This is a genomic window from Cupriavidus sp. GW821-FHT02F09, from assembly GCF_059421605.1.
Window position 1 is genome coordinate 1 of sequence record NZ_JBWKVH010000001.1, and the last position, 55533, is coordinate 55533.

53 protein-coding genes and 1 tRNA gene (1 of these 54 only partly in view) are annotated in these 55533 nt (G+C 64.8%); 9 read left to right on the top strand and 45 right to left on the bottom strand.

Annotation, left to right across the window (positions count from 1 at the left end):
• Nucleotides 1–571: 571 nt before the first annotated feature.
• The gene (locus tag AC07XB_RS00005; protein WP_150990620.1) at nucleotides 572–1921 is read right to left on the bottom strand and encodes a sensor histidine kinase family protein; all 1350 of its coding nucleotides are present in this window, start codon (nucleotides 1919–1921) and stop codon (nucleotides 572–574) included.
• Between the two features lie 13 nt (nucleotides 1922–1934).
• Nucleotides 1935–2657, bottom strand: a complete 723-nt coding sequence (gene ompR / locus AC07XB_RS00010) for an osmolarity response regulator transcription factor OmpR (RefSeq protein WP_006576352.1) — start codon at nucleotides 2655–2657, stop codon at nucleotides 1935–1937.
• Nucleotides 2658–2912: 255 nt separating this feature from the next.
• On the opposite strand from ompR, the gene AC07XB_RS00015 reads away from it, so the two are divergent.
• Nucleotides 2913–3254: a KH domain-containing protein gene (locus AC07XB_RS00015; RefSeq protein ID WP_492807594.1), complete on the top strand. Its 342-nt coding sequence runs from the start codon at nucleotides 2913–2915 to the stop codon at nucleotides 3252–3254.
• A gap of 101 nt (nucleotides 3255–3355) precedes the next feature.
• Here the strand turns inward: AC07XB_RS00015 and AC07XB_RS00020 are convergent, their stop codons facing one another.
• The 3 genes from AC07XB_RS00020 to hpnD form a co-directional block, all read right to left on the bottom strand.
• Nucleotides 3356–4252, bottom strand: coding sequence for an SMP-30/gluconolactonase/LRE family protein (locus AC07XB_RS00020; RefSeq protein ID WP_492807593.1), 897 nt, complete (start codon nucleotides 4250–4252; stop codon nucleotides 3356–3358).
• 93 nt (nucleotides 4253–4345) lie between these two features.
• A complete protein-coding gene (locus AC07XB_RS00025; protein ID WP_492370798.1) occupies nucleotides 4346–5620 on the bottom strand; it encodes a Zn-dependent hydrolase in 1275 nt (424 codons plus the stop codon).
• Between the two features lie 70 nt (nucleotides 5621–5690).
• The gene (gene hpnD / locus AC07XB_RS00030; protein WP_492370797.1) at nucleotides 5691–6527 is read right to left on the bottom strand and encodes a presqualene diphosphate synthase HpnD; all 837 of its coding nucleotides are present in this window, start codon (nucleotides 6525–6527) and stop codon (nucleotides 5691–5693) included.
• A 502-nt stretch (nucleotides 6528–7029) separates the two neighbouring features.
• On the opposite strand from hpnD, the gene AC07XB_RS00035 reads away from it, so the two are divergent.
• Nucleotides 7030–8226: an efflux RND transporter periplasmic adaptor subunit gene (locus tag AC07XB_RS00035; protein WP_492832815.1), complete on the top strand. Its 1197-nt coding sequence runs from the start codon at nucleotides 7030–7032 to the stop codon at nucleotides 8224–8226.
• 9 nt (nucleotides 8227–8235) lie between these two features.
• Nucleotides 8236–11349 (top strand): efflux RND transporter permease subunit, encoded by a 3114-nt coding sequence (locus tag AC07XB_RS00040; protein WP_492370795.1) that lies wholly within the window; start codon nucleotides 8236–8238, stop codon nucleotides 11347–11349.
• Nucleotides 11350–11401: 52 nt separating this feature from the next.
• Here AC07XB_RS00040 and AC07XB_RS00045 read toward each other — a convergent pair whose 3' ends face one another.
• The 7 genes from AC07XB_RS00045 to AC07XB_RS00075 all read right to left on the bottom strand — a co-directional run bounded on the left by AC07XB_RS00045 (nucleotide 11402) and on the right by AC07XB_RS00075 (nucleotide 18938).
• The gene (locus AC07XB_RS00045; protein ID WP_416048258.1) at nucleotides 11402–11812 is read right to left on the bottom strand and encodes a DUF3830 family protein; all 411 of its coding nucleotides are present in this window, start codon (nucleotides 11810–11812) and stop codon (nucleotides 11402–11404) included.
• Between the two features lie 32 nt (nucleotides 11813–11844).
• On the bottom strand, nucleotides 11845–13035 hold the full coding sequence (locus AC07XB_RS00050) for an amidase (protein WP_492832817.1): 1191 nt from the start codon (nucleotides 13033–13035) through the stop codon (nucleotides 11845–11847).
• A 123-nt stretch (nucleotides 13036–13158) separates the two neighbouring features.
• On the bottom strand, nucleotides 13159–14187 hold the full coding sequence (locus AC07XB_RS00055; RefSeq protein ID WP_492832819.1) for an ABC transporter ATP-binding protein: 1029 nt from the start codon (nucleotides 14185–14187) through the stop codon (nucleotides 13159–13161).
• A gap of 46 nt (nucleotides 14188–14233) precedes the next feature.
• On the bottom strand, nucleotides 14234–15316 hold the full coding sequence (locus AC07XB_RS00060) for an ABC transporter ATP-binding protein (RefSeq protein WP_492370810.1): 1083 nt from the start codon (nucleotides 15314–15316) through the stop codon (nucleotides 14234–14236).
• Between the two features lie 7 nt (nucleotides 15317–15323).
• A complete protein-coding gene (locus AC07XB_RS00065) occupies nucleotides 15324–16211 on the bottom strand; it encodes an ABC transporter permease (protein ID WP_150990600.1) in 888 nt (295 codons plus the stop codon).
• A 27-nt stretch (nucleotides 16212–16238) separates the two neighbouring features.
• Entirely contained in the window at nucleotides 16239–17189 is a 951-nt protein-coding gene (locus tag AC07XB_RS00070; RefSeq protein WP_492370791.1) for an ABC transporter permease, read from the bottom strand.
• 171 nt (nucleotides 17190–17360) lie between these two features.
• Nucleotides 17361–18938, bottom strand: coding sequence for an ABC transporter substrate-binding protein (locus AC07XB_RS00075; RefSeq protein WP_492832824.1), 1578 nt, complete (start codon nucleotides 18936–18938; stop codon nucleotides 17361–17363).
• A 277-nt stretch (nucleotides 18939–19215) separates the two neighbouring features.
• Here AC07XB_RS00075 and AC07XB_RS00080 point away from each other — a divergent pair, with 277 nt between their 5' ends.
• Entirely contained in the window at nucleotides 19216–20463 is a 1248-nt protein-coding gene (locus AC07XB_RS00080; RefSeq protein WP_492370790.1) for a Zn-dependent hydrolase, read from the top strand.
• A gap of 22 nt (nucleotides 20464–20485) precedes the next feature.
• Here the strand turns inward: AC07XB_RS00080 and AC07XB_RS00085 are convergent, their stop codons facing one another.
• Complete coding sequence (locus tag AC07XB_RS00085) at nucleotides 20486–21325, bottom strand: IclR family transcriptional regulator (protein ID WP_492370789.1); 840 nt, start codon at nucleotides 21323–21325, stop codon at nucleotides 20486–20488.
• Between the two features lie 398 nt (nucleotides 21326–21723).
• Here AC07XB_RS00085 and AC07XB_RS00090 point away from each other — a divergent pair, with 398 nt between their 5' ends.
• The 5 genes from AC07XB_RS00090 to AC07XB_RS00110 all read left to right on the top strand — a co-directional run bounded on the left by AC07XB_RS00090 (nucleotide 21724) and on the right by AC07XB_RS00110 (nucleotide 26209).
• Nucleotides 21724–22422 carry a GntR family transcriptional regulator gene (locus AC07XB_RS00090; RefSeq protein WP_150990592.1) on the top strand — a complete coding sequence of 233 codons (699 nt, stop codon included), beginning with the start codon at nucleotides 21724–21726 and terminating at the stop codon, nucleotides 22420–22422.
• 38 nt (nucleotides 22423–22460) lie between these two features.
• Nucleotides 22461–23138: a DUF2848 domain-containing protein gene (locus tag AC07XB_RS00095; protein WP_492807581.1), complete on the top strand. Its 678-nt coding sequence runs from the start codon at nucleotides 22461–22463 to the stop codon at nucleotides 23136–23138.
• On the top strand, nucleotides 23135–24469 hold the full coding sequence (locus tag AC07XB_RS00100) for an amidase (RefSeq protein WP_492370787.1): 1335 nt from the start codon (nucleotides 23135–23137) through the stop codon (nucleotides 24467–24469). Before AC07XB_RS00095 ends, AC07XB_RS00100 begins: the two co-directional genes overlap by 4 nt.
• A gap of 81 nt (nucleotides 24470–24550) precedes the next feature.
• Nucleotides 24551–25882 (top strand): MFS transporter, encoded by a 1332-nt coding sequence (locus AC07XB_RS00105; RefSeq protein WP_492828324.1) that lies wholly within the window; start codon nucleotides 24551–24553, stop codon nucleotides 25880–25882.
• 240 nt (nucleotides 25883–26122) lie between these two features.
• Nucleotides 26123–26209, top strand: a tRNA-Leu gene (locus AC07XB_RS00110).
• A 140-nt stretch (nucleotides 26210–26349) separates the two neighbouring features.
• Here AC07XB_RS00110 and AC07XB_RS00115 read toward each other — a convergent pair.
• The 32 genes from AC07XB_RS00115 to AC07XB_RS00270 all read right to left on the bottom strand — a co-directional run.
• Complete coding sequence (locus AC07XB_RS00115) at nucleotides 26350–26730, bottom strand: hypothetical protein (protein ID WP_492828326.1); 381 nt, start codon at nucleotides 26728–26730, stop codon at nucleotides 26350–26352.
• Nucleotides 26731–26777: 47 nt separating this feature from the next.
• A complete protein-coding gene (locus tag AC07XB_RS00120) occupies nucleotides 26778–27221 on the bottom strand; it encodes a hypothetical protein (protein WP_492828328.1) in 444 nt (147 codons plus the stop codon).
• Nucleotides 27190–27669 carry a hypothetical protein gene (locus AC07XB_RS00125; RefSeq protein ID WP_492828330.1) on the bottom strand — a complete coding sequence of 160 codons (480 nt, stop codon included), beginning with the start codon at nucleotides 27667–27669 and terminating at the stop codon, nucleotides 27190–27192. The genes AC07XB_RS00120 and AC07XB_RS00125 overlap by 32 nt, the downstream gene beginning before the upstream one ends.
• Nucleotides 27666–28124 carry a D-Ala-D-Ala carboxypeptidase family metallohydrolase gene (locus AC07XB_RS00130; protein WP_492828332.1) on the bottom strand — a complete coding sequence of 153 codons (459 nt, stop codon included), beginning with the start codon at nucleotides 28122–28124 and terminating at the stop codon, nucleotides 27666–27668. The genes AC07XB_RS00125 and AC07XB_RS00130 overlap by 4 nt, the downstream gene beginning before the upstream one ends.
• Nucleotides 28121–28549, bottom strand: coding sequence for a hypothetical protein (locus AC07XB_RS00135; RefSeq protein WP_492828334.1), 429 nt, complete (start codon nucleotides 28547–28549; stop codon nucleotides 28121–28123). The genes AC07XB_RS00130 and AC07XB_RS00135 overlap by 4 nt, the downstream gene beginning before the upstream one ends.
• Complete coding sequence (locus AC07XB_RS00140) at nucleotides 28549–28710, bottom strand: hypothetical protein (RefSeq protein WP_253931757.1); 162 nt, start codon at nucleotides 28708–28710, stop codon at nucleotides 28549–28551. The genes AC07XB_RS00135 and AC07XB_RS00140 overlap by 1 nt, the downstream gene beginning before the upstream one ends.
• Nucleotides 28711–28736: 26 nt before the next feature.
• On the bottom strand, nucleotides 28737–29087 hold the full coding sequence (locus tag AC07XB_RS00145; RefSeq protein ID WP_492828336.1) for a hypothetical protein: 351 nt from the start codon (nucleotides 29085–29087) through the stop codon (nucleotides 28737–28739).
• Nucleotides 29084–29413: a hypothetical protein gene (locus AC07XB_RS00150; protein WP_492828338.1), complete on the bottom strand. Its 330-nt coding sequence runs from the start codon at nucleotides 29411–29413 to the stop codon at nucleotides 29084–29086. Before AC07XB_RS00150 ends, AC07XB_RS00145 begins: the two co-directional genes overlap by 4 nt.
• 9 nt (nucleotides 29414–29422) lie before the next feature.
• Nucleotides 29423–30589: a phage head spike fiber domain-containing protein gene (locus AC07XB_RS00155; protein ID WP_492828340.1), complete on the bottom strand. Its 1167-nt coding sequence runs from the start codon at nucleotides 30587–30589 to the stop codon at nucleotides 29423–29425.
• Nucleotides 30589–31872: a phage head spike fiber domain-containing protein gene (locus AC07XB_RS00160; RefSeq protein WP_492828342.1), complete on the bottom strand. Its 1284-nt coding sequence runs from the start codon at nucleotides 31870–31872 to the stop codon at nucleotides 30589–30591. Before AC07XB_RS00160 ends, AC07XB_RS00155 begins: the two co-directional genes overlap by 1 nt.
• Nucleotides 31872–33143: a phage head spike fiber domain-containing protein gene (locus AC07XB_RS00165; protein ID WP_492828344.1), complete on the bottom strand. Its 1272-nt coding sequence runs from the start codon at nucleotides 33141–33143 to the stop codon at nucleotides 31872–31874. The genes AC07XB_RS00160 and AC07XB_RS00165 overlap by 1 nt, the downstream gene beginning before the upstream one ends.
• Nucleotides 33143–33346 carry a hypothetical protein gene (locus AC07XB_RS00170; protein WP_492828346.1) on the bottom strand — a complete coding sequence of 68 codons (204 nt, stop codon included), beginning with the start codon at nucleotides 33344–33346 and terminating at the stop codon, nucleotides 33143–33145. The genes AC07XB_RS00165 and AC07XB_RS00170 overlap by 1 nt, the downstream gene beginning before the upstream one ends.
• Before the next feature lie 35 nt (nucleotides 33347–33381).
• On the bottom strand, nucleotides 33382–33627 hold the full coding sequence (locus tag AC07XB_RS00175) for a hypothetical protein (protein WP_492828348.1): 246 nt from the start codon (nucleotides 33625–33627) through the stop codon (nucleotides 33382–33384).
• A gap of 152 nt (nucleotides 33628–33779) precedes the next feature.
• Nucleotides 33780–34307 (bottom strand): hypothetical protein, encoded by a 528-nt coding sequence (locus AC07XB_RS00180; RefSeq protein WP_492828350.1) that lies wholly within the window; start codon nucleotides 34305–34307, stop codon nucleotides 33780–33782.
• Entirely contained in the window at nucleotides 34304–35248 is a 945-nt protein-coding gene (locus tag AC07XB_RS00185; protein WP_492828352.1) for a tail fiber domain-containing protein, read from the bottom strand. Before AC07XB_RS00185 ends, AC07XB_RS00180 begins: the two co-directional genes overlap by 4 nt.
• Nucleotides 35245–36180 (bottom strand): hypothetical protein, encoded by a 936-nt coding sequence (locus AC07XB_RS00190; protein WP_492828354.1) that lies wholly within the window; start codon nucleotides 36178–36180, stop codon nucleotides 35245–35247. Before AC07XB_RS00190 ends, AC07XB_RS00185 begins: the two co-directional genes overlap by 4 nt.
• A gap of 1 nt (nucleotide 36181) precedes the next feature.
• Nucleotides 36182–37657, bottom strand: coding sequence for a hypothetical protein (locus AC07XB_RS00195; protein WP_492828355.1), 1476 nt, complete (start codon nucleotides 37655–37657; stop codon nucleotides 36182–36184).
• Complete coding sequence (locus AC07XB_RS00200; protein ID WP_492828357.1) at nucleotides 37654–44463, bottom strand: phage tail tape measure protein; 6810 nt, start codon at nucleotides 44461–44463, stop codon at nucleotides 37654–37656. Before AC07XB_RS00200 ends, AC07XB_RS00195 begins: the two co-directional genes overlap by 4 nt.
• An 82-nt stretch (nucleotides 44464–44545) precedes the next feature.
• Complete coding sequence (locus AC07XB_RS00205) at nucleotides 44546–44833, bottom strand: phage tail assembly chaperone (protein WP_492828619.1); 288 nt, start codon at nucleotides 44831–44833, stop codon at nucleotides 44546–44548.
• 47 nt (nucleotides 44834–44880) lie between these two features.
• Nucleotides 44881–45282 carry a phage-derived protein YdaY family protein gene (locus tag AC07XB_RS00210; protein ID WP_492828359.1) on the bottom strand — a complete coding sequence of 134 codons (402 nt, stop codon included), beginning with the start codon at nucleotides 45280–45282 and terminating at the stop codon, nucleotides 44881–44883.
• 105 nt (nucleotides 45283–45387) lie between these two features.
• Complete coding sequence (locus AC07XB_RS00215; RefSeq protein WP_492828361.1) at nucleotides 45388–46605, bottom strand: phage tail tube protein; 1218 nt, start codon at nucleotides 46603–46605, stop codon at nucleotides 45388–45390.
• A 50-nt stretch (nucleotides 46606–46655) separates the two neighbouring features.
• Entirely contained in the window at nucleotides 46656–47072 is a 417-nt protein-coding gene (locus AC07XB_RS00220; protein ID WP_492828363.1) for a hypothetical protein, read from the bottom strand.
• Nucleotides 47069–47617 (bottom strand): hypothetical protein, encoded by a 549-nt coding sequence (locus AC07XB_RS00225; RefSeq protein WP_492828365.1) that lies wholly within the window; start codon nucleotides 47615–47617, stop codon nucleotides 47069–47071. The genes AC07XB_RS00220 and AC07XB_RS00225 overlap by 4 nt, the downstream gene beginning before the upstream one ends.
• Entirely contained in the window at nucleotides 47601–48503 is a 903-nt protein-coding gene (locus AC07XB_RS00230) for a hypothetical protein (protein ID WP_492828367.1), read from the bottom strand. Before AC07XB_RS00230 ends, AC07XB_RS00225 begins: the two co-directional genes overlap by 17 nt.
• Nucleotides 48500–48988: a hypothetical protein gene (locus AC07XB_RS00235; protein WP_492828369.1), complete on the bottom strand. Its 489-nt coding sequence runs from the start codon at nucleotides 48986–48988 to the stop codon at nucleotides 48500–48502. Before AC07XB_RS00235 ends, AC07XB_RS00230 begins: the two co-directional genes overlap by 4 nt.
• 36 nt (nucleotides 48989–49024) lie before the next feature.
• Nucleotides 49025–49210, bottom strand: coding sequence for a hypothetical protein (locus tag AC07XB_RS00240; protein WP_492828371.1), 186 nt, complete (start codon nucleotides 49208–49210; stop codon nucleotides 49025–49027).
• Between the two features lie 49 nt (nucleotides 49211–49259).
• Nucleotides 49260–50456: a hypothetical protein gene (locus tag AC07XB_RS00245; protein ID WP_492828373.1), complete on the bottom strand. Its 1197-nt coding sequence runs from the start codon at nucleotides 50454–50456 to the stop codon at nucleotides 49260–49262.
• A gap of 30 nt (nucleotides 50457–50486) precedes the next feature.
• Nucleotides 50487–50963, bottom strand: coding sequence for a hypothetical protein (locus AC07XB_RS00250; protein WP_253933253.1), 477 nt, complete (start codon nucleotides 50961–50963; stop codon nucleotides 50487–50489).
• A 36-nt stretch (nucleotides 50964–50999) separates the two neighbouring features.
• Nucleotides 51000–52457 carry a S49 family peptidase gene (locus AC07XB_RS00255; RefSeq protein WP_492828375.1) on the bottom strand — a complete coding sequence of 486 codons (1458 nt, stop codon included), beginning with the start codon at nucleotides 52455–52457 and terminating at the stop codon, nucleotides 51000–51002.
• Nucleotides 52458–52470: 13 nt separating this feature from the next.
• The gene (locus tag AC07XB_RS00260; protein ID WP_493688011.1) at nucleotides 52471–54048 is read right to left on the bottom strand and encodes a hypothetical protein; all 1578 of its coding nucleotides are present in this window, start codon (nucleotides 54046–54048) and stop codon (nucleotides 52471–52473) included.
• 69 nt (nucleotides 54049–54117) lie between these two features.
• Nucleotides 54118–54564 carry a hypothetical protein gene (locus AC07XB_RS00265; protein ID WP_492828379.1) on the bottom strand — a complete coding sequence of 149 codons (447 nt, stop codon included), beginning with the start codon at nucleotides 54562–54564 and terminating at the stop codon, nucleotides 54118–54120.
• 152 nt (nucleotides 54565–54716) lie between these two features.
• Nucleotides 54717–55533, bottom strand: partial view of a phage terminase large subunit family protein gene (locus AC07XB_RS00270; protein ID WP_492828381.1) — the final stretch only. It continues 878 nt past the right edge of the window; the window shows 817 of its 1695 coding nt (coding positions 879–1695); the start codon falls outside the window, past its right edge; its stop codon occupies nucleotides 54717–54719.

Genomic DNA, 55533 nt, shown 5'->3' on the forward strand with positions numbered 1-55533 from the left:
AAAAGAGCGGCCGGGACCCAAACTCGCATCGCCTTAAGGCGATACTCAGACATGGGTCCCTCTTCTCCGCTCTTTTCGTGAAATCCCGAGGCGCCCCATACGGCCTTGGCACACCTTCACGGCTCGCTGCGCGTCGCGTGTGGGTGTTTCCCGCCGCCAGGCGGGAAACACGGCCGAACCAGCGCGAGCGCGATGTCGTCAAATCACCATGCGGTGTAGCCGTGATTTCCGCCCCCAGGCGGAAATCACCTCCCCGCGATGCGAAGCGAGCCGTCTGCCTTTCATCTCCCGTTATGGGGCGCCTCGTCGTCGGGCGAAAAGAGCGGAAACGAGGAGGCCATGTTTGAGTATCGCCTTAAGGCGATGCGAGTTTGGCCTCCGGCCGCTCTTTTCGCCCGACGACGAGGAAGTCTTTCGCCCCATCCGGGTCGCTTCTTTGCCTACTTTCTTGGCGAGACAAGAAAGTAGGTCGCCTCCCCGCAGGGGAGGTGAAACTGCAGTTGCCTTTCAGTTTTTGACCTTGAAGTTAAGCAGTTAAAGCTGATTTTGCAGTTGCAGCCAGCATATCAACCTACGCCCGCCTGAAAAACGCACTAACCACCAACCCCGTCGCCGGCGGCGGCCGATTCGCCAACATCAACCTACCGCCATTTCGCTGCAAGATCCGATTAACGATCGACATCCCCAGCCCGGCGCCCTTGGCTTCGCTGCGTGCGCCATCGAGCCGGTAGAAGGGCCGGGTCAGCAAGGGCAATTGCGCTTCCGGCACGCCGCTGCCATGGTCGGCCACGGTCAGCACGGCTTCCTTGTCTTCGATGCGGGTGCTGATCTCGACCACGGCTACGCCGTTGTCTTCGTCCTTGGCGTAGCGGCGGGCGTTTTCGACCAGGTTGTCCAGGATCCGCTGGACTTCCATGCGGTTGGCGACGGCCATTACGGGGTCGCCGGCGCGGACATGGACGCGTACGTCGTCGTGCGCGCCATAGACGCCGACGGCGTCTTGCACAAGTGCGGACAGGTCGACGGGTTCGACCGTTTCCAGCGCGGGGCGGGCGTAGTTGAGGAACTGGCCGATGATGGCGTCCATCTGTTCGATGTCGGCGATCATGGCTTCGCGCGTGGTGTTATCCACGGGGGACATCTCGGTTTCCAGCCGCAGGCGCGTCAGCGGCGTGCGCAGGTCGTGCGAGATGCCGGCCAGCATGACGACGCGGTCGTCGTCGAGCTGGCGCAGGTCGCGCACCATCTGGTTGAAGCTGTGGTTGGCCTGCGCCACTTCGCTGGCGCCGTGCTCAGGCAGGGTGGGCGGGTCGCCGCCGCCGCCGATGGCGCGTGCCGCGTTGGCCAGCCGCTTGAGCGGGTGGTTGACCAGCGACGTGATAAAGGCTGCGCCGATGATCGACAGCAATAGCGCGGCGATGCTCCACCAGAGCCACTGGATGCCGGGCACGCGCTCGAACCGTTCGGGGCTGATCGCTACCCAGTAATCGTCGCCCTCGATCTCGAAACTCACCCATACGCCGGGAATGTCGTTCACGGTGGTGGCGATCACGGTCCCTTCGCCGAGCCGGCTGCGAATCTCCTGCTGCACCAGCTGGGTCAGGAAGGGGTTCGTGGTGGGCACGGAGAAATCGTCGTCTTTCTCGCGCGGGTAGACCTTGATGCCCTCGTTTTGCACCAGGTCGAGCAGCAGGAAACGCCGCCGCGCGGGATCGGAATAGAGCAGGGCGGCGCGCGTGAGCTTGACCACGCTGACCACTTGCATGGCGATCTGCTGGGCGCGCGGTGCGCGTTCGAAGAGCCGATAGCTCTGGAACCAGATACCCAGCGAGATCGCCAGCAATAGGGCGATCAGCATGAAGGTTCGCCAGAACAGCGAACCGAACAGGCGCGTAGCCGTGCGGCTGATGACAGTCGCCACGATGCGCGGCGCCTTACTTCACGCCATCGGGGATGAAGACGTAGCCCAGACCCCAGACCGTCTGAATGAAACGTGGGTTGCCCGGATCAGGCTCGATCAGCTTGCGCAGGCGTGAGATCTGCACGTCCAGGCTGCGGTCGAATACCTCGTACTCGCGGCCGCGCGCCATTTCCATGAGCTTCTCGCGCGACAGCGGCTGGCGCGGATGCCGGGCGAAGACCTTGAGCACCGAGAATTCGCCGGTGGTCAGGGTGATCTCCTCATCATTTTTGGTCAGCGTGCGTGTAGCGAGATTCAGCACGAAATCGCCGAAGGCGAAGGTTTCCGGGGTTTCGGAGGGCGCGCCGGGGACTTCGGCGGGGCCCTTGCGGCGCAGCACGGCGTGGATCCGCGCGATCAGTTCGCGCGGGTTGAAGGGCTTCGGCAGGTAGTCGTCGGCGCCCATTTCGAGGCCGACGATGCGGTCGACGTCCTCGCCCTTGGCGGTGAGCATGATGATGGGCGTCTGGTCGTTGGCGCCGCGCAGGCGCCGGCAGATCGACAGGCCGTCTTCACCGGGCATCATCAGGTCGAGCACTAGCAGGTCGAAACGCTCGCGCAACCAGAGCTTGTTCATCGCGGTGGCGTTCTCAGCTACCAGTACGGTGAAGCCCTGTTCGCCAAGGTAGCGGCGCAGCAGGTCGCGCAGACGGGGGTCGTCGTCTACGACGAGAATCTTGTGACTGGTATTTTCCATGGCGGTATCTTAGCGACAAACGCTTTCGGTCAAAATGGCTTAACAAAAGGTTACATACTTTACCCCGAGGTATGAAGGCGCGCATCCACCCTGCGTTTAAACTGCCGCATACCGTTTCCGTAGCCAGTCCCGCGGGGATTTCGTGGGCGTCCGCCGTGTAGTTCACTGCCATGACGTGGCGAGGCGGGGCTACTGGATGTCCGGCTTCCGGCGGTCCTGTAACCACCGTTTCCGAAGCCCAAACCGCCATTATCAATGAAAGTCACCTGCAAGCGCGCCGGGCATACCCTTTCCCGCGCCGGCGCGACTGTTGCGCTGTTGCTTGCCGCTAGTGCGGGATACCCGCAATCGCCCGGCATGGCGCATTTGTTTCCGGGCGCTGGCAAGCCAGCAGCTCGCGAGGCCGCCCCGCGCAACGAGCGCGAGCACTACAGCAAGGACGAGGCGCGAGCGCGCGCCGGAAAGTACCGCGCCGAGCGCGACATGAACGAGCGCCTGCCCCACGCATTCCCGAACGACAAGCTCTCGCCAGACGAGCGGCGCAAGCTGCGCCAGAACCTGTACGAGCTCGGGCGGGAAATGTACCAGGGCGGCTAGGGGCCAGGCACGCACACATGCGTGCAGCTTGACACGATGCGCGGCAAGCGCGTATCGGCGTCCGTCCTACTTCAGCCCCATAGCCTCACAGCCGCATAGCCTCATGGCAGGCCGGCGTGCGGCACTTCGACTTCCGTCATCAGGATATGGCCCAGGCGCGAAGCGCGCCGCTGCGCCTCGTCGAAGTTCGGCGCGGCGGCCAGGAACAACGTGGTGCCGCGCGGGCCACCCAGCGCGGCGGCGAAGATGCCCGTCCCGCAGGCAATCTCCTCATCGATGCGCCCGCCCGGCATTACCCGCAATACGCGATTGCCGATGGCGTCAGCCACCCAGAGCGCACCTTGCGCATCTTGGGCGCACCCGTCCGGCGCCACCTTCGCGCCGCCCAGCACCTGGCCGAGATCCGATCCAGTGGGCTGGCTGCCGAAGAGGGCCCAGTCACGGCGCGGGCCCAGCGAGCCATCCACGTGCAGATCGAAGGCCGAGATGCGATTGCCCAGGGTCTCGCCCACCACCAGGGACTTGCCGTCCGGCGTGATGACCGAGCCGTTGGGGAAGAACAGGCCATCGGCCACCACGGTCACCGAGCCGTCCGGGTCGACCCGCGCCAGGTTCGCGGTGCGCAGCGGGGCGCCGGCCATCAGGTCGAAACCGAAATTGCCCACATAGGCGCGGCCGTGCTGGTCCACCACCATGTCGTTGACGTGCCCGCTAGCCACGCCGGACAGGTCGGCATGTACCACGAGGCTGCCGTCCGGCTCGCGGCGCAGCAGCTTGCGGTCGCGCATGGAGACGATCAGCAGGCGCCCGTCCGGCAGCCATCCCATGCCGGATGGCTGCTGCGGCACTTCGGCGATCTGTTCGACGGCGCCATCCAGGCTCACCGCCATCACGCGATGGGTATAGAAATCCGACAGCCAGAGCCGGCCGTCGTGCCAGCGCAGTCCTTCCAGAAAGGTGTGCCCCTCGGTCAGGACCGATAGTTCGCGGTGCGCCATGCAGTGTCTCCGTTGTGATCTTTCGATCTTGTGATTGGTGTGCCTACATCCAATACGATTTGTGCCGGGACCGCAAGCGCGCCGCGGTGGGGGTCAGGCGCGGGGCTGGAAATGCCGCAGGAAGTCGACGAAGACCTCGGCCGCGAGCTGGGCGTCGTCGGCCGTGATGGTTTCCAGCGGGTTGTGGCTGATGCCGCCGTTGCCGCAGCGCACGAACAGCATCGCCACGTCGGTCATGCGCTGCATCATCATGGCGTCGTGGCCGGCGCCCGAGGGCAGCTCGAACGCGTCCAGCCCGCGCTTCTTGAGCACCGCGCCGAACTGGTCCATCAGCCAGCGCGCGCAGGGCGCGTTGTTGACCGGCGTCACCCGTTCCACGCCGGCGCTGAGGCCGCGACGCTCGGCGATGGCCTGGATGCCGGTCACGATGTCGGCAATGGCGGCTTCGCGGATGCTGTCTTCGCCGGCACGGATGTCCATCGAGAACACGCATTCGGCGGGGATGACGTTGCTCGACCCGTTGGGTACCTGCAACTGGCCCACCGTGCCAACCAGCGTAGGCACCTGCCCGCAGCGCCGCTCCACCAGCAGCACCATCTCGGCCGCCGCCGCGGCGGCGTCCTTGCGCAGGGTCATGGGCGTGGTGCCAGCGTGGCTGGCCAGGCCCTCGACGCGCACCTGGAAGCGGCTGCTGCCGGCAATCTGGGTGACCACGCCGAGCGGCAGGCCGTGGTGCAGCAGGACCGGGCCTTGCTCGATATGGACTTCGACAAAGCCATGCAGGGTGGCGGGGTCCACCGCCGCGGCGCGCAGTGCATCGACGCCGCCCGCGCCCGGCAGGCCAGAGGCGGCCAGGGCTTCGCGCAGCGTCACGCCGTCGGTGTCCGCACGATCCAGCAGGGCCGGGTCGAAGCGGCCGGCCAGCACGCTGCTGGCCAGGAAGCTGGTCTTGAAGCGCAGGCCTTCTTCCTCGGCAAAGCCCACGACCTCGAAGTGATAGGGCAGGCGGATGCCGGCCGCGTTGAGCGCCCCAACCACCGCCACGGGCAGCAGGATGCCAAGCCGGCCGTCATAGCGCCCGCCGTTGCGCACGGTGTCGAAGTGCGAGCCGGTCATCAGCACGCGCGCGCCGTCGCCCGCGGCAGGATCGGCGGCGTAGCGGCCGATCACGTTGCCGATGGCGTCGATGCGGACTTGCATGCCCGCCGCCTCCATCCACGCCGCCAACTGGGCTTGCGCGGCGCGGTGGGCCGGGGTCAGGTAGGCGCAGGTCAGGCCGCCTTCCATATCCGAAAAGCGGGCCAGCGCCGCGGCCTGGTCGAGAATGGTCTGGCCTAACGGGAGGAGGGGGGAGGCGATTTGGGTCATGGCAGCTCGGGTGGCTCAGGCAGTGAAGGCCGTGAAGGCAGGTAGCGGTGCAAAAGGCAGGACGTGGCGTTCAGCGGTTGCGCATCCACGTTTTCCACGCGATCCACAGCTTGCGCATGGGCGTGAGCGAGATGCGCTGGTTCAGTACCTGGAACTCACTCGCCTCCAGCTCGTCTAGCAGCGTCTGGTAGATCGCGCCCATGACCAGTCCGGCGCGCTGGGCGCGCCGATCGGCAGCGGGCAGCAGCGCCAGCGCCTCGCGGTACAGCGTGCGGGCCTGCTCGGCCTGGTAGCGCATCAGCGTGACGAAGCGATCGGAGTGCGTGGCCTGATTGATCTCGGAGACCGGCACCTGGAAGCGCTGCAGCGTGTTGACCGGCAGGTAGATCCTGCCGCGCCGGGCATCCTCGCCCACATCGCGCAGGATATTGACCATTTGCAGCGACAAGCCCATCTTTTCGGCGTACTCGAGCGTGCGCGGATCCGTGTGGCCGAGGATGCGGGCGCTCATGGTGCCGACCACGCCGGCCACGCAATGGCAATAGCGCGTGAGCGCGATGTCATCCAGGTAGCGCGACTGGTTGAGGTCCATTTCCATGCCTTCGAGCACTTCGTTGAACATCGGCTGGGTCAGCCCATAGGCTTGCATGTGCGGCTGCAGCGCCTTGGTCACGGGATGGGTCGGCGCGCCGTTGAACATCTGGGCGAGCTCGTTGCGCCACCAGGCCAGCTTTTGATAGGCCACGCTGGCGTCTTGCGTGTCGTCCACGACATCGTCGACCTCCCGGCACCAGGCATAGAGGGCGGTAATGGCCTGCCGCCGCTCGGGCGCCAGGAACAGGAAGCTGTAATAGAAGCTGGAGCCGCTCTGCGCGGCTTTCTCTTGGCAATACTGATCGGGCGTCACGCCAGGCTCGGGTCGGTGAAATGGGGGGGCTATGGGGGGCTTTATGCCTGCGCTGTCGCCGCGGCAACCTGGCCGGCGCGCGGTGGCCGGTGTGGCGAGATGGCGCGATGCGCTGGCCAGGGGGGCCTGCGCCAAGAGCCGCGATTTCCAGTCGTCAAGCCATTCCACGGCGGGTGGCAAGGCAGCGCGGGCGACGCGCGGGATTGTAACATCGCGCTCCCGGCCGCAACGGCCGCGGGCGAGAGCGCCGCCGTGCACTTCGGCCTGCGCGGATATCCAGCGCTGCGGCATTTGGCCGCGCCCGGCGCGATTCCTGCGTCCGACTTGGGACCCAGGGTGGGCGGCTTGTTTGAAAAGTGCGTTTCCGGTATCCCCCTCCGCGCGCCATTTGACGCTTTCGGCTTCACGCCGTTACATTACTGACCGGCGAGTTATTAATCGCCGCCACGCCGCGCCGTGCCTGCCGCAGTGCAAACCGTGCCACCGATCTAACGCTTAACTCATGCCAGTGCCTCATCCCGGGCCGGAAGTTGTGGCCATCGAAGTGCCTTTTTCAACGCTTTTCAGCGCGAACGCGTTCGCGGCCGGCTTGCGCATGCGCGGTCGCGGCGCGTTGGTGACCCTGCTGCTGCTCGCCGGGGTGGCGCTGGCGGGTTGCAGCCGTCAGGCAGAAAAGGCGCCAGAGATCCGCCCGGTGCGCCTGATGCAGGTGCAACCGGGGGCAGGCAAGACGGAGCTCGAGTTCTCGGGCGATGTGCGGCCCCGGATCGAGTCGCGGCTAGGCTTTCGCGTGGGCGGCAAGATCGCCGCGCGCCTGGTCGACGTGGGCGCCACCGTGCGCAAGGGCCAGCCGCTTGCCCGCCTCGACCCCACCGACCTCGGCCTGGCGGAAGCCGGTTCGCGGGCCCAGTACGACGCGGCCAAGACCGACCGAGACCTCGCCGAGGCCGATCTGAAGCGCTACAACGAGCTGTTCGCCAAGAAGTTCATCAGCGCGGCCGAGCAGCAACGCCGCCAGGCCACCTTTGACTCCGCCGCCTCCCGCCTGCGCCAGGCCGAGGCGGGGCTGCGCAACCAATCCAACCAGACCGGCTACGGCGTGCTGACCGCCGACGCCGATGGCGTGGTGACCCTGATCGAAGCCGAAGTCGGCCAGGTCGTGGCGGCCGGCCAGTCGGTCGTGCGGGTGGCGCAAACCGCGGAGAAGGAGGTCGCGGTTGGCCTGCCGGAGGATCAGGTCGAGCGCCTGCGCGGCATCTCCGACGTCACCGTGCGCACCTGGGCCGAGCCCGGCCGGCCGCTGCCGGGCCGCGTGCGCGAGATTTCGCCAATGGCCGACCCGGTAACGCGCACTTACGCGGCGCGCATCAGCGTGCCCAATCCACCGGCCGACTTCAAGTTCGGCATGACCGCCGTGGTCACCTTCACCCGTACCGGCGACGATGCCACGCTGCGTGTGCCGCTCTCCGCGCTGCTGCAAAAGCAGGGCAGCAACCAGGTCTGGGTGTATGACGCGGCAGCCGGCACCGTGCAGCCGGTCAACGTCACGCTGGGCGAGCTCCAGGGTAACGAGATCCAGGTCAGGCAAGGGTTGTCGCCCGGCCAGACCATCGTCACCGCGGGCGTGCACCTGCTCAAGCCCGGGCAGAAGGTCAAGCCGCTGCAGGCGGTGGCGCCCACGCCGGCCGTGCGCAACTAAGGCGCCGGCATGGATCATTCCCGTTTCAACCTGTCCCGCTGGGCCCTGGAGCACCAGCCGCTGACCCGTTACCTGCTGGTGGTGCTGTTGCTGGGCGGGCTTTTTGCCTTCTTCCAGCTCGGTCAGGACGAAGACCCGCCCTTTACCTTCCGTGTGATGGTGGTGCAGGCATTCTGGCCCGGCGCCACCGCCGAGCAGATCGCGGTGCAGGTCACCGACAAGATCGAGCGCCAGCTGCAGGAAGTGCCCTACGCCGACAAGATCCGCAGCTTCTCCAAGCCCGGCGAGACCACGGTGATCTTCCAGCTCAAGGACACCGCGCCGGCCAAGGACACCGCGCAGATCTGGTACACCGTGCGCAAGAAGGTCGGCGACATCGCGCAGACGCTGCCGCCGGGCGTGCGCGGGCCGTTCTTCAATGACGAGTTTGGCGATGTGTATGGCTCCATCTACGCGCTCTCGGCCGACGGCTTCAACTACAAGGAGCTGCGCGAGTACGCGGACCTGGTGCGCCAGCAGCTGCTGCGTGTGCCGTCCGTGGCCAAGGTGTCGCTGATCGGGTTGCAGGACGAGAAGGTCTACATCGAATTCAACCAGGCGCGCTTTGCCCAGCTCGGGCTGGACATCAACGCGATCGCCGACCAGATATCGCAGCAAAACAGCATGACCGCCAGCGGCGTGCTGGTGACGCCGGGTGACAACCTGCAGGTGCGCTTGTCGGGCCAGTTCGCCAACGTGGCCGACCTGGAAAACCTGGTGCTGCGCGGCCCGAACGGCATCGCCAATATCCGCCTGGGCGATATCGCCCATGTGTACCGCGGCTATGTCGATCCGCCTGCCAGCAAGATGCGCTTCCAGGGCAAGGAGGTGATCGGGCTGGGCATCTCGATGGAGCGCGGCGGCGACATCATCGCCATGGGCAAGAACCTGCGTGCTGCGATGGACGGCTTGCGCGGGCAACTGCCCGTCGGCATCGAGCTGGATCAGGTGCAAAACCAGCCGGAGGCCGTGGAGCGGTCGGTGGGCGAGTTCGTGCACGTGCTGATCGAGGCCGTGGTGATCGTGCTAGGCGTGAGCTTTGTCTCGCTCGGGCTGCATACCAAGCCGCTGCGCATCGACGTGCGCCCGGGCCTAGTGGTGGCGCTGACCATTCCGCTGGTGCTCGCCGTCACGTTCCTGTTCATGAATATCTTCGGCATCGGCCTGCACAAGATATCGCTCGGGGCGCTGATCGTGGCGCTGGGGCTGCTGGTCGACGACGCCATCATCGCCGTGGAGATGATGGTGCGCAAGCTGGAGGAGGGCTTCTCCAAGATGGAAGCCGCCACCTTCGCCTACACCTCCACCGCCATGCCGATGCTGACCGGCACGCTGATCACCGCCGCCGGCTTCCTGCCGGTGGGGCTGGCGCGCTCCACCGTGGGCGAGTACACCTTCGCCATTTTCGCCGTGACCGCGATGGCGCTGGTGCTGTCGTGGCTGGCCGCGGTCTACTTCACGCCCTACCTGGGCTACCTGCTGCTCAAGGCACGCCCCGCCGGCGAGGGCGAGCAGCACGAGGTGTTCGATACGCCGTTCTACAACCGATTTCGCCGCCTGGTGCACTGGTGCGTGACGTGGCGCAAGACGGTGATCGTCATCACGCTGGTGGCCTTTGGCCTCGGCCTCTACGCCTTCAAGTTTGTGGAGAAGCAGTTCTTCCCGGACTCGAGCCGGCCGGAGCTGATGGTGGAGCTGTGGCTGCCGGAGGGCACCAGCTTTGCGCAGACCGAGGCCGAGGCCAGGCGCTTCGAGGCCGCGCTGCGCGGGGACCGCGAGATTGCCAGCCTGACCACCTTCGTCGGCAGCGGCGCGCCGCGCTTCTACCTGCCGCTGGACCAGATCTTCCCGCAGACCAATGTGGCGCAGGTGATCGTGATGCCGGCCGAAGTCGCGCTGCGCGACCGGGTGCGCCAACGCGTGGTGGACCTGCTGGCGCGCGATTTCCCGCAATTGCGCGGCCGCGTCAAGCTGCTGCCGAATGGCCCGCCCGTGCCCTATCCGGTGCAGTTCCGCGTGATCGGGCCGCAGGCCGCTGGCGTGCGCAAGCTGGCTGACGAGGTCAGGGCGGTGATGAGCGCCAACCCCAACACCGTGGGGGTCAACGACAACTGGAACGAGAGCGTCAAGGTGCTGCGCCTGGACATCGACCAGGACCGCGCGCGCGCGCTCGGCGTCAGCACCACCGCGATTGCGCGGGTGACCCAGACGGTGCTGACCGGCGTGGCGGTGGGCCAATACCGCGATGGCGACAAGCTGATCGATATCCTGATGCGCGCGCCACGCAACGAGCGCGACGCCATGTCCGACCTGCAGAACGTGCAAGTGCCCACCGCCAGCGGCCGCGTGGTGCCGCTGACCCAGGTCGCGCGCATCGCTTTTCGTTCCGAGCCGGGCGTGATCTGGCGCGAGAACCGCGACTTTGGCGTGACCGTGCAGGCCGACGTGGTCGAAGGCATCCAGGGCCCCACCGTGACGGCGCAGATCAATCCCAAGCTGGACAAGCTGCGCGCGCAGCTGCCGGCGGGCTACCGCATTACGGTGGCCGGGGCGGAAGAAGAAAGCGGCAAGGCCGGCGCGTCGATCGCCGCGCAGCTGCCGCTGTGCATCTTCCTGATCTTCACGCTGCTGATGCTGCAGCTGCACAGCTTCTCGCGCTCGCTGATGGTGTTCCTGACCGGGCCGCTTGGCCTGATCGGCGCCGCCGCCACGCTGCTGCTGCTCAACGCACCGATGGGCTTTGTCGCGCAGCTTGGCATCACCGCGCTGCTCGGCATGATCATCCGCAACTCGGTGATCCTGGTCGACCAGATCGAGCAGGACATCCGTGCCGGCGAGCCGGTGTGGGATGCCATCGTCGAATCCGCCGTGCGGCGCTGCCGCCCTATCATCCTGACCGCGGCAGCGGCCGTGCTGGCCATGATCCCGCTGTCGCGCTCCGTGTTCTGGGGGCCGATGGCGGTCGCCATCATGGGCGGGCTGGTGATTGCGACGGCGTTGACGCTGCTGTTCCTGCCGGCGCTGTATGCGGCCTGGTTCCGGGTCAAGGCGCCGGAGCCGGGCGGGGCGGTACTGGCACGCTGAGCGCGCGCCCGGGCGTGCTCTGGCGGCAGAACTGCCAAGCGCGCTCCCTATCTCACATCAACTCGAAGCTGACGTCCTGGGCGCCTTCCCACAGCACCTTGGTGCCCAGCGCGCGCAGGTTCTCCTTGCCTTGCACGATCGTCAGGAAATGGTTGCCCGCCAGCTGGCCCATCTTGCTGGCAAAGCAGCAGCTGCCATACGCCAGGATGATCTCGGTCTCGCTGTAGCCGCCGGGGTAGAACAGGATGTCGCCGACCGAGGGGTGGCTGGTGTGGTTCTCGAAATCCACGCCCAGCTTGAACTCGCCCAGCGGGATCCAGCAGCCTTCGCCGCTCCAGCGCACATGGATCAGCTTTTGGCGGTAGGGCAGCAGCTTGGTGAAGGCCGCCACGGTGAGGGGGGCGTCGGGATGGGTTTCGGCGACGAACTGGTAGCCGCCGGCGGTAATGCGGATCTGGGCCATTCAGGCTCTCCTGGGGAAATCGGGGTGATCGTTCAGCTTAGCGCGGCGACCAGCTTTTCGGCAAATGCAATCAGGCTGCGGTCGCTGCCGGCCGGGCCCATCAGCGAGATGCCTAGCGGTGCGCCCGCGCGGCCGGCCAGTGGCAGGCTCAACTGCGGGAAGCCGGACAGCGGCGCCAGGCACAGCGTTTGCGCCGACAGGTTGCGGTAGGTCTCAAGTTCCTCGCCGGCAGCGTCGGACAGCGGGGCGATGTCGGGCATGGTCGGCAGGATCAGGACGGCGTCGTTGCCAAGCAGCGCCGCCAGATGCGCGGTAAAGGCGCGGCGAATCGCGCTGGAGGCTTCGAGGCGGGCTTCGGTGACGCCCTTGGAGAATGCAAAGCGCGCGGCCACGTCGGGTCCGAGTTGCAGGCCGTATTGCTCGATCATGGCGCCGTCGGTCTGCCAGGCTTCCCAGCCCTGCACATAGCGGAAGGCCCACCAGATGTCTTCCAGCGGGCGGTCCGCCACCGTGACGGGTGTGGCCTTGCCGAAGGCGGCCTCGATGCCGCCGACCACCGGCAGCAGCGCGTCCAGCGCGGGGGCGGTGGGCATGCGGAACAGGTCTTCGGCCAGCAGCAGGCGCGGGCCGGCGGGCAGGGGCCGGGGGTCGCTGCCAAGCAGCACGTCGGCCACGCGGGCGAAGGTGCCGATGTCGCGCGCGAAGAAGCCGCAGGTATCAAAGCTGTCGCACAGCGCCAGGGTTTGCGCCAGCGAGACCCGGCCAAAGGTGGGGCGGATGCCGAACAGCCCGCAGTGGCTGGCCGGCGCGCGCACCGAGCCGCCGGTGTCGGTGCCGAGCGCAAAGTCGCAGAGCTTGTTGGACACCGCCGAGGCCGAGCCGGAGGACGAGCCGCCCGTGATGCGCCCCGGCGCCGCGCCGTTCACCGGCGCGCCATAGTGGGCATTCTTGCCGTTCATCGAGAACGCCAGCTCATCCGTATGGGTCTTGCCGACGAAGGCCGCGCCGGCATCCAGCAGCCGCTGCACGGTGGGCGCGGTGGTGGACTTGATGCCCGACATGGCCAGCACATGGGGATTGCCGCCGCCAGTTGGGTAGCCGGCTACGTCGAACAGGTCCTTTGCGGCGAAGGTCAGGCCGGCGAGGGGACCGCTGGCCGCATTGGCCACGGGTGCGTCGGGGTAGGGGAGGAAGGCGTGAGAGGGATGGCTGGCCAGGGTCATGGATGCGGGTAGCGGTGAAAGTGAGGGCTAGGGTAGCAATCAGTAAAGGCGATATTGGCACGGAACGCACGGCATACACGGCATGCGCCGGCATGCCGTACCGTTGCGGCGGGTTGACAGAGCTTACGCCAGGGCCTCGGCACGGGCGACAGGCTCACTGGCCAGCACGCAGCTCACGCTATGCCCGCCACCCAGCGCGGTCGCCCGCGGCACCGCCTCCAGGCATTGCGCGCGCGCGTGCGGGCAGCGTGGGGCAAAGCTGCAGCCCGGCGGCAGGGCCGACAGATCGGGCGGCGAGCCGGCGATGGTCTGCAGCCGCTGGCCGCGGTCCATGCCGTGCTGGCGGCTTTGCAGCAGCGCCATCGTATAGGGATGGCGCGCGGCGCGCAGGATGGTGCGGATCGGGCCTTCCTCGACGATGCGCCCGCCGTACATCACGGCGACGCGGTCGGCGATTTCCACAGCCGCGCCGATGTCATGGGTGACGAACACGATCGACAGGCCAAGCTCGCGTTGCAGCTCGCGCAGCAGGATCAGCACCTGGATCTGCACGGTGGCGTCCAGCGCGGTGGTTGGCTCGTCGGCCAGCAGGACCTTGGGGTTGGCCGACAGCGCCAGCGCGATCATGGCGCGCTGGCGCATGCCGCCGGACATCTCATGCGGATAAGCCGCCAGGCGCCGCTCCGGGCTGGGAATGCGCACGGACTGCAGCGCGCGCAGCGCACGCTGGCGCGCTTCGGCCGCGGACACACGGGCGTGGGTGCGGATGCACTCGATGATCTGTTGGCCGATCGTGTAGACCGGGTCCAGCGCCAGCAGCGGCTCCTGGAACACCATCGCTACCTTGCCGCCGCGCAGCCGGGCGAGGCCACGGCCATCGAGGGCGGTGACGTCGGTGCCATCGATGCGGATCTCGCCTTCCATGCGGGTGCGGCGCGGCGGGTGCAGGCGCATCAGCGCGCGCAGCGTCACGCTTTTGCCGGAGCCGGATTCGCCGATCAGGGCGAGCGTCTCGCCAGGCGCCACCGCAAGCGACACGCCGCTGACGGCGCGAATGGTCTTGCCGCCGCCGGAGAAGGTCACGCGCAGGTCGCGCACCGACACCATGGGGGCGGCTGCATGGGGTTCGGGGCTGTGGTTGGGTGCGGTCATGGGTACGTTCGCGGGTACGGTCACGGGTGCATTCACGATTTGGCCCTCAGGGTGCTGCAACGAGCGGGCTGGCGGCCGCGGGCATCTGCCGGCTGTGGCCGCCGTCCGCGTTCGCCATCAGGCAGGCCACCGGATGTCCCGCGAGCGCGTCGGACAACTGCGGCGCGCGGCGCGAGCAAACGTCCTGTGCCATGGCGCAGCGCGGATGGAAGCTGCAGCCGGATGGCGGGTTGATCGGGTTGGGTGGGTCTCCCGCCAGCGGCGCAACCTGGGTGCGGTGATCCGGGTCCATCGCCGGCATCGAGGCCAGCAGCGCACGCGTGTAGGGGTGCGCGGGGTTGGCGTAGAGCGTTTCGGTGTCGCCCACCTCCACGACCTTGCCCAGGTACATCACCATCACGCGGTCGCATAGGTAGCGGATCACGTTCAGGTCGTGGCTGATGAAGACGTAGGTAAGGTCGAACTCGGCCTTGAGGTCGAGCAGCAGGTTCAGCACCTGCGCCTCCACCGATTTGTCCAGCGCCGACACGGCTTCATCGAGGATCACCAGGCGCGGGCGCAGCACCAGCGCCCGCGCGATATTCACCCGCTGGCGCTGTCCGCCGGAGAGCTCGTGTGGATAGCGCCCGGCAAAGCGCGCCGGCTCCAGGCCCACGCGATCCAGCAGGGCACGCGCGCGCGCGCTGGCTTCGGCCGCGTCGATGCCGTGCACGCGCGCCGTAAAGGCGATGGATTCCTCGATGGTCAGGCGCGGATTGAGCGAGGAGTAGCTGTCCTGGAACACCATCTGCACCTGGCTGCGGTAGCGCTTCATCGGCAACTGCGCCGATCCCACGCCCAGCGCATCGAAAATCAGCTCGCCGCTGTTTTGCTCGATCAACTGCATCAGCAGCCGCGCGGTGGTGGACTTGCCGCAGCCGGATTCGCCGACCACGCCCAGCGTTTCGCCCTTTCTCACTTCGAAGCTGACGCCGTCGACGGCGCGGACTTCGCCACCGCTGCGCCAGGGTAGCTTCGACTTGAGCGGGAAGTGCTTGATCAGGTCGCGCGCGATCACCAGCGGTTGCGCGGGGCCGCCGACGTCGGTGTTGGCCAATGCATCGGGTATCGTGTCTTGCAAGGTTTCCATCATGGCATCAGTCCTTGATTTCCATCGCCGAGCGAATGCCATCGGCGAGCAGGTTGAAGGAGATCGAGGTCAGGAAGATCATGGCGCCGGGCAGGGCGGCAACCAGCGGCTGCGTATAGATCGCTGTGCGCAGCGTGTTGAGCATCAGGCCCCATTCCGGCTCGGGCGGCTTGACGCCGAGGCCGAGGAAGGACAGGCCAGAGGCCAGGATCATCGACACCGAGATCAGGCTGGTGGCGTAGACAAAGATCGGCCCCAGCACATTGTTGAGCACGTGGGCACGCACGATGGTCAGCGACGACGCGCCCGAGGCGCGCGCCGCATCGACGAACTCGCGATTGCGCACTTGCGTGGTCACGCTCTCCGCCACGCGCACGATCTGCGGCACGAACACGATGGTGAGCGACAACAGCGCATTGCCCACGCCTGCGCCCAGCGTGCCCGACAGCGCGATGGCCAGCAGCACCGAGGGGAAGGCGTACAGGATGTCGACCAGCCGCATGATCACGGTATTGGTCCAGCCGCCGGCATAGCCCGCGACGATGCCCAGCGCGCTGCCGATCACAAAGGCGATCAGCACCGGCGTGATGCCCATGAACAGCGACAGCCGCGCGCCCAGCATCAGGCGGGACAGCAAGTCGCGCCCCAGCTCGTCGGTGCCAAGCAGGTAGTGCTCAGTGCCGATCGGCTTGAGGCGCTTCATGATCGAGGCGGCGTACGGATCGGCCGGCATCAGCACGGGCGCGAAGATCGCCATCAGCACCAGCGCCAGCAGGATCAGCGCGGCCAGCATGGCCAGCTTGTTGCGCAGCAGGCGTTTGCCCACCGTGGCCCAGTAGCCGGGCGAGCGCTGCACGACGGGCACAAGGGCGGGCTTTTTCAGAGTCATTTCCATGGGGGCTCCCGGGTTTCCTTGATGGCGTCAGTTGCGCTGGATGCGCGGGTCGAACAAGGTCTGCAGCGCATCGACCAGCAGGTTCAGCAACACGAAGAACACGGCGAGCACAAGGATGGTCCCCTGCAGCAGCGGAAAATCGCGCTGGAAGATCGCCGAGTTGAGCAAGAAGCCCGTGCCAGGCCAGGAGAACACCGTCTCGATCAGGATCGAGCCGCCCAGCAGGTAGCCGAGCTGCAGGCCCATCACCGACAGCGCGGTGGGCGCCACGTTCTTCAGCACATGGCGGAACACCGCCACCTCCGACAAGCCGCGTGCCTTGAGGCCGACGATGAATTCGTTCGAGAGGATTTCAGCCACGAGCGCGCGGATGGTGCGCGCCACGATGCCCATCGGGATCACCGACATCGTCACCGCCGGCAGCACCATGTACTGGATATGCTCCCAGTTCCATGCCCAGTCGCTGGAGCCACCAGGGCCGGCGCCGGTGGCGGGCAGCCAGCCGAGGAACACGGAGAACACGATCACCAGCACCATGCCCAGCCAGTAGTGCGGCATGCTCACGCCGAAGACCGACAGGAAGGAGGCCGTGCGGTCCGCCGCGGAATCGCGGAAGTAGCCCGCCACGAAGCCGAACAGGCAGCCGAAGGTAAAGCCGATCAGCGTAGCCACCGCGGCCAGCCGGACCGAGTTGATCACCGCCGTCAGCACCTCGCTCATCACCGGGCGGTTGGTGGCGATGGAGGTGCCCAGGTCGCCGTGCAGCGCGCGGGTGAGCCAGTGCAGGAATTGCTCGAGGAAGGGCTTATCGAAGCCGTAGAGCGCGGTAAGCTGGCGGCGCAGGTCCTCGGAGGCGTCGGGCGGCAGCACCGACACCAGCGGGTCGCCTGGCGCGATATGGACCAGCGAGAAGCAGAGCAGGGCGACCCCGAGCAGGATGGGGATCGCGTAGACGATGCGGCGGAGCAGGTAGAGCATGTTCGTGGCCGGGAAGGAAGGCGAGCGTTGCCTGCCGTGGTTTCTCGGGGGAGCCCGGCCGATGCATGCCGGCCGGGCATCTTCTGGATTGCGCTGCGCGTGGCCGGCCCGGGACCGGCCACGCGCGCAGTTCGCTTAGTGCACGGCTTGGTGCTCGGCGTGCAGCACGGCTCAGTCCATCGACATGGTGGCGATGTCGATAAACCAGCTCTGCGGCTGCACCACGCCCTTGACCTTCCTGGAGATCGCGCGCGGGCCTACGTCATGCGCGATCAGCACGAAAGGCGCTTCTTCCACGATGCGGGCATGCAGCTTGGCCAGCGCCGTGTCGCGCGCCTTCTCGTCGAACGACGTGCGCGCCGTCTCGATCAGCTTGTCGAACTCCGCGTTGCCGAAGTAGCCCCAGTTGTTCGAGACCGGCGGCTGCGTCTTGGTGCTGACAAAACGGACCATGGCGAAGAACGGGTCCATCGCCGCGAAGCTCACGTTGATGGCGTTGGCGCCATGCGCGCTCGGGTCCTTGGCGCCGATGCGCCAGTTGGTAAACAGCGTGTTCCACTCGACCACGTCAAAGTCGACGTCGATGAAGCACGCCTTCAGGTTCTGCTGCACGTACTCGTTCATCGGCAGCGGCTGCATCTGGCCGGAGCCCGAGGCCGACACCTGCACCTTTACCTTCATCGGCTTGGCGGCCGAGTAGCCGGCCTCCTGCATCAGCTTGCGCGCGGCGTTGGCGTCGTACTTGATATCGAACGCGGGGTTGCCCCACCACGGGTTGCCCTTTTCGACGATGCCCTTGGATTCGGCCATGTAGCCGCCCAGCAAGGTCTTCAGGCCCTCGCGGTTCACGCACAGGTTGGCCGCCTGGCGCACGCGCTTGTCGAGCCAGGGAGATCCGGGCGCGAACGACAGCTGCCACGGCCACATATGCGGCTGGGCATTGGCGTAGACCTCAAAGCCACGGCTCTTGATCTGCGCCACGGCATCCGGTGCCGGCGCCTCGATCCAGTCGACCTGGCCCGACAGCAGCGCGGCGGTGCGGGCGTTGGCCTCGGGCATCGGCTGCATCACCACCTTGTCGATCTTGGGCAGGCGCTTCGCGTCCCAGTACTGCGCGTTCTTCACCATCTCCAGACGCTCGCGCGGCACGAAGCGGCTCATCTTGAAGGGGCCGGTGCCGGAAGCATCGGCGGCAAAGGCCACCCAGGCTTGCTTGGAGCGCTCGGCCGGATCGGTCACCGAGGCCGGCACGGCAGCCAGCTTCTTGTCCCACTGCGTGGGCGAGGCCATGAACAGGTTGCTCAGGTTATAGGGCAGGAAGGAGTCTGGCTCCGACGTAGCCAGCTCCACCGTGAGGTCGTCGATCTTCCTGGCCGAGCGCAGCGTCGGCATGCGCGAGGCGGTCACGCCAACCTGGCTGGGATCGAACTGCTTGGCGGTCTTGTCGAGCACCTTGCCCACGTTCCACACCACGGCGTCGGCGTTGAACGGCGAGCCGTCGTGGAATTTCACGCCGGGGCGCAGCTTGAAAATCCACTTGGTCTTGTCCTTGGCATCGACCTTCCATTCCGTGGCCAGGTCGGCAATCAGCAGGCTGGGGCCGTTGGCCTTGGACAGGTCCCACTGGGTCAGCCCGTCGTACATCGGGATGCCGGTGAAGCGGTTGCCTTCGAAACCCTGGTCGGGCTGGCCCAGCGTGCGCGGGATGTCGGCGGCGGTCATGCCGATGCGCAGTACCTTCTCGGCCATCGCGGTGCCCGGCAAGGCGAGGATCGAGACGGCGGTGATCGCGGCAGCGGCGGCGATGGACTTCAGGCCGGGTTTTACGCTTCTTGCGGAGTCGGAAGAGAAAACGGTCACGGGCAAAGCTCCTGGGTGGGGGAAGGGGAGACGGGACCAGTTAAGCAAGTCATATGCCAGTGCCTATGCCACTGCCAGTGCCCCAGCCTTGTCCCGCTGGCGTTCCGGCCATGGCCTGTTTTTTGCTGACTTCCCCGTCTGACTCCCAACCAACCGGCTTCCCAACATGGATCAGCAACACCCTCCCCGCATCAACGCAGCACGCCTGTGGCAATCGTTGATGGACCTCGCGCAGATCGGCGCCACGCCCAAGGGCGGCGTGTGCCGCATCGCGCTGACCGAGCTGGACCGCCAGGGCCGCGACCTGGTGGTCGGCTGGTGCCGCGCGGCCGGGCTCGATGTGCGCACCGACGAGGTAGGCAACGTGTTCGCGCGCCGTGCCGGGAGCGATCCCCATGCGGCCGCGGTGGCCACCGGCAGCCACATCGACACCCAGCCCTCGGGCGGCAAGTTCGACGGCAATTTCGGCGTGCTGGCTGGCCTTGAGGTGATGCGCACGCTCAACGACCTGGGCATCGTCACCCGCGCGCCGCTGGAGCTAGCGTTCTGGACCAACGAGGAGGGCACCCGCTTTACGCCCGTGATGATGGGCTCGGGTGCCTTCGCCGGCGTGTTCGAGGCGGCGTTCATCCGCGCCCAGCGCGACCTTGACGGCATTAGCGTGGGCGAGGCGCTGGAGCAGATCGGCTACCGCGGCGAGCAGCCCGTGGGCGAAGTGCCGGGCGGCATGTTCGCGGCCTATTTCGAGGCGCATATCGAGCAGGGGCCGGTGCTGGAAGCCGCCGGGCTGCCGATCGGCGTGGTTTCCGGCGCGCTCGGCCAGCAATGGTACGACGTGACCGTGACCGGCATGGACGCCCACGCCGGCCCCACGCCGCTGGCGCTGCGCCACGACGCCATGCTGGCGGCCGCCCGCATGATCGATGAAGTCAATCGCATCGCCGTGGATGAGGCCCCGCACGGGCGCGGCACGGTAGGCTACGTGCAGGTCACGCCCAACTCACGCAACGTGATTCCGGGCCGCGTGGACTTTTCCGTGGACCTGCGCAATCTCTCGCAGGCCGGGCTGGACCGCATGGACGCCGCCATGCGCGCGTCGTTCGCGCAGATTGCGCAGCGTGGCGCGGTGGACGTGTCGATCAGCCAGGTGGTGAAGTTCGAGCCCTGCGTGTTCGCGCCGGCATGCGTGGACAGCGTACGCCGCGCCGCGGCCGCGCTGGGGCTGCCGCACATGGACGTGGTCAGCGGCGCCGGGCACGACGCCGTGTACGTGGCGCAGCGCGCGCCCACCGGCATGATCTTCGTGCCGTGCAAGGACGGCATCAGCCACAACGAGCTGGAAGACGCGCTGCCCGAGCATATCGAGGCCGGCGCCAATGTGCTGCTGCAAGCGATGCTGGAGCACGCGCGCTAAGGCGACTTAGCGCCCTAGCTTCTCAATGGGCGATCGAACGCGAGATCGCCCAGGCGCATTCGATCACCATCGGCGCCAGCTTTTTCTGCGCCTCGGCCATGCTCCAGCGGCTGGCCGGTGGCGACACATGCACCGCGCCCACCGCCTGCCCCTGGCTGTTGACGATGGCCGCGCCCACGCCCATATCGCCCAGGAACAACTCCTCGTTGTTGCAGGCGTAGCCCACCTTCCGGCAAGCCACCACCGTCTCGAAGATCGCCGCCACATCGGTCAGCGTGGCCGGCGTGCGCGCCACCCGGGCCGAGTCCTCGAGCATGGCCATCACCTGATCGTCGGGCAATGTGCTCAGGTACGCGCGGCCGCTGCTGGTGCAGTACATCGGGATGCGCATGCCAACGGGCGTCAGCACCGGGATGTACTTCGACGTCATCAACTGCGCCACGTAGACCATTTCCAGCCCCACCGGCTCGGTCAGGTTGGCGGTCTCGCCGCTGGCATTGGCGAGCTGCGACAGGTAAGGGCTGGCGGCCTGGATCAGCGCGTCGGCGGACAGGTAGTTGTAGCCGATCTCCATCACCTTGGGCGTCAGCCGGAAGCGCCGCGTCTGCGGGTGCTTGGCCACATAGCCCAGCGTTTCCAGCGTATGCACGGTGCGTTGCGCGGAGCTTTTGGTCATGCTGGTCAGGCTGGCCAGTTCGGCCAGCGTGAGGGTGCGATGGACTGCGCTGAAAGCCCGCAGCACTTCCAGCCCCTTCTCCAACGATTGATTGAAAAGCGGGTCTGGACGAGCTTTTTTTTCGTCGCTTTCCGTGCCGCTGGCCGGCGCTTCGCCGCCGTTTTCCTGATGGTCTTGCCGGTTCATGTTCGCGTTCCGCCGAGTCCTCGTATCGGTGACGGGCACCATCGCTGGGAAGACCTGCACCACGATGAATGCATATTGCACCAATATACGACCGAATCGATTATCGATTTATATGGTTTCCGTCCATGATATTCAGGTCGTCTTTCTTTGGGAATAGCGGCGATGCGCCGGCCCTCCGATTTGGGAGCGCGAGTTCTCTCACTTCGGTCGAGTGCCTTGTTTTATAAGGCTTCCAGGGAGCTTGCCTGTTTGTGGGTGGGTGAGACATGCGGCGCATGCGCGACAGTGAAATGCAGCCGAGTCGTTCTCTTTCAGTGTTTACCCGCATTCCTGATTTGTTGACGATCAGTGAAATATCAGACTAGTATCACAACAACTTCAACATTGCGGGAATTACCATGTCGAACCCGATCCGGCTGGTCGGCGGCGCCGATCACACCCCTGAGCCAGCCTCGCGCGCCGCCACCGGCGCCGCGCTGCGCGAGCAGGCCTATGCCGAGATCAAGCGGCGCATCATTTCCTGCGAATTCCGTCCTGGCGAGCCGCTCAACGAAGCCCAGGTCGCGGCCTTGCTCGGCATTGGCCGCACCCCCGTGCACCAGGCGCTGCACCGGCTGGAAGTGGAAGGGCTGGTGTCGATCCTGCCGCGCAAGGGCGTGCTGGTCTCGCCGCTGTCGCTCAACGAAGTGCTCGACATGATCGAAGTGCGCGCCACCAACGAAGTGCTGTGCGCCACGCTGGCCTGCGAGCGCGCCCACGAGAGCGATCTCAAGGCCATGCGCGAGATCGTCGACCGCTCGCCCGACCTGATCGCGCGGCGCGACATCACCGGCCTGGCCGCGCTCGACCTCAAATTCCATACCGCCATGTCGGCCGCCTCGCGCAATCGCGTGCTGGCCGACCTGCTGCGCGGCCTGCACGAGAAGCAGGCGCGCTTCTGGTTCCTCTCGCTGTCCGACCCGCAGCACCTGGAGAACGTCTACCAGGAGCACAGGGTGATCATCGATGCCCTGGAGCGGCGCGACGTGCCGGCGGTGCGCGAGGCCATCCGCGAACACATTGACGAATTCCGGAAGAACATCATCCGGACCATCTGACCGTTTTTCTCCGCAACATCCGCAACAGGTAGTGAGCAATGCCGACACTTCAATTCCACGTAGCCGGCGAGGGTGAACTCGTCCTCGATATCCAGCGCCTCATCATCGCCGGCTGGACCGGCCGCGACGCCGACGCCGTCAACCACCACATCCGCGAGCTCGAAGAGATCGGCGTCAAGCCGCCGACCACCGTGCCGTGTTTCTACCCGCTGGCCGCCTCGCTGCTGACCACCGACGCGCTGCTCGAGGTGCCGCGCGAAGACTCCTCCGGCGAAATCGAGTTCGTGCTGCTGGCGGCCAAGGACGCGATGTACATCGGCGTGGGCTCCGACCACACCGACCGCAAGGTCGAAGCCTATGACGTCACCGTCTCCAAGCAGATGTGCGCCAAGCCCCTGGGCAGCGAAGTCTGGCGCTTTGACGACGTGGCCGCGCACTGGGACCAGTTGCAGATGCGCTGCTGGCGCACCCGCAACGGCCTGCGCGAGCTCTATCAGGAAGGGCTGGTCACGCGCCTGCTGGACCCGCGCGACCTGATCCAGCGCCTCACCGGCGAAGACAAGCTGCCGGTGGGCACCGCCATGTTCTGCGGCACGCAAGCCGTGATTGGCGAACTGGGCAGCGGCGAAGCCTTTGAAGTCGAGCTCCACGATCCGGTGCGCAAGCGCACGCTGCGCCATGCTTATCGCGTGGCATGCCTGGCGGTCGCACCATGAGCACCACGCTGCCAACCATCGCCGCGCTCGCCGCCGACCTGGCCGCCGGGCGCACCACCAGCGTTGCGCTGACCGAGCAAGCACTGGCTCGCATCGACGGCCACCGTAACACTGGCGGCACCGCCTTCCTGGAAGTCGACGGCGCCGGCGCGCTGGCCGCTGCCCGCGCCGCCGACCAGGCGCGGGCCGCAGGGCTGGTGGCATCGCCGCTGGCGGGGCTGCCGGTCTCCATCAAGGACCTGTTCGACGTAAAAGGGCAGGTGACCCGGGCCGGGTCGAAGGCGCTCACGCGCGAGCCCGCCGGCGCCGACGCGCCCGTGGTGGCGCGCCTGCGCGCCGCCGGCGCCGTGCTGATCGGGCGCACCAACATGAGCGAGTTCGCGTTCTCCGGCCTCGGCCTGAACCCGCACTATGGCACGCCCCGCACGCCCTTCGACGAAGCACGCATCGCGGGTGGCTCCACGTCCGGTGGCGCGCTCAGCGTGGCGCTCGATATGGCCGTTGCGGCGCTCGGCACCGACACCGGCGGCTCCATCCGCATCCCCAGCGCGTTCTGCGGCCTGACCGGCTTCAAGCCCACCGCAAGCCGCGTGCCGCTGGCCGGCGCCGTGCCACTGTCGACCTCGCTCGACTCCGCCGGCCCGCTGGCGCGCTCGGTTGCCTGCTGCGCCGCGTTCGACGCCATCGTCAGCGGCGAAACGCTGGACAGCCGCCCCGCGCCGCTGGGCGGGCTGCGTCTGCTGGTGACCCGCGATTTCGTGTGCGACGGCCTCGACGCCGAAGTCGCCCAGGCCTTCGACGCCACGCTCGCCACGCTCTCCCGGCTCGGTGCGCAGATCATCCCGTTCGAATTCCCCGAGCTCAAGCGGCTGCCGCAGATCAACGCCGCCGGCGGCCTCACGGCAGCCGAAGCCTGGCACTGGCACAAGCAGTTGCTGGCCGAACGCGGCGATGCCTACGACCAGCGCGTTGCCATGCGCATCCGCCGCGGCGAGCAACTCGGCGCCGCCGACTACATCGAACTGCTGGCCGAGCGCCGCGCCATGCAGGTGCGCGCCGCCGACCTGCTGCGCGAAGCCGACGCCTGGCTGATGCCCACGGTTGCCGTGCGCCCGCCACGGCTCGATGCCCTGCAAAGCGACGAAGCCTTCTTCGCCACCAACGGCCTCGTGCTGCGCAACCCCAGCGTGCTCAACTTCCTCGACGGCTGCGCCGTATCGCTGCCGATGCCGGCGGCGGAGCAGGGCATGGGGCTGAGCGTCGGCGGCCTGAACGGGCGCGACGCGCGCGTGCTGCAGGTGGCCGGCGCCATCGAAGCCGCGCTGCAGTAACACGTAGTAGCCAGCAGAAAAGACCGAGGGCCGCGACCAGGCAGCGCGGCCCCGTCAATCAACACCCAAGGAGTACCACCGATGTCTTCCGTGATGACCGGCGCCCCTGGCGCCCTGGAAAGCCCGGCCCACACCCCGGCAGCGCGCAACGAGGCCTACCGCAAGATCGCGGTGCGGCTGATCCCCTTCCTGGTGTTCCTGTTCGTGCTCGCCTGGATAGACCGCGTCAATGTCGGCTTTGCCAAGCTGCAGATGCTGCAAGACCTGCAATTCAGCGAAGCCGTGTACGGTTTCGGCGCCGGCATCTTCTTCATCGGCTACTTCCTGTTCGAAGTGCCCAGCAATCTCTTGCTGGAAAAAATCGGCGCGCGCCGCACGCTCGCCCGCATCACCATCCTGTGGGGCTTTGCCTCCATGGCGATGATCTTCGTCAAGACCCCCATGCAGTTCTACGCCCTGCGATTCCTGCTCGGCGTGTTCGAAGCCGGCTTCTTTCCCGGCGTCGTGCTCTACCTCACCTACTGGTTCCCCGCTCAGCGCCGCGCCCGCATCAACGGCCTGTTCATGACCTCGTTCGCCATCGCCGGCGTCATCGGCGGCCCGCTCGCCGGCTTCATCATGAGCAGCATGGAAGGCGTCGACGGCCTCGCCAACTGGCAATGGCTGTTCGTCATCGAAGGCATCCCCTCCGTGCTTGCCGGCATCGCGGTGCTGATGTTCCTGCCTGAAAAGCCCATCAGCGCCAAATGGCTCTCCCCCAGCGAGCGCGACCTCGTCACCCGCGAGATCGAAGCCGAAAACCGCGACCCCGCCAAGCACTCCTCGCTGCGCGCCGCCTTCACCAACTCGCGCGTCTGGATCTGCGCCGCCATCTACTTCTGCGTGGTCAGCGGCAACGCCACCATCGCCTTCTGGTCGCCATCCATCATCAAAGAGCTCGGCGTCAAGGGCAACCTGCAGATCGGCCTCGTCTCCGCCATCCCCTTCATCGCAGGCACCCTCGCCATGGTCTGGAACGGCATCCACTCCGACCGCACCGGCGAACGCCGCCTGCACTGCGCGCTAGCCACCCTGATGGCCGCCGCCGGCCTTGTGCTCACCGGCATGTGGCTGCACAGCGCTGTGCTCGCCATGGTGGCGCTCACCATCGCCTCCGTCGGCATCCTCGCCGCCTTCCCGGTCTTCTGGTCGCTGCCCTCCGCCTTCCTCGCCGGCACCGCTGCCGCCGGCGGCATCGCCCTCATCAACTCCATCGGCAACCTTGCCGGCTTCGTCGCGCCCTACATGATCGGTTGGTTCAAAACCAGCACCGGCCAGCTCTCGTCCGGCCTGTACTTCGTCGCCGCGCTGGAAGCCTGCGCCACCGTCCTGGTGCTGGCATTCATCAAAACCAAGGTCGCCGCCAAGGCCTAACCGGCGAGATGCCCCGGGCAGCACGAGGGACTGGATTCCAGCGGCGCTTTGCGCTAGAATCCGCTGCCTCGTTGCGCTGCATGCGCAAAGTGCGCCGGCAGCACAGGTAACACCAGCCAGGCGGGCAGTTTCAGCCGCCTGTTTGCTTTTGTGCTCTTGTGATATTTCTCACGCTGCCCGGCACGCCTGTAAGACAACGAGCACAGCGGCCTCCCGTCAGGGATGCACGCCGCAGGGACTGCGAGGGTGGCGAAATTGGTAGACGCACCAGGTTTAGGTCCTGACGCCAGCAATGGTGTAGGGGTTCGAGTCCCCTCCCTCGCACCATCTTTGTGCATCTACAGCACTCTTAAAGCCTCATAAAATCAAGGACTTACGAATATTTGACCTCGTAAGTCCTCTGCGCTTCTCTCCAAAACTCTCTCGAAATTCGCACGAAATTCGCACGCAGTTGACTGCGGCCTAGCCTATCGGGTCTCGTCCGTCTTCGGCCCGAGCAGATCTATCGCGGCACGCCACACCGCCTCGGCCAACCCTCGCCAGCCGTAGTTCTGGCCGCTGGTCTGGACGGCTGGAGACCGGTAGATGCGTTCGAAGGCCTCCGCGTCGGGGAGCACCCGTGGCCGCCTCAGCAGTTCGCGCAGCTCGTGCCTTGCATCTTCGACCTGATCTCCCGCTGTATCACCTGCAGCGTTCTCCCAACCGGAGAAGCCGGGACTGCCCGCCGCGAGGCAATCAAGCGCATCGAGCAAGCGTTTGGCGGCTTGCTCGATGGTTGGCGTCTGTGGCGTATGGTCGGCAGGCGGAGCTGCCGCTTGGCAGCCCGCGGCGGATTTGCTGTTGCCCATGGTCGAGATGAGTACTGTATGTATGTACAGTAGTATAGCCGACCGAGCTAGGTGAAGCCGTACCGCACGATCGGCTCACCAGTTGCCTGGTCGATGGCGCACGCCACGCGCAAGGCCAGCTCAAGGTCCGGCTCGGCGCCTTGCAGGGCCTGCGTCTCGATCGAGGCCATGGCCGCCATCCCGCCGCTCCCGATCGCGATGTAGCGATCGGTCACCTCGACCGGGTGGGGTGATTGGCCGAACAGCAGCAATCGCCCTGTCGGATACAAGGCGAACCCCTCAAAGTCCTCTTTCACTAGCAGGGCACCGGCGTCCGAGTCGCCGTTCACAAGCCTCCGCAGCGGGGCAAGCAAGCTGAGATCGCCGGCAAGCCCGACGATGACGCGCTTGGTCTTGTAGACCTTCTTCGCACCTACCTTCATGTGGCCGTCCGAGAGACGGCTGTCAGACCACACCTCTCTATTTCCCCGATCCACCAGAATCGTCGTCATGCGTCAGTCCGGCGAGGATTGCTTGGGCTGCGCGGAGTTGCTCGGCCACGACGTCAGCTTCGGCTGCGATCCGTAGAGCAGCTTCTCCATCCTCGACACGAAGTCGGGCGACCGGGGGACCATCACACTGGCCGGCACCACCGGCGGCCGAGGGCACATTGGCAAGCTGGGCTGACTTGTAACGGCGCAGGCGCTCAACAGCATCGTCGCGCTCACGGCCAGCAGCAGCGAGGCGCTCTTGGAGGAGCTTGTCTTCATTGTTCACTTCCTTCTGTGCGGTGCGCTCTACCTGGCGCACTTCATTGGACTGCTCGACGACGGCCACGACCTGAGCCTTCGCGTCCTCAGCTTCACGCGCGAGCGCGAAACGGGTGCCGGTGTAGCAGCCGGCGGCGAACACCAGACCAAGCGCCGTGAACGCTGCTAGGAGCTTGCCGGCCGGAGTCATTGCAGCCCCCGGGTGTAGGTCACCGGGCCGTTGCCGAAATGCGCGGTCAGGATGTCGCGTGCAGGCTTGTCACCCTCCGGCTCGATCGCGAAATGAACCCACCCTCCGACACCTGGTGCCTCGTGGATCAGCTGCTTGAACGGGATGCCGGCCTTGACGATGCGGCGGGCCACTTCCAGCGGCGTGCCGTAGGCCGGGGCGCGGATGTCCGCGGCGAAGCCAAGCAGGTGGTCCGACGTGCGTGCGCCGCCGACGCCCTTGTTGACCAGGGGCGAGCGGTAGCCGGAGCTGACGTAGACCGGGCAACCCAGCACCGTGCGCACCGTCTCCAGCCGCTGCGCCAGGCGCGTGAGGTTGGCTACCACGTGCTCGGGCGCGGAGTTGTCGATGCCCTGGCGGACGGCCCAGTCGGAGTGGGTCAGTTCGGCCAGCGTGAAGTGTTCTGAGAGTTTCATTGACGGACCTCCTTGATGGTCTCTTTTGCGTCATGAACAAGCTCGCCGATGTCCTTGCCCCGGCGGTTGTCGAACCAGCGCACGATGGCGCCAAGCACCCACCACGCCGGCAGGCCGGCGATGACCAGCAGCGGGGCGGATACAAGCAGCAAGCCGGCAAGCGGGTCGAGGCCGGCTTGGGCTGAGATCTCCTTGGCCGAAGTGAACAACCCCGGCTTCCACCCATGCAACCAGAAGACGAGCAGGGGGCCGAGGATGGCCGAGGAGAGGATCGTGACGACGATACGGGCGAACGCTTCGCCCAAGGTGCGGGGCCAGAGTAGGAGCATACCGAGGGCAGCGGTGATGGCGCCGATGATGACCGGCCAGCCGATGAGTTTGGCCAGCGCAGCGCCGCCGGCGAACGTGGAGGACGAGGGTTCCATTACGCTCCCTGCCGGCTGGTGTTCATCGCCTTCATGATGGCGGCACAGGTCAGGAGCGCGGCGTCTGTGGCGCGGGCCAGCAGGGCGGGGTCGTGGCTGAACTCCTTGTAGGTGTTCTGAGCGAACGCGGCGACGGTCTCTTGGTATTTCGGGGAGTTCATGTGGCTCTCTTGTTATTTGAGGATGTTCACTTCGTGAGGAGCGTCAGGGCCTCCTGCTCGGTGATGGCGAGGTCGTACTTCGTCGCGAGCGACAAGGCGAAGTGCTGGGCCTGCGCTGGGCCAGCGACCGCGAGTTGCGCGCGGTACGCTTCAACCTCGAAGCGCTGGCGCCACTTGCGGCTGAGCTGGTAGACCAAGCCGCTCGTGCCAAGCCAGCGCCAGAACTGCCGCACGTGGGCCTGCTCATGAGCGATCAGGCCCGACGATGCGCCCGGCCGCACCAGCACCAGCGGGCCAACGCTGTAGCCATCGAAGCGGGCCGGGATCAGCCGGTTCGTCTCGATGACAGCGCAGAGCGGGCGGAGGTACAGGTTCATGCCCACACGCGGTAGGGCGTGGCAGGCGACGGGGCCATCACGATGTCGCCGAGGATGGCCAGCTGCTCGGCCGACAGCGGCTGATTCAAGCGCAGGTTGACGTGCCAGCCCGGCACCAGGGACGGCGCGGTGATGATCGTGCCGTCCTCGGCGTACTCGCCGCCGGTGGTGATAGTGCCGATGGTCGAGATATTGACGCCCTCGGCCGGCGAGCGTGCGGGGTTGCCGTTCTCATCGGCGTGCTCGACGGTCAGGCCGGCGGCCAGGAGCGCAGCGCGGGTGGATTCGCGGTCAGCGCCCTTGAGGTAGTAGTCGTGGAATTGCATGGTCGTTCCTTACAGGGTGAGAGCTTGGAGTTCAGCGTTGGAGAGGCGGCGGGGGTAGTAGCGAAGGTCGCGAAGCCAGCCATTGCCGGGATTTGCACCCATCCCCGCGTTGCCACCGATATGAAGCATCGTCAGGGTCGGGATGGGGCCGGTGCCGGTCGCGACGGCCCCGCCATTGAAACAGAGCGCTTGATCGCCAGCCTTGAACGCCCCCGCTGCTTTGACGACGCCAGCCGACACAGCGGCGGCTGAAACCACGTCGTAAGTAGTGCCGGCAGTCCGGTCAACGAGGGACATCTGGTTAGACGCAGGCTTGCGGAGCCGAATCGAGTTAAGTCCGTCGGCGCCAAGTGCCAGAGATGCCAGTGTTTGATCCACGCCGAGTGCCGGAACGAATTCCGCGTAGATGGTGCCCTCCGTCGGGCTGGACCAAGCGGTGCCTAGCCCCAGCGAACACTGGTCCGCTGAGCGCGTGACCTGCGCCGCCAGGGTGGGGATGTAACTTGTCGGGAAAGTGCCTTGCTCAAGCTGAGCGCCCCAGATGTAGACGCCCGATACGCCGTCACCCGTGTCGATGCCAGGCTTGATGTCCACTCGTTGGGTGGTCTCTGCGGCGGCGGTCGTGCGAGTCGCAGTGATACGCCAAATGCCATTGCCCACATTGGTGGTAGACACCGCCATGTTGCCACTTGACCCGTTCTCATAGACGACCGAGCCGTCGGTCAGGTTGACCAAGACGCGCAAGCCGGATGCCACTGCCTCGCGAAGTCGGAGGAGGTTCAGTTCCGCAGCCTTCGCGCAGATTGTCCAGCACCACGTGGTCGACGCGGCGACTGCTGGAGTGCGCGCTACCCCACCGTTGCTGTCGTTTGCAATCGTGCTGATTCCTGCGCTCACCACCACCTTGGTCATCGTCATGGTCCCGTCCGGGGCCACGGCAGCGTTTTGCGTCAATGCGACCGAAGACTTTGCCCAAGCGGCGTTGGTAAAGTCCTGCGAGTAGACCTGAAGGTTTGTCCGCGCCTCCTCAAGCAGAAGCCCGCGCAAAACTTTCGTTACGGGATCGAAGTCGTAGCGCGGCTCATTGATCGCAGCCTGGGTCAGCACGCCAGCGCTGTTGAAATACCAGCCGGCGCTGGCCCGCGTGAAGAAGTCCGAGAAATTGCGGGCGGGCATCAGATGTGCTCCAGGTTGAAGGTCTTGGCCTTGAAGTCGAAGGCGAGCGTTGGGCCGTTGGCGTTCGGCAGCGTTGTCATCGCCTGCAGTTCGGCATTGGTCATGCGACGCGGGTTGTATTTGACTGCGCGGAGCCAGCCGTTGACGTAGCTCAGGGCTGGGTTAGACCGCCGCCCAATACGCATCGCGCCCAGGTTCGAGGGGACTGCGCCGCTCGCTGCAGTTACAGCCGGCTCACCGTTGATGCTAAGCGCGAAGTCGGCGGCCTTGTATGCGGCGGCAAGCCGCGCTACAGCCCCGACGGGGACGGCGTTAGCGCTGATCATGATCGCCGTCGCCGACCCACCAGCGACAGCCGCAAAGCCCGCCTTGCCGTTTAGCTCTTTCGAGATAGTCAACCGGTTGCTATCCGAGCCGTCGTCGAGGGAAACAATGCCAATAGCGCTACTTCCGGCGGGGTTGGGCATTACCACTTCCGCATACAGCGTGCCTTCGCTTGGATTGAACCAGGGAGGCAAGCTGCCAACCGCAACGGTGTCGGCGGCGCGGGTGACCTGCGCGTTGGTGGTCAGGATGGGCGAAGTGGGGAAAGCGCCGAGTTCGAGCTGAGGTGCGCCGATACGGAGGGTAAGGTCGTATGGCGCCGCCCCAAGGGTGAAGAACAGCACAGTGCCAACCTTCGCGGTAGCGGCGCTTGCAAGCTGTCGGATGTGGGCGAAGCGCTGGCCTGATAGCGTCGCACCGCTCACGGTGGCGATATTCGCAAAGCCACTGGACAGGAATACTCCGCCAGAATCCCTCTCTTCGATCTGAATATTCGCCTGACTGACGTTCGCGAGAGAGCCAGCCATAAGCCGAAGGTATGTGGAAGCGGCCCAAGTCTGCCCAGATGCGGCGACGGCAGTTGATGGTCCATCAATGTAAAGCCAGATGTTCCCAGACGCGCTACCGTAAATGCGCACGTCCATGTAGGGTATTCCGCTATCCACCCCTGTGCCGACGATGTCAGTGTTTGGGCTTCCTGCGATCCCGCGTGACCAATTAGTCGGCCACACGCCACCAGCGCCGGCCGTTCCGTTCACCGCGCCCACCATCGAGTTGTTGCGAATCCCGTTCGTCCGCGATTCCTCAATCAGCAAGCCATTCCACAGGCCGCTAATCGGGTCGTAGTCGTCACGAGGAACGTTGGCTGCCTCCTGCACCAGGACGCCGGACGAGTTGAAGCGCCAGGCGGCAGAGGCACGCGAGAAGCCGATGAAATCTGAAAATGCACGCTTTGCCATTATGCGAGTCCCATGTAGTAAGACTTGGCGCCGAAGTCGAAATCGAGGGTGAAACCGGGATCAGCCTTCGCCGTCAGTGTCTGGAGTTCGGCGTTCGTCAGGCGGCGCGGGAAGTAGCGAATGCCGCGGATATGACCGTTCCACGTAGACGAACCATCGACAGTCGCCACGCCCAAGCGAAGCCGCGTCATCGCCGGCGCGGCGAATCCTGGACCCGTAACGACTGCGCTACCATTCAATGAGATTGCAGAGCCGGTCGAATCGAAGGCGAGCGCGAATCTACCAAGGCTCGCGCTCGTCCAGTTTCCCGCATTGAGCAGGTCTGCCTGAGCAACGCCGCCTGCCCGAGCCTGCGCACGACAATTCCCAGTCGACGTGCGACCTAGCGAGACGAAATTGGACGCAGTGCCATCATCGGCAGATGCAACGAACTGGGAGCCGCCGTCTGCCCGCAGAAATTGCGGAGCCATCGCCTCGACGTAGAGCGTGCCCTGCGCAGGATTGAACCAGGGTGCCAGGTTGTTAATGGTCGCGGTGTCCGCTGAGCGCGTTGCCTGGGCCGACGTGGTGAGGATGTAGGAGGTGGGGAAAGAGCCGACCTCAAGCTGTGCGCCCCACAGGTAAAGGCCGGACAAGCCATCACCCGTGTAGGATGTCACAGCGCCGGAGTCCGCCGCAGTCAGGTAGATGGCACTGGAGGCGGTCACAGTTGCGGCAACGATGATGGTACAGCGGCACCACCCATCGCCCACATTCGTGATAAGCGCCACGCAGTTGACCATCGAGATCACGGTTCGGGCGGCAACATCAAAGGTTGCGGCGACAGAACCTGACGTAATGGACCCGGACGTGAACGCCAGCTTTAGGTTGCGTGCCGAGCCAACGTCCGAAGCCCGAACGTATACGGAGAGTGCGTAGCTGGTCCCGGCGGTAAATCCGGCAATGGTGCGGCTCAACTCCTTCGACGAGCTTGCCCCGTTCGTCTCGGTGAGCTTGTAGGCTGGGGAGCCATCAGGCGCAAGCACATCTCCCTGCGCCACCGTGCACTGGGATTTGATCCATGCGGCATTGGAGAAGTCCTGCGAGTACGTCAGCAGATTCGTCCGCTGCTCCTCGATCGAGAAGCCCAGCTTCTCCAGCGTCACCGGGTCATAGGCGATGGCAGCAACGCCGGCGGCGACTTGCGTAAGCACCCCGGCCGCATTGGGCACCCACTTGGCAGAGGCACGCGTGAAGGTGATCAAGTCACCGAAGGCTTTATTAACAAGCATCAATATCCCTTTGCCTTGAAGACGCCGAATGGGCCGTAGGGCCAGGCGGGCTCGTCCGCCCACGCGGAGTAGGCGTCTGACATGAAGTCGGCACCCAGCGTTTGCTCGGGCACAACGCTGAGGAAGTCGAGCAAGAGCGTGCCGTCCGCGAGGTCGGAGGAGTCGAACGAGAGCCCAGACGCGTAACGGACGAGAGACCGCACAAGCGGTATCGTGATGACGCGTTGGACCCCGGGCTTCACGTGCGAAGCTCCACGGTGGTTGAGGTGCCGTCGGGAACGCGGACCCGGAACTTCCCGGTCGGGACGTCGATAACGTTGGCGCCTGACAAGCCGGAGATTTGCTGGTACGAATACCAGCTGCCGTCCTCGGACAGCAGCTCGATGGTGCAGGTACCGTTGCCGCGGACGAGGATCGTCCAATGCCGAGACGCGGTCTCGATCGGGTCGCTAATGAACCCGGCGGCTTTGTTGGCGAGGATCATGCCGGCTCTCCGCTGCAGTAGTGCCGCTATGCGGCTTTATTGTTTTTGTTTTGCTACTGGCTCGGAGGCCAGAGATACTGCCGATAGTTTACTACGACTTGCCTAGGGTGGGCTAGGCAAGCCGTTGATTGGAAAGGGATTTTCGTTGCCGGTTACAGCTTGATCAGATCGAGCAGGAAAGATCCGGCGCCGGTGAATAGCGTGGCCGCTGCGGAACCAGCCGCGAGCTCCGGGGTGATCCAGGTCCCCGCGCCCGCCGAGTAGCTTAGGTTCACCTCTCGGATCAATCCGAAATCCGTATCGAGCAGCCGCGCCTTTAGATCGTTGCGAAAACCAGGGTCAGAGGCAAAGACCAAAGTCGTCTGCGACGTCCCGCTGGATGTTCTTGTCATGAACTGCCTGATCTGCACATTGCCGAGGTACACGTCAATTTGCGGCCCAAGGGCACCGACGAAGGAAACGCCACTGAACCCGATGAATGGTGTACTGACATCCGAGTCCACCCAGCCCCAGTATGGTCGCGTCTTGCCCAGCAGCTGCGACAACGACAACGAGGTGGCGAGTCGTGAGACCCCAGCCAAACGCCTTGCTTCATCGGCGTTCAACTCACCAATGGAAGGGTGCCTCAGCTCAGCAGCGATGTCCGCAAGCGAGATGGGCGGGACCGCTGGCGTCGTCATGCGCGCGCCCCTTCCAGCTGGCGCAGGCGCTGCGACAGCACCTTGACCGCCTCGATCAGCACCGGCCCAAGCGTGCCGTAGTCAACCGACAGCAGACCGTCCGCGCCTTCAATGACCGCTTCCGGCAGCACCTCCCGCAACTCCTGCGCGATCACGCCTACATGCAAGCGCCCATCGTCCATATCGCTACGGGTGTATCGCACGCCGCGCATCCGCTCCACCAGGCCCAGCGCGCCCTCGATCGGCACGATGTCGCGCTTCACGCGAGCATCCGAGGTCCAGGTCACATTCAAGGAGGCCTTGAGGTAGCCGGTGACCATCAAGTCCCCCTGGAACTGGAACTTGTCGGTGTTGTTGTCGGCGCCCCCGCCGAACAGGTGCCGGCCGGCGCTGTTGACCTGGTGCTCGGCCACATTCGTGCTGAAATCGCGCGCCGCAGCCGTGTTACGGACCAGAGCGTAGACGCCGTTATCAACCATGGTCTGGAACACCCCCGCGGCCCCGGCCTGGTCGCTCTCCACATAGCGAATAGCGGGCGCCGTATGGGTCAGCGTCGCGGTCTTGCCGGTCGCTGTATCCACAGCCAGCGCCGTCACGGTCAGCGACGGCAGCGATTGCACCCAGGCCACACCAGTTGCGCCGGAGTTGACCGCGAGGATCTTGTTCGCATTGCCGGCCAGCGCCGGTGCACCGGCAGATGCCTGCGCCGCCGCAGCATAAATCTGCGCCTGGCTGGCAGACGTTGCCGCGGCGTCACGATAGCCAAGCACTGTCTGCGCAGTGGCGCGCACCCAGTCTGCCACCTTCACGAACTGCGCCATCGCGATCATGAATCGCGTGCGGTGGCCGCCGTTGCCAAGGCCGGTGGTCGTGCTGTCGCTGTCGTCGATGGTGATGTTGTCCCCGCCGATATTGGCTGGGTAAGTTACCGATGTTGTCATGTTGCTTCCTCGGTTTCGAAAGTGGTGGCGTAGTTGTTGAAAAAGGGCATTGCAAGCGGGCTCAATTGGCGCAAGCGTGCGAGGTAGGACTGGCGGATGAGGTTGATCGGATCGTCCTTATCCCAGACGACAAGCACCTCTTTGTGGACGCCGGCCGAGCGCTGCATCTCGAACACGCGACCCAGCGCTTCGTCCTTGTTGAGCGAATCCAGCTCGAAGTGGTGGACGCGCCGAACTGGCTTTGGGTCGAAGTAGGGCGTCCCACCCAGCGAGCGGCGCACAGTGGTGTCGGTCTCCCAGCCGAACGTGGCGCCATAGGCGGCGTTCTTGACGGGTTGCCAAGTGGACCCTAGGAACACCCGTCCGAACTCCAGATAGCCGTCCGGATTCGTGGTGTCGTCGAACTCGAAACGCACGTAGCGTGCCGAGACCGGGCTCGGCAGAACGACCAGCAGCAGCGACGGGTATTCCTTGCGGATCGCCTCGGGGATCGAGCCGCTCCAGAAGTTGTCGGCTTCCCAGTCGAGCGCCATTGGCGTGTAGAAGGTAGGCCAGGCGATCGGCCACTCAGGGTCCCAAGCGCTGTACGCGCCACCCATGAAGTCCAACGAGAGGCTGACGTCAGCTTGCGTCGGCGGGTCGTTCACATACGCGGAGTCATAGAGGGCAGATCCGAATGCCGCGTCGTTGGAGACACGCAGGCGCCAGCGGCCCTGCGTCGAGACGTTGTGCCGTACGAGCGCAACCACATTGATCAGCTTGCCGACGCCAAGGTCAACAGTGAATTGCGTGTCGGCTTTCGCGGCACTGGCGGAGCGCGCGAGCTTTGCGAGCCTGCGGTCGAGCAGGTTGTTCAACGGCGCTTGCCACGATCCGCCGGACAGGGTGGCCGCGTCGACGATGTTCGGGTGTGCGAGGAGGACATTCGCCACGTTAGCCCCAGAGAGTTAGTTTTGCGCTTTCGTTCGCCACGCCCGCGTCCATGCCGATGACTTTCAGCAAGCGGGCGGAGAGGTTGAAACGCGAGGTGTTGATCTTGACGACTGAACCGAGGTCAAGGTTGCCGAGGTCGGTCAGCGCGATCTCGACATCAACTCGCAGGCGAAGGACCGAGTACAGGGCGCCAAGCGAGTTGGCCAGCGCGGTGGCGCCCGCCTGGGTAACCAGCTGCGTCTCGAAGGTCAGTTCTTGCGCGGACGGCCAAGGTGTTTTGACTGCGGCTGTCTCGGTGGCCTGCTGGCGATACTCCTCGGCGAGGTAGGCCTTGCGTGTGTCTGGCGTGCTGCCGGCGTACTGCGTCTGCACCGTGTGGTTGCGGGCGTACTTCACGACCACACGCCACGCAGGGGTATCGGCTACCTTGACGGAGAGCGACTGCAGGTCGGTCCAGTCGAACACTGCCGCCGGCGTGCCGGTGGGTGCGTCGAGACGCCCGTAGCGGAACTTGTTCAGGCGGTCGAAGCCGTACCAGCAACCCAGGGAGTTAGCCAGGCGGTCGAGCAGTGTCTGCGGCGTGACGTCGCCGTCCGCCCAGATGCCGGCGTCAGTGGTGCCTGCGACGTCGATGGCAGCGGAGACTATCTCGGCAGGGAGGACGCCGCCGTCCTTGGCGATCTGCTCAAGCAGGGCTGCAGCGCCGACGGTCACGGTGGTCGCGTCTGCCGTGACCTGCCCGATCGGCGCCATGCCAAGCCGGAAGTACCCTTGCCAGCAGCGGAACTGCGTGGCGGCAGGTGCGGTGGCAATCATGTCGGCCTGCGAGATGTAGTCTGCACCGCGCGTGAGGGCCGCGCCGCTGTCGTAAGCAGCCGTGACAGTGCAATTCTGGTCAGACACCTGGTAGACCAATTTTGACGTGTTCACGAACTTCGCTGACACGTTGGCCACCGTGCCGTAGACGCGCGGCTTATATTGATCCTTCAGGTCGTCCTTTGTGCCTTCGACGCCGTTCGGCGCCACGTTGTCACCAGCGTACTTGGGTCGGGTCAAGGTGGTGGAGAGAGCGGCGACGCGGTCGCGGATGACAAGGCTCAGCGTGTTGTCGCCGGCGGTGACCGAGTCCAGCACGCCGAGCAGGACCACCGGCCATGCTGCGTAGGGCTGGCTCTTGTCGCCCACGCGAACGGTAAAGGCCCGGCCGTCGAACGCGTAGTTGGTCATCAGGTAGTCCAAGCCGCCGTCGGGGTTGGAGAGCTCGATAGCACCGGGCGTGTTCTTGGTGGCACCGTAGGTGCCAGCCTTGTCAAACATGGCTCGGGCAAGCCGCGGCTGGCTCTCCAGACGGCTTTCGAACCAGGTGTTGGCCGGTACGTCGGTCGGCTTCGTGACGAAGCCCTCGTCCGAGAAATAAAGCGTCACCTCGGCGGCGGCGCCGAGGTCGTAGGCTTTCACCTCAATTCCGATCGTCATAGTTGTTCCACCACCTGGCGCACGGCCTTCACCAACTGCTTGTTGCCTTCCTTCGCTTCTTCGCGGGCGTCTGCTGATCCCTTGGCCTTCGCTGCCTCCACACGCATAGCCTGCTGGTGCTGGGCCTCAAGCGTCCTGCGCAGCGCCCTCAGTTCCTCTGCGACGTCGGGGTCGCTCTGCGAACTGGCGCCGCCGGACGACGCGCGGTAGCGAGCGGCGTCGGAGGCAGTCAGCACAGCCTCGCCTCGGTGCAATTCGGCGATGTAGCCGTCTTCCGGTACGTAGTCCAAGCCCGAGGCATGCGAGCCGTCGACGCGGTAGCCTTGCACCTTCGCGAAGTCGATGGCGTACTGGCTCGTGCTGGCGTAGTAAGCGCGGGACGCTTCGAGGAACGCCTGAGCGATGTTGGTCCAGTTGCCTTGGGCCGTGGCGTCGCCGGCAGACGCCGCGACTGACGTCGCGTCGTACTGCTTTTTCGCTTCGAGGTACTTCTGCTCAGGCGACAGGATCGAGAGGTCGCCTCCCAGCAGGGAGTCCTGGAATTCCTTGACCTGCTTCAGGAAGTCGCTGGCCGCGCTGGTGGCGTCGTGGAACGCTCCCGCCAGCGCCATCATCTGGCCGTAAAAGGTCTGGCCCGCCTCAGTGCTCGTGTCGATAGCGTCGACGATGCGGCGGAACCCGGCCTCGGATGCAGGCATGCCTGCCAGTCCGATGCGTTGGAATTCCGTTGTGAGCCAACGGGTCCTGGCTGCGGCCTTCTCAGTCTCGCTGAAGAAGTTCTCGAAGTAGGCGTCCAGGCCGCTCTGCAGCTTATCGGCTCCGCCTGCCCCCCGCAGCATCTCTGCCGAAAGTGCCCGCGAATCGGCTCCCACAGCCTTCATCGCCTTGCGTAGATCCATCAAGGTCGAGTAGGTGCCGACGAGGTCGTCGACCGTGCCGGTGACGCCTTCGATGATGCGACCGACTCCGGTCAGCGAGCCATCAGCAAAGCGCTCCATACGCAGCACGCTGTCGCGGATGATCTCTGCCCCTACGTCGCCTTGCTTGTTGACGACCTCGGTATAGTTGATGACGGCGACCCCGAATTGACTGAGCGCGTAGCGAGCCTGCTCAACGCCGTTGGCGACGCGGATCAAAGTCTCGAAGTAGCCCTCGCCGACGCGCTGGAATGCGTCGAGGCTCGGCATCGCTACTCGGGCGATACTGTCCCCGAGGGCACCGAAGATGTTCTCCAGTTGCTCTTGAATCTGGGTGCCGGTGAGGTCCTTGAGGCTGATCTTCCCGAGGCTGACGACGAAGTTGTCGACCCGCGCGAAGAACTGGTCCGAGGACACGCCAAGGGCGCCGACGGCGGATTCTGCCCCCTGCACGATGTTGCCTACGATCTGACCGAATTGGCTCTTCAGTTCTTGCGGGAGCTCCCCAAACGCAGTTGAGTAGCTGCTGCTGATGGTGAAGCCAAACGCCTTGCGCTTACGCTCAATGTCGACGTAGCTCTGTGCGTCGAAGCCGCTCTGGCGGATGTTCGCAATCGTCTGCGGGCCGGCGTAGATACCCTGATCCATGATGCTCGTCTTGGTACCAAACAGGCCGCCAACGAAGCTGGCGATCTTTCCAGCGATGCCGGTCAGGATGTCGCCGCCGGGCAGCTTGCCGATGATGCCGTCCAGGAACTTCGATGGATGGGCGCCGAACTCTGCCAGCTTGCCATGGATGTCTTGCTGAAACCCGACGCCAAGCATCGAGGATTGCGCATCTGTCACCTTGCCGGAGAGCCCCGGCACGCGCACGACCAAGTTCGCGAGACCCTTGATGTTCGCCTCGATGCTGCGCAAGGCGGCGAGCATTCCGGACTGGTACGACAGTTCGATCTTGGCGCTGTCGGTGAGGCTGCCCAAGGCGTTGGCGATCGAGGTCGACTTGGCAGCCGAGTCACCCAGAATCGTGCCGGTGCCCGCCGCAGCCTGGCGCTCGGCAGCAATGTCGGGGGATGACCCAGACATGCTTCCGGCGACCGCGAAGCCCAAGGCGGCCATGAGCGCGGCCATGGCGGCCATGCGCGGCCATGCCGAGTAGGGGTCACCCTGCGCCTGATTCGCGACACCCACTGCGGCAGCTGCTTGCCCCTTTGCCGCAGACGCGGCAATTTCCGGCCCGACGCTGGCCAGTGTAGCTTGGGTCTCTGCGGCCTTTCCGCCAACCACCGCGGCAGTGACGGTCTCGGTAATGAACAGCTTCTTCGTCATCGACGCCAGGTCCATCGCAAGCTGGGCGGCGCGGAAGCCCTTCTCCACGCCCTCAAGCGCCTTGTAGCCCTTTGAGTTCTGGTTGAAGAAGCCCTTCGCCGCGCTCGCCATATTGGCGTAGTGGCCCACGGCGGCCTTGGCGGAGGCGTCCCGGGCCTTCGATTCAGCAGCAACCAGCTTGACCGGGTCGTTGCCGGCGGCCTTGATGTCCAGCTGCTTGGTCGCAGCGATATCGTCCCGCGCTTTGCCGTAGCCGGCCATGGCGATGGTCAACTTAGCGACGGCGCCGCCAGCATCGCCGAAGACCTGCTGCATGGTCTCGCCGAAGCCGCGTGCACGCTTCGCTGCGTCGGTCAAGGAGTCGGCGTAGTCGCGCACCGACTGGGTCATGCCGTAGTCCCACGAGCGCTTGGTCTCCTCGGCGGAGCGGGCGGTCTGTTCGGCGAGGTCGGCGCTGGCCGTCTTGGCGGCTTGCAGCTGGGCGATGGCAGCTTCGCGAGCCTTGATCTGCTCGATAATCGCGCCGGCTGAGTCATAGTCCGCCCGGGCCAAGGCACGGTCGAGATCCGCGATCTCGACCTTCTGGCGGATGATTTCCTTGTTGTACTTTACCTCGGCGTCGTACCGCGCTGCGCGACCGGCGGCGGTCACCGCATCCAGTTGGGACAGCTCAAGCTCCCGCGCAATGCGCTGGCGGAAATCTTCCTGCTCAAGGCTGGCCTTCTCGATGAAGTCCTGAGTCTGGACCTTGACGAGGTTCAGCTGCCCGGCGCGTTCGATTGCCACCTGGTCTTCCCAGCGCTTCTTTTCCTGGGCATGCTGCTTCGCGGTGGCGGAGGCTGCGTCCACCATTGACTGCGCACGGACCTTGCCAGCCTCGTCCCTGGCTTTGGCAAGTTCGTCCTTTGTGTCGGAGAGATGCTGTGCGTCGAGCTTCTCCAGCTGCGCAAAGTTCGCGCGTGTCAGCATCTCCAAGCTCGTGGCGGCTTCCACTTCATTGGCCAAGCGGTACTTCTTCTGGGCGTCAATGAGGGCGCGCTGCTGAGAGAAGTGCTCTGTCAAGAGTTTCTCTTGATCCTTGTAGGCTCGCTCGACCGCGCTGATTTCGGCATTGTCGAGGCGGTACGCTCCGCGGCTGGACTTCGGTGCGCTGCCGTCGAAGGTTTCGGTGCCGCCCACGGCGGCGGCAGCCTTGGCTTTCGCCTCGGCCTTGCGCTGCGACTCCAGCTGGCGTGCTTCGCGCTCGCGATCGAGGTCGCTGCGCGAGGCGATGAGCTTGCCTCGGCCCTGATTGAGCTCGAACATCCTGGCGAAGGAGTCGCCGGCAGAAGCGTCGAACAGGGCCGCTTGGGCAGTCTTCCCTTGCTGGCGCAAGCGGGCGGCCTCGGTGCGGCTCTGCTCGAACCGTGACTTCTCGGCCGAATAGAGGGACTCAATATCGCTGAGTTCCTTCTCGTAGGGCTGCGAGCCTTGCGCCACCATCGACTGGCGCTCGCGCTCCTTGGCGATCACCTTGTCGATGGAGCCGATGACCAGCTTGTTGTCCCTCACGACGCTGTCAACGAGCTTGCTCGATGCGTCTGAGGATACCTCGTACATCTGGTAGAACGCATACCCCATCAGGCCAAGGGCAGCGATCACCGCGGTAATCGGATTGAGCAAGGCGCCGAGGATCGCTGCAAGCATGGGCATCCGGGCCGCGAGCGTGCCGACCTGCGCGGCGGTCCCGGCGAGGCCACCGGCCGCGACCGCAGCCGACTGACCCATCTGCGCGAGGGAGGTGGCCGCACCCGCGCCCGTCATGGCCGCCATCGCACCTTGACCTGCCAGCATCGACGACGCCATGAGGCGCGCGTTCATGGTGGCGAAGATCATCGCCTTGCCGACGCCCTGGATGATGTCGACGACCAGCGATGCACCCTTCCAGGCGATGTATGCCTCGATCACCAGGAGGATAGCGCGGTGGTGCTCGATGATGAAAGTCGTGAGCGAGCCGACGATGGAGATCAGGCCAGCGAGAGACGTCTTGAACTCGTTGGAACTGAACGCGGTCTTCAAGCTCGCGGCCACGTTGGCGTAGTTGCTCTCGTAGCTCTGGAAGACCTCGTCCATGGAGGCGCGCATTGCGTTGAAGGCCTGCTTGAACGACGGGCCGACTTGCTTCTGCAGCGCGTCCGCAACACGTTGGTTGTAGCCTTCGGAATTCTTGATCGCTTCGCCGAGCTTTCCATACTCGCCGGTCATGTCGGACAGCAGGGCGACTGCGGTCTTGCCCCCGCGTTCGCTGAAGATCTGCCCAAGTGCTTTGAGCCGGGATTCCTCGGTGAGTGGGTCCGTTGCTGTCTTCAGGTCTTGCATGACAGCGATGAACTCGCGCTGCTTGCCTGCGGCGTCGAACGACGCAACGCCCAGCTCCTCCATCGCGCGCTTTGCCTTCACAGAGGGGTCGTACAAATCCTTCAGGAAGTTGCGGTACGAGGTACCGGCGGCGGTGCCCTTGATGTTGATTTTGCCCAGCAGGGTGATTGCCGCGAACGAGTTGTCCAGATCCTGGTTGTACTGGCCAGCAACCGTCGAGGCGTACTTCATGGCCTCGATGTAATCCTGCACACCGACTTGAGCAAGCTGCTGCGCCTTGCCGAACTTGTCAGCGGTGGCTGCTGCGCGCTCCATCGGGATGCCGAAGGCATTCATGATGCCGATCAGGCCTTCGCCTGCGGACTTCAGGTCCATCTCGCCGACAGTGGCGAGGTTCATGACGTGCGGCAGCACCTGCATCGCCTCGGCGGCGGACAGGCCGGCTTGGACCAAGGCGGTTAGGCCCTTGGTTGACTCGTCAAGGGTGAAGAGCGAGTCCTTGGACAACGCGCGAATCTGCTCGCGCACGGCCTGAATCGTGGCGCTCGACTCGTCGTTCAGCTGCTTGACGAACTCAAGCTGGTACGAGACCTGCGAGCCCACCTTGCCGGTTTGGACGACGGCGTTGGAGAGCGCTGCGCCCGCCAGCAGCGGCGCGAGGTTGCCCCACGTCAACCACATGGCGTTGAAGCCTGAGGCAAGGCCGCGGGCTGCCGAGTGGGCGTCGTTTGCGTTCTTGGCGAAAACGGAGAGGGCACCGCTATGCGCGCCGCCTGCCACCGCTGCACCGTAGTGCGCCTTCTTCAGGGCTTCAAGAGATGTAGCAGCCTTGGCAGCGGCTACCGCTGTTTCGCCAAGCTGGGCCGTGAGGACGGCCTCGCTAAGCCCGCTGTCGAGCCCGGCGCGGGCACGGATGGTTGCGCGGGCTTGCCCACGGTCGTTGAGCGCGGCGAAGCGCGCGTTGGACGCTTGCAGCTTGGCGATGCCCGCCTCTTGATCGGCAAGCGTCTTTTCCCACCAGGTGCGGCCTGCGGCTAGGTATGCCGGTTTTGTCGCGGCCTTCATCACCTTGGAGACCTGCGTCTCCAGCCGTGCCACTGACTTCTGGTACTCGGCATCCAGCTTGGCCGTCGCCTTCTCTTGGTCGGCAATGACCTTTTCCCACCAGGCCGGCCCGGCTGCTAGGTACCCCGGGGCGGTGGCCGCTTTCATGATGCGGCCGACCTGCTTCTCAAGCTGGCCGACCGAGGCGGCGTACGCGGCGTCGAGCTTCGCCTGCGCCTTTTCCTGGTTCGCGAGGACCTTGTCCCACCATGCGCGGTCCGCCGGCTGGTAGCCGGTGCGCGTGGCGGCCTGCATCACGCCAGAGACGTTCTTCTCAAGCGCTGCGATCGACTTCTGGTACTCGGCCTCCAGCCGAGCAGCGCCGGCCTTGTTCGCCGATACCAAGCCGGCGTAGTAGGACTTCATGCCGGTCAGGGCACCTTGATCCGACAGGTTGGTGCCCAGCATCAGGCGCGTCTGCGCCTCACTGCCTGCGGCACCCTTGATGGTCTTGTTGGTGACAGCAGCCTGCGCCCTGGAGATCCTCTCGACTGCCGCGACGGCGTCGTTGGCCTGCTTCGAGAACACCGACATGCCTTGACCGCTCTGCTTGGTGGCAGCTGCAGACTGGTAGTGGGCTTCCTTCAGCGTTTGCAGGGACTCGGCCATCTTGGCCGCGGCGACGGCGGAGTCGCCAAAGCGCTTAGCCACCGCTGCCTCGTCGATACCGAAGTCGAGCTGGGAGCGGGCGCTAATGATGGTGCGAGCCTGCGCCCGCGTGGCCATGGCGGCGAACTTGGCGTTCGCGACGATGTTGGCAGCAGTCTTCTGGGCCTGATCTTCCTGGCGCTTGAGTTGCTTGGTGACGCCCGCAGTGCTCTCGGCGGCGGCGGTGCTGATGGCGGCGAGGCTGGTCTTGATGCTCCCGGCCAGCGAGTCGAAGGAGCCGGCGAGTTTCTGGACGTCGCCGCGCAGGGCAGAGAAGTCATCGCCGACCGAGCCGGCCATCTGTGCGGCACGCTGCAAGCCTTGGAGCGAGGTGCCGGCAGTTGAGAGCGAGGCCAGTTCGGCCTTCGTCGCCGCAATGGCCGTCCGCAGGGCGTTAAGCTGCTCAAGACCTGCTACAGAAACGCCAAGGGAAAGGTTCGGCCCGCTCATCTCTTTGTGATTATTTTTATCGGATGACGGCGTTCATTATGCGGGCAAAGCCCTTATAAATCAAATATTTGCGTAGGTCAAACTACGTCTTTTTGGCAGTCTTCTTGTGGAAGGATTCGAGATACTGGCCGTCCATACGCTTGACGAGACCAAGCAGTGTGGAGCGGAAATCGAGATCGTGGATCTGGTAGAACTCGCAGTAGGCAAGCACCTCCGAGATCGGGATGGGGAGCGGCCCGGCCTGGCTGACTGGGCGCGAAGTTGAGAGGTCGTGAAAGGCCTCGTAGAAGAAGATCAGGGTCGGGTCAATTTCTGGCCTGTCCTTCAACGCCTGAGGCGTGATCCCGGTGCTGCGCTGTACGCTGCGCAGCGTTTCGAGTTCACGCCCCCAGGTCGTGTCCCACTGAAGGAAGGCTGTTAGTTTTTTGCTGCCTCGTCCAGCTGCGCCAGGCGGAAGGCTTCGGCATCACCGGCGTGCTTGCTGACCAGGTCGCGGAAGTCCTTGACCGACAGCAGCAGCTTGGCGTTGTCAACCGAGTGCGGCAGATCTTCGCCCTTGAAGACGACGTTCTTCCAACCCAGCAGCAAGGTGCGGGCCATCACGTCGATCATGATGGTGTTCGACAGGGTCTCGGCCGCGTCGTTCTTCAGGTCGAGCAGGCGCTTGTTCTTCTCGTATTGCTGGGCCAGCAGCTTGTTGTACTTCTTGTTGCCAGCACGTGCCACGAGGATTTCAGCTCCGTCGCTGAGCTCGATCCAGACGCCTTCCAGTTCCTTGGTTTCGTCGGTCGCGAATGCGGCGAAAATGTCGAGTGCCATGATGTCCTTTGTTGTTATTGTTGTCAGACAGATGCGAGTATATCAAACTCGGTAAAGGTGTCAATGCACCTCGAAGAACTGGGCGGAGCCCGCCCAGTTCTTTTGTTACACGCCGACGCGGTCGATGAAGATGGTCTTCTGCAGCGCCGGGGTAGCATTGGTGAGGTCGGCGATGGCGGTGAAGTCCACCTGCACCATCACGTCCTGGTCCATGCCGCCGGCATTGATCGCCGCCTTGCTCAAGTTGATGTTCGGCAAGGTGAACACGTAGCCGTTGCCTGCCGCGTCCTGGCTCGACCACGACAACATGCTGCTGGTGTTCTGCAGGAACTTTTGGTACAGCGCACCAGTGGCGAAGTAGGCCTCGAACGAGCCGGTTACGTTGAACGACCCGGAGCCGATGTCCACCGAGCCAAGCGTGCCGATAGCGGTCTTCGCACGCAGGCTGTTGTCGATGTTCAGGCTGAGCGACTTGATGAAGGTCGAGGTGAGCGGGGCGCCGCCTTCCCAGATCTGGCCGATGCCGGTGGCCGCGTTGTGCACGTCGAACGTTTGCGAGGCAGTGGGAGTGCCGGGCAGCGTGGTGACGACACCGCTGACTGCGTCCTTGCCCATGAAGTCGAGCGTACCGTTCGTCAGCGACTCCGACGCGAACTGCAGCGACAGCTTGCTGACCGTCTGACCACGATACGCCAGGAACTGGCCGATGTCGGCGAACGACTCCTCGATCGTGAACGACGGCTGGGTGACACCGTTGGTCAAGCGTGAGGTCTGCAGCAGGGAGTTGGTCAGCGATGCGGCAACGGTGGCCGGAGTCGCCGGGTCCAGCGTGATGACGGTCGAGGTCGGCGCCACCGTGGGCGAGACGCGGAACAGCTTGCCGTTGTTCGGGTCCGATGGCGTACCGGTGGTGACGAATCGGAACCACTGACCCTTCTGCAGCGTGGTGAACGCCGAGTTGCCCGTCGGTGCGGCGGATGCGGTGATCGTGTTGGCGGCCATGGCGGCCGTGAACGTCGCACCCACGCCGGCGGTACCGTATGCAGCGAAGGTGCTCTGCAGCGCGGCTTCAATGAACGGGTCGTATTCCTTGTACTGCATGTGGAAGGGGATGCCACCGGACGCCTGCGCGCTGATGGGCACCATGCCGCTAACCTGTCGGTCGTCGCGGATTTCCTTCGAGGTGTCCTTGTTGATATCGAACGTCAGCGACTCGCCGGTGGCGCGCAGCTTGGTGCCGTTGCCGGTGACGGGGGTGACGCCGAAGGTGCTCTCTTTGATATAGGACAGCTGGACGCGACTGGATGATGCGGTGGTCGGCATTTCTTATTCTCCTTGTTGCCGTAACTCGTTGAATTTTAAGGTGTTTTGCGTTATGCAGCAACCCGGTGGTACCAAAATGGCACGAGAACCGGAACGTCGTACCAGCCTCGATTCGGAACGGCCTTCTGCGGCAGCATCGAGCGAGTGCGCACGGCCGTGAACTGCTTGAACTCGACGTAGCGTGCGAAGTGGTCGGCCATCTTGTAGACCCCTGCCGTTCCCTGGTCCTCCTTCGTGCAGAAGGCGAGGACCAAGTGGCCGAAGGTGGCCACCAGCGGCTTGTCGCCGATGCTGGCCTGCTCCCCGCCCATGAACATGATCGACGCGGCGACATAAGGGTCAACCTGCGTGCTGCGGTCGACCAGATTCTTGTTCTCCGTCTGCAACTTGAGGGCACCACCAGGCCAAGCCGCCCGGGCGGCTTCGACTGCGGTCATAAGGTCCTTGCGGGCCTGCTCCATGCTCATGCCGTTCTCCCGATGTAGGTGCGGGCGTCGACGCTCATCGTGGCATACTTGGCGCGGACGTACTCGCGCAATGCCACGACGCCGTCTATCTTGTTCTCGGGCCGGATGTACGGGCTCTTGCCATCATCCGACTCATCAGCCTCGACGTGGTCCAAGTAGGGCGTGTTGTTGCCGATGAAGACCGTATCGCGCAGCCCGATGGCGCGGGTACGCGGCAGGTTCTTGCCGATCGAGACGCCCACCGCATAGGGCGCTCCGCGCACGAACGCTTGGAAGTCGCCATGGTGCTGCTGGTCGGCATGGCCGTACCAGGAGCCGGCCTTGTCGGCCAACTCGGCGTACTCGCTCGATGGGGTGTTGATGCCGATGTTCCAGTTCGCCGCCAGGTTGCCAGACCACTGTGGCGAGTTCTCCACCAGCTCACGAAACACCGTGACGGTGAAGCCCCGCAGCGCGTGGGTCACCTCGCGCTCCATGGCCGCAAGCGCGCTGTCGAGCGCGCTGTTGAATTCGGAGAGGTTGTTGACTTTAAGCGCGGCGGACATGGATCTTCCAGCAATCCAGCTGCGTCACGAAAGAGACCACTCGCCAAGCGAGTCCGTCCATGGTGATGTTGTCCTGCGCCGTCAGTGCCGGTGCAGCCACCTTGGGGACGAGGAGCAGCTCGTCGCCGTTCTTTCCAAGCTCGTCGGCCTCAGTGCGGTATGTGTAGTCCTTCGCGAACTCGATCCGCACGGTCGGCACGACAGCGCTGCTGCGCGTGGTGACGTCGTTGATCGGGTCGTAGACAGCCCCGCCATTGAGGGTCACAAGCCGGATGGCGTCTGCGTCGAGCTCGTCCGCCTGCACCAGCTTCAGGTCTTGCGGCGGCGCGTAGACGCCGCGCACGCTATGCAGGGTGCCGCTGTCGCGGTCCAGCAGCAGGTGGTGCTTCTTCACCGGCTCCGACATGGCGACGAAGATCGACCAGAAGTTATCGTAGGTGGCGTCGGTCTGCGGACTTACGGTGCTCTTGAAGTAAAGCCGGTGAGCGTAGAGCCAAGCGAGCGTGGCTACAGGAAACCTCGTGGCGTAGTCGGCGACACCGGCGGCAAGCGGCCGGGCCGCTTCGATGCACACGGCACCAGGCAGCCCGAACGCGTAGCTGTTCGTGGCGTCCTTCATTCCGTAATGCCGGCTGGTGGGGACGCCGTCGGTAGCGTCCACTTGGCCGCGGCCAACGATCCAAACGTCGCCAAGGATGTTAACAGCTCGGCGGGCAGGGAATTGCCGGTCTGGGTGGACGTCGATGACGCGGCGCTCGCCAGTTGACCCGTCGGACGGCGAGTCGTCGAACGGCGTGAACACGCAGCGGAACAGCGGCGTGTCCGGCGCGTACGCGTCGAACACCTCGACGTTCCGGAACGACTCCGCCCACAGTACCGGGTTCATGCGCCGGTCACCGGGTCAGTACCAAGTGCGGAGTTGGAGAACAGCGTGCGCCGCGGGGCCGAGGAGGTGGCGTTCGTCGGGAAAAGGGCCGCGTAGGTAGCCAGCACCGGCGCACTGAGTCGCCCAATCGCAGCGAGTACCGCCTCTTTGATCGCTTCAGGGTCGATCTGGCGCTCGTACGTGTCCTTCCCCCGCACGATCCGCATGGCCGCGAACTGTGGCAGGGCCGTCAGGAGTTCCCGGGCAACGGCGTAGCCCGAGAACACCTGCACCAGGTCCATGAACTTCTGCTCACCGGCGGTCTTGCTGACCTTCTGCTTGGTCAAGAGGTAGTCCGCTTCCAGCGTTGGGCTCAGGTCAGCAAGCGCTAACGACAGCAGCCTTGCGTACAGCGGCAAGGCTAGGGTTGTGTCCTCAAGGTCCCGGGGTTCGATGCCAAGGATGGCCCGAACCTCAGTGTACTGGCAGAAGTCGGTGAGCGTCATGTCAGCAAATGCTTTGAGGGCCGTGGCCCTCGTTGTTTACCGCTTCGGCTTGGCGGCCGTCTTGTCTTCCTCGACCACTTCGAGGACCTTGGCGCTGACTTGCAGCTTGGTCCAGGGCGTGCTCGGGGCTTCGGTCTCGACGCCAGGCTGGAAGGTCACCGGCACCTCGGGGTTCGAGGGGTCGGTGAATGGGTAGACACCCAGGTTCTTGAATACGCTCATGTCAGATCCTTGTAGGAAGCAGCGGGCCGGGGTCACCCGGCCCATCCGATTAGGCCAGCACCAGGACGTCGAATGCGTCGTCGAAGGTGCGGTACAGGATTTCCGCGAAGTCGAGGCGGAAGGCTTCCGAGCGGCGCATCACGAACTCTTCAGCCGCCTTGTAGTCGGCCGAGATGTTGCGCACCTTGGTCAGGGCGTAACGGGTGTCGAAGGCCAGGACCGTGCCGGCCGGCAGCGGGCCACCTTCAGCGGCGTCGTCGACGATGAACACCTTGACGTCGCCGAACACGGTATTGATCGGGCGAGCCTGTGCGTCCAGGATCGGCAGCGTGGTGTCGTTCGGGGTGCGACCCGGGCGGCCTTCGCGCGCTTCGATCTTCAGGTAGGTGCCCAGATCGCAGATGATCACATCGACCTTGCGGTAGCGGCGCTTGCGATTCAGGAACTTCAGCCAGCCCAAGTGGGTGACCTTGCCGCCGGTGGCAGCCGCGTCGAGCGACGAGATATTCACCGAGGGCAGGGCGCCCACGTTGATGTCGGCGTCGCCGTTCAGGATGTCGTTGATCCAGCTGTACACCCATGCGTCGCGCTCGACCGCCAGGTAGCGGGTCATGGTCATGCCGACCATGTCCAGAGGGGTGGCGCGCAGCGCTTCCTTCGAGAATTCCGCACCGATCGCGTACGTCGGGATCTTGCGGACCTTGTCGGAGGTGGTAAAGCGCATCATGGTCGCCGGCTCTGCGAGCTGGGAGATGCGCTGCGCCTTGGCCTGGTGCGGACCGTTCGGCGTGTCGTAGTTGACGATCGGCTGCTCGAAGCGGTCGTTCGACACCGAGATGTTCTGCGAGACGAAGCTGTCGAAATAGGCCGGGTCCGCTTCGTAGTTGCGGCGCAGCGCGGCTTCGATCATCTCGATCACGGCGATCGGGAACAGCGTGCGCGAGGCCGAGCCGGTGGGCGAGCCGAAGTCGCGGGTGTTGGCCGCCGACATGAACTCGACCTTGCCGTCCAGCACGGCGCCGATGGTCGGCGAGCGCATGCCGTACTCATTGTCCTTGGGAACCAGCAAGCCGCACGAGGCAAGCATCTGGTGGAAGGCCGTGCCGTACTTGCCGGAATCGGTCTCGAACTTACGGTTGATCAGGGCCGCGACAGTCGTGTTGGCCTCCTCGGCTTCACGGTAAATCGAAGCATCCAGTTCGACGTCCTGCAGAGCGCCGCTGGCGTCATGAAACTTTGCACCCATTTCTTATTCTCCTTGTTGGGCGGTTCTTGCTTACAGGCGTTCGATGAGGCCAACGGTGCCGACTGCGCCGGTACCGACAGGGCCAAGCGACACGACGCGCCACTTGTAGGTCTGACCGGTCTGCGAGGTAGCCTTGCATACGCGGGCGTAGTTGGACAGCCGGGTGCCCTTCGCGGTCACGGTGCCGGCGACGACGTAGTCGCCGACAGCGATGACACCGGTGCCAGGGGTGGCTTGCAGGCCGTCGAAGGTGACGTACTTGCGAGCACGGTCCTGAACGGAGCCGATCGTGAAGCCGCCCTGGGTGGCTTCTTCGAGGGCGACGATGTGGCCCTCGATCTCGTTGCCAACGGCGCAGAGGTCATAGCGAGATTCGGCAACCAGCTTCACAAACTTGCCGATCTCCTTCTCGTCGAAGCGATCGTTGGCGGTATTGCCAGCACCCAGGCGAGCCGTCTTGGCTACCGGTGCTGGCGCGGTTTCCTGCATCAGAAAAGCACGAGCCATTTTGTATTTCTCCTTGTTGGCCGTTTCTTGGAACGCTTACTTGCCCTGGGCGGACTTCGCGAGCTTGACGAGCGGAGAGTTGACGGCCGCCATGGGGCGTACGTCAGCTTCAGCGGCCGGGGCAGCGACGCCGCCTACCTTGAAGCGCTCCTTGAACTGCGCGGAGACACGGGCGTGCTCGGCAAGCAGTTGGGTCGGGGCCATGGCAGCAGCTGCGTCTGCGTTGGCGCCGAGCGCGATGCTCATCTTCTGCAGGGAGTCGCGGGCGATGGCAAGCAGGCCGTCGAACGAGGTCTGCGATTCCGCGATGGTGGCTTCGAGGCCGCGGGCCTTGATGTTGACTTCCATCAGCTCCGTGTCCTTCGCCTTCAGCTGCGATTGCAGGTAGGCGACGACGTCGGTCTGGGCCGCAGGGGCAGCGACGGCGTGGGCGGCGGGTGTGGCCGGGGTTGCGAGGGCCGGGACACCGGCGGCAGCCTGAGCGGCTGCGGCTGCCTGGGCGGCAGCGATTTCCTCGGGGGTAGCGGAGGTGCCGAGAGCGGCTTCGATGGAAGCGCCGGCTTCAATAGCAGCGAGTTGCTGCGGGGTCAGTGAGGCTTTTGGCATAAATAGGCCACCTTCTTGTTTTTTTCCATTATTAATCAGGGACTTAGACGTGTCAACCTTCGCTGCCGCGCGCTGAACAAGCGCGAGGGTTTCTTCGAAGTTCTTCACGCCATCCAGCAGTCCCACCTCAACGCCGCGTTTGCCGAGGAACACTCGGCCTTGCGCCATCTTCTGGTCCGCGACGGTCGCAGTCACACCGCGCTGCTCTGCCACGTGACCGACGAAGATGTCGTAGATGTCGTCCGACATCGCCTGGATCTCGGCCTTGGCGAGGTCCGACAGCTTCTCGTACGGGTTGGCCAGCATCTTGTACTTGCCGGACCGAATGACGGTCACGCCGATGCCGTCCTGCTTGAGCTGCTCCGAACGCTCCATGTGGGTCATGACGACGCCAACTGAGCCGACTTCAGCAGTCGAGGTCGCATAGACCTTGCGGCCATTGACGCCAAGCCAGTAACCGCCTGATGCCATCATGCCGTCAGAGTGCGTGTACACTGGCTTGATCGACTTGTTGACCTGCGCGATCAAGTTGGAGGTGTCCTCCAAGCCGTTCACGGCGCCGCCAGGCGAGTTAACCGCGAGCAAAACGGCCTTCACCTCAGGCTGCTGGGCCGCGTAAGCGATCGCCTCGCGGATGTCGGGGTAAGTCGCGACGCCGAAATACTTGGCCCATGGGCTGTTGCTGTTCGACAGCGGGCCGACGATGCTGATGACGCCGACGTCGCCGTGCAGCGAGAACATGTGGGGCACGCTGTCGTTCGACTCGTCGTTGCCGGCCATGGCGTTCAGTTCAGCTTGGCTGGCTGCCTCGAACCGGGCCTGAATCGCGAGGGCTGTCGCCCACGCGTCTTCGGTGCCGGCCCACGGTTGACTCTTGTTCTGGAACATGTTGTCCGCCTTCTTATTGTTTGCCCTTGTTCGCCGGCCCTTTGGGCTGGGTCGGCGTACCGGGCTTGAGGCTTTGGTTCATGGCACCGCCAGCGTTGCCGCCGGTGCCGGTGGTGGAGTACGGGTTGCCGTTCGGGTCCACTGCCGCGGTGGTGCCGCCGGCGGTCGGCCGGAACATCGTGCCGGACAAGGGCTTGTAGGTCGGCCCTGGCAGGCGGCCGGTGAGGCGGATAACCGCCTCTTCGTCAGCCAGCATGCCTAGCGAGAGCAAGTCCAGCAGGCGGGACTGCTCCATCGCCTTGAACGCTTCCAGCTCCAGCGCCGGGCGCAGGTCGATGGCGTCGTACTCGAATTGGACGTAGGCGTCCAAGCCCATCAGGCGCACCGCAAGCGTGAGGGCGCGGCTGTAAATCTCATTCAGCTTGACGCGGACGGTGCCGTCAGCCTGCTTCATGAACATCAGCGTCTCTGACGAGGCGATGTTCTGCGAGCCGGAGCCGTGGCCGAGCACCGAGGGCAGCGTCTTCGCTCCGGTCGCGACCTTGGCGTTGAGCATGTCCTGGATGGTCTTGTACTCACCGGAGATGTCCGCGTTCTGGTTGGCGATGTACAGGAACTTGACGTTCGAGAAGTGGACCAGCGCGTCTTCAGGCGCCAGGTCGTTCACCGAGTCCGAGATGTCCTGGACGATGCCGTCCATGTATTCGCGCAGCTTGTCGCCGTCGTGGAGGATTTCCGGCGGGATGGACTTGCGCAGCAGGTCCTCGTCGATCGAGACATCGAGGCGCGGGTGGATCGCGCGCTTGACCACCCGGCGAAGGTCGTTCAGGAAATCCATGTCCGCTAGGATCGGCTGGATCGCAGGCTCCAGCGGCGAACTGGCGTACGCATCGAGCAGGTCTTGGTCGAGCGAGACGTAGAAGAAGGTCGGAATGTCGAGATCGACTTCGTCGGAGCCGACCTTCTGGACCGGGCGCAGGGCTTTGTCCTTTGGGTAGAACTCCAACTGCGTCGTCGAGACCGGCACCAGCTGCTTCGGGATGCGCCCCTTGTCGAGCACGAGCTCCAGCGCGCAGGCGCCGTACTGGACGATCTCTTTGCCAAGTGCTTCGGAGGTCGAGCGCAGCGAACTGACCTGAGCGAAGCCGTCGGCGTAGTCCGGGATGATGTCGAAGCGCGTCAGGAACTCGTGGGCCAGCTGCGTGGCCTCGACGCTCAGGGTGCCGTCCATGTTCCGGCCGTACACCTTGTAGCCCTGCGTCAGAGCAACCCTGAGGTACGCGGAAACGGCTGCGGCGAGGTCTGGCGTGCTAGCTGCCAGGTTCCGGATCACCGTTCGGCTGTCGGAAGCCGTGCGGTAGCTGGTGATGTCCAGGTTGGCGAGGCCGCGGTCGGTGCGCGCTACCTTGTCAGTCGCCTTGTCGATCCCCTTCGCGTACGAAGGGAAGCCCTGCTGCTTGGGCTTGGCTTTGGGCGGAGGGATGACAGGCAGCCGGGACGAGGTCACGGCTGCTTTGAAGCGCGAGTAGGTGCGACTGAGCCAGTTAGGCATTACGGCGGTTTTTATTGTTTTTGTATCGCCAGCCTCCATTATGGGGCAAAAACTGCTTTCAGATCAACAGGTTACGCGCACCTTTGGGTGCGTGGTTACCTCAAGTCATCAGAACGGCAACCATGACAGATCCCTGCACGCCCAGATTCGAGTCAGGGCCTCGGGGCTGCAAGACTTCGTACAGGCCTCGAACTCGCCTTTGTCGGCCTTATGCTGCGCGAGCTTTTGCTGCAGCTGCTGTTGGCACTGGGCAAAGCAAAGAGTCACCGCCGGCTCCTTTAGCTTGGCCCGGTCACGCTTGCCCTGTGCGCTTGCCCCAAGGAGGCCTTCCGCATCGAGGAACTTGAGCCTTGGCAACAGGTAGAGTTGCAGATGGTTGAGCCTCTCTGCGGCCTCGTTACGGGAGTCACGCGCTGCCTTGACGATTTTTGGGTCTACGTTGGGCTGGGGTGGGTCCGTATCCAGGTTTCCCAGCAAACCTTGGAGTTCCTCAGTGTGGTCCTTCTCCACCGCCGCGCAGTACGCTGCCTTTAGGTCTGTGTTGTTCGGCGGCATGCTTCCCTGCGCATGTCCTGATGCCGCCCAGAGCAGGGTTGACGCGGCGATGCCTGCTACGAGTGTTCCACGGAGTGCTCTCATTTTTGACCCTGTATTGTGATGATGCCGGTTCCCGCTTGGCGATTATATCCAGATGCACTCGGCCAGCATCACAGCCTGCGCCCCTGCTTGAACGACCTGACCAAGGTGGGCATGGCCGTTGTGTGGGTTGCCACGCCGGCCATGTCCATGGCGGTGTGGAGGTAGAGCATCGAGTGGAAGTAGTGGTCCTGGCCGTCAGTGGACTTGACCCAGACGTAGTGCATCTCGCCGTCCTGGTCGAACTTCTGCACGCGCTTCATATCCGTGCAGTGCTGCACGAAGGTTTCGTCTTCCTTCTCGTCGGCCTTGATCGCGTACTCGCCCCGGCGCACGGTGGACATCAGATCGTCGAAGGCCTTGTTCCGGTTGATGAGCACCTGGCGGATTGGCAGCTTGCCTTCCTCGGGCTCCTCCTCCTGCTCCTTGACGGTGAAGGTGGTGACGTTCTTGGAGTTGGTGTAGACGGCGCCGTAGAGGTTCGGGTCCGTGTTCTGCAGGCGCATGACCAGGTCGACGTACGGCTGCGAGTCCATCACGGACACCGCGACGCGATACTGGATGGCCAGCTCGCGCTTGCGCTTCTCGAAGTCGGCGAGCGGCACGCGCTCGCGGTGCACGACGTAACGCTTGCCGAGGTAGTCCTTGAAGCCGATGGTGATGTGGTTGGTCAGGCCCATGTCGGCGCCCATGCAGCAGATCATGCCGCCCGGGAAATTCCCCGGTACATGGAGCTTCTCGATTTCCTGCTTGCTCAGCGCGTTGTCGTCGTCTTGCGCCGGGAGTCCGAGGTTGAAGTTGGTGAAGTCGGCGTAGCGCTTGTACTTGGTGCTGCGGTTGACGAGGTAGGCAGGGGTGATGATTTCGGGAGCGTCGAAGGGCTGGATT

What these genes read in the sequence shown, in the direction of transcription:
- AC07XB_RS00120 (WP_492828328.1), bottom strand. Translation starts at nt 27,221, where the DNA reads ATGACGACGATTCTGGTGGATCGGGGAAATAGAGAGGTGTGGTCTGAC.
- AC07XB_RS00185 (WP_492828352.1), bottom strand. Translation starts at nt 35,248, where the DNA reads ATGACAACATCGGTAACTTACCCAGCCAATATCGGCGGGGACAACATC.
- AC07XB_RS00090 (WP_150990592.1), top strand. Translation starts at nt 21,724, where the DNA reads ATGTCGAACCCGATCCGGCTGGTCGGCGGCGCCGATCACACCCCTGAG.
- AC07XB_RS00230 (WP_492828367.1), bottom strand. Translation starts at nt 48,503, where the DNA reads ATGAACCCGGTACTGTGGGCGGAGTCGTTCCGGAACGTCGAGGTGTTC.
- ompR (WP_006576352.1), bottom strand. Translation starts at nt 2,657, where the DNA reads ATGGAAAATACCAGTCACAAGATTCTCGTCGTAGACGACGACCCCCGT.
- AC07XB_RS00220 (WP_492828363.1), bottom strand. Translation starts at nt 47,072, where the DNA reads ATGAGCATGGAGCAGGCCCGCAAGGACCTTATGACCGCAGTCGAAGCC.
- AC07XB_RS00135 (WP_492828334.1), bottom strand. Translation starts at nt 28,549, where the DNA reads ATGGAACCCTCGTCCTCCACGTTCGCCGGCGGCGCTGCGCTGGCCAAA.
- AC07XB_RS00100 (WP_492370787.1), top strand. Translation starts at nt 23,135, where the DNA reads ATGAGCACCACGCTGCCAACCATCGCCGCGCTCGCCGCCGACCTGGCC.
- AC07XB_RS00105 (WP_492828324.1), top strand. Translation starts at nt 24,551, where the DNA reads ATGTCTTCCGTGATGACCGGCGCCCCTGGCGCCCTGGAAAGCCCGGCC.
- AC07XB_RS00250 (WP_253933253.1), bottom strand. Translation starts at nt 50,963, where the DNA reads ATGGCTCGTGCTTTTCTGATGCAGGAAACCGCGCCAGCACCGGTAGCC.
- AC07XB_RS00150 (WP_492828338.1), bottom strand. Translation starts at nt 29,413, where the DNA reads ATGCAATTCCACGACTACTACCTCAAGGGCGCTGACCGCGAATCCACC.
- AC07XB_RS00255 (WP_492828375.1), bottom strand. Translation starts at nt 52,457, where the DNA reads ATGTTCCAGAACAAGAGTCAACCGTGGGCCGGCACCGAAGACGCGTGG.
- AC07XB_RS00265 (WP_492828379.1), bottom strand. Translation starts at nt 54,564, where the DNA reads ATGCCGCCGAACAACACAGACCTAAAGGCAGCGTACTGCGCGGCGGTG.
- AC07XB_RS00260 (WP_493688011.1), bottom strand. Translation starts at nt 54,048, where the DNA reads ATGGAGGCTGGCGATACAAAAACAATAAAAACCGCCGTAATGCCTAAC.
- AC07XB_RS00215 (WP_492828361.1), bottom strand. Translation starts at nt 46,605, where the DNA reads ATGCCGACCACCGCATCATCCAGTCGCGTCCAGCTGTCCTATATCAAA.
- AC07XB_RS00165 (WP_492828344.1), bottom strand. Translation starts at nt 33,143, where the DNA reads ATGCTTGTTAATAAAGCCTTCGGTGACTTGATCACCTTCACGCGTGCC.
- AC07XB_RS00180 (WP_492828350.1), bottom strand. Translation starts at nt 34,307, where the DNA reads ATGACGACGCCAGCGGTCCCGCCCATCTCGCTTGCGGACATCGCTGCT.
- AC07XB_RS00210 (WP_492828359.1), bottom strand. Translation starts at nt 45,282, where the DNA reads ATGGCACTCGACATTTTCGCCGCATTCGCGACCGACGAAACCAAGGAA.
- AC07XB_RS00035 (WP_492832815.1), top strand. Translation starts at nt 7,030, where the DNA reads ATGCCAGTGCCTCATCCCGGGCCGGAAGTTGTGGCCATCGAAGTGCCT.
- AC07XB_RS00040 (WP_492370795.1), top strand. Translation starts at nt 8,236, where the DNA reads ATGGATCATTCCCGTTTCAACCTGTCCCGCTGGGCCCTGGAGCACCAG.
- AC07XB_RS00130 (WP_492828332.1), bottom strand. Translation starts at nt 28,124, where the DNA reads ATGAAACTCTCAGAACACTTCACGCTGGCCGAACTGACCCACTCCGAC.
- AC07XB_RS00235 (WP_492828369.1), bottom strand. Translation starts at nt 48,988, where the DNA reads ATGACGCTCACCGACTTCTGCCAGTACACTGAGGTTCGGGCCATCCTT.
- AC07XB_RS00085 (WP_492370789.1), bottom strand. Translation starts at nt 21,325, where the DNA reads ATGAACCGGCAAGACCATCAGGAAAACGGCGGCGAAGCGCCGGCCAGC.
- AC07XB_RS00145 (WP_492828336.1), bottom strand. Translation starts at nt 29,087, where the DNA reads ATGAACCTGTACCTCCGCCCGCTCTGCGCTGTCATCGAGACGAACCGG.
- AC07XB_RS00060 (WP_492370810.1), bottom strand. Translation starts at nt 15,316, where the DNA reads ATGGAAACCTTGCAAGACACGATACCCGATGCATTGGCCAACACCGAC.
- AC07XB_RS00200 (WP_492828357.1), bottom strand. Translation starts at nt 44,463, where the DNA reads ATGAGCGGGCCGAACCTTTCCCTTGGCGTTTCTGTAGCAGGTCTTGAG.
- AC07XB_RS00155 (WP_492828340.1), bottom strand. Translation starts at nt 30,589, where the DNA reads ATGCCCGCCCGCAATTTCTCGGACTTCTTCACGCGGGCCAGCGCCGGC.
- AC07XB_RS00095 (WP_492807581.1), top strand. Translation starts at nt 22,461, where the DNA reads ATGCCGACACTTCAATTCCACGTAGCCGGCGAGGGTGAACTCGTCCTC.
- AC07XB_RS00240 (WP_492828371.1), bottom strand. Translation starts at nt 49,210, where the DNA reads ATGAGCGTATTCAAGAACCTGGGTGTCTACCCATTCACCGACCCCTCG.
- AC07XB_RS00025 (WP_492370798.1), bottom strand. Translation starts at nt 5,620, where the DNA reads ATGACCCAAATCGCCTCCCCCCTCCTCCCGTTAGGCCAGACCATTCTC.
- AC07XB_RS00070 (WP_492370791.1), bottom strand. Translation starts at nt 17,189, where the DNA reads ATGCTCTACCTGCTCCGCCGCATCGTCTACGCGATCCCCATCCTGCTC.
- AC07XB_RS00065 (WP_150990600.1), bottom strand. Translation starts at nt 16,211, where the DNA reads ATGGAAATGACTCTGAAAAAGCCCGCCCTTGTGCCCGTCGTGCAGCGC.
- AC07XB_RS00245 (WP_492828373.1), bottom strand. Translation starts at nt 50,456, where the DNA reads ATGGGTGCAAAGTTTCATGACGCCAGCGGCGCTCTGCAGGACGTCGAA.
- AC07XB_RS00015 (WP_492807594.1), top strand. Translation starts at nt 2,913, where the DNA reads ATGAAAGTCACCTGCAAGCGCGCCGGGCATACCCTTTCCCGCGCCGGC.
- AC07XB_RS00020 (WP_492807593.1), bottom strand. Translation starts at nt 4,252, where the DNA reads ATGGCGCACCGCGAACTATCGGTCCTGACCGAGGGGCACACCTTTCTG.
- AC07XB_RS00050 (WP_492832817.1), bottom strand. Translation starts at nt 13,035, where the DNA reads ATGACCCTGGCCAGCCATCCCTCTCACGCCTTCCTCCCCTACCCCGAC.
- AC07XB_RS00175 (WP_492828348.1), bottom strand. Translation starts at nt 33,627, where the DNA reads ATGATCCTCGCCAACAAAGCCGCCGGGTTCATTAGCGACCCGATCGAG.
- AC07XB_RS00075 (WP_492832824.1), bottom strand. Translation starts at nt 18,938, where the DNA reads ATGGCCGAGAAGGTACTGCGCATCGGCATGACCGCCGCCGACATCCCG.
- AC07XB_RS00055 (WP_492832819.1), bottom strand. Translation starts at nt 14,187, where the DNA reads ATGACCGCACCCAACCACAGCCCCGAACCCCATGCAGCCGCCCCCATG.
- AC07XB_RS00160 (WP_492828342.1), bottom strand. Translation starts at nt 31,872, where the DNA reads ATGGCAAAGCGTGCATTTTCAGATTTCATCGGCTTCTCGCGTGCCTCT.
- AC07XB_RS00140 (WP_253931757.1), bottom strand. Translation starts at nt 28,710, where the DNA reads ATGAACTCCCCGAAATACCAAGAGACCGTCGCCGCGTTCGCTCAGAAC.
- AC07XB_RS00125 (WP_492828330.1), bottom strand. Translation starts at nt 27,669, where the DNA reads ATGACTCCGGCCGGCAAGCTCCTAGCAGCGTTCACGGCGCTTGGTCTG.
- AC07XB_RS00115 (WP_492828326.1), bottom strand. Translation starts at nt 26,730, where the DNA reads ATGGGCAACAGCAAATCCGCCGCGGGCTGCCAAGCGGCAGCTCCGCCT.
- AC07XB_RS00045 (WP_416048258.1), bottom strand. Translation starts at nt 11,812, where the DNA reads ATGGCCCAGATCCGCATTACCGCCGGCGGCTACCAGTTCGTCGCCGAA.
- AC07XB_RS00195 (WP_492828355.1), bottom strand. Translation starts at nt 37,657, where the DNA reads ATGACGATCGGAATTGAGGTGAAAGCCTACGACCTCGGCGCCGCCGCC.
- AC07XB_RS00225 (WP_492828365.1), bottom strand. Translation starts at nt 47,617, where the DNA reads ATGTCCGCCGCGCTTAAAGTCAACAACCTCTCCGAATTCAACAGCGCG.
- AC07XB_RS00080 (WP_492370790.1), top strand. Translation starts at nt 19,216, where the DNA reads ATGGATCAGCAACACCCTCCCCGCATCAACGCAGCACGCCTGTGGCAA.